Source organism: Dehalobacter sp. TBBPA1 (assembly GCF_040931655.1).
Classification (GTDB): Bacteria; Bacillota; Desulfitobacteriia; order Desulfitobacteriales; family Syntrophobotulaceae; genus Dehalobacter; species Dehalobacter restrictus.
The window spans coordinates 2610742-2668412 of the sequence record NZ_CP162385.1; the positions used below are offsets into that span (position 1 = coordinate 2610742).

Below are 57671 nucleotides of genomic sequence, written 5' to 3' on the forward strand. Positions count from 1 at the left end.
AAACAAAACAGCTTACAGCAAAGACCATCTTCAGGCTGATCATCGAATAAATAAGGTTCCAGATTCCGCTGGCCGGCCGAAGTTCCCCTGCCGCCAGCTTAAGAACAAACTGCCCGGTCGATCCCAAAGCAATGGAAATCAAGGCCAGCAAATAAATCATCCGTTTATCTCACCTTAGCCAGCAGCGCAAAGTAACCTCTTACTGTCTTTGACACCTGCATTTTGCTGGCCCCTTCTTTCTGTTGATAATGAAGAATAAGCGGTACCTCCCCGGCTTTAACCCCCATCCTGCTGAATTTAGCAGCGATCTCAGCCATGCAGTCAAATCCGTTGGTCGTAATCAGCTCTTTCCAGCGTTCCTGCGCCTTTCTGATTATTCTCACCCGGTATGCCCTGTAGCCAGATGAGTAGTCATTAAGGTTTCTGATGCGGAAAAACAATTTAAAGAAACACCTGGCACCCCGGCTGAATAACTTTCGTAAGGTTTTCAGCCCAATTTCATATCCTCCCGAAGTAAATCTGGAGGCCACAACCAAGTCAAGATCCCGACTGTTCAGCGTTTCAATCATGCTCTCAATCAGCAAAGGGCTGTGGGTATTGTCGGCATCCATGGTAACCAGGACATCGTCATCCTTCAGGTTTTCCAGCGCATAACGCAAAATTGTTTTGACGGCTTCTCCGAGGCCCTTGTTTCCGTGGTGCCTGACCAGCGTTACATAACCATGATCCTGGGCGTAAGTGCTTACAATTTTTGCAGTATTATCGTTGCTGCCGTCATCCACCAGCAGGACCTGAATATTATACCGGCTGACCTCTCGGTAGGATGCAATGCTGTTAAATAAATGAGTAATCCCGGCTGCTTCGTTATAGGCGGGTAGGCCAATCAGAACCTTCATATCATTTGCCCCCTCCAGGCAGTATTGCCAAAAGATAAATGTACGTTTGCGGATAAGTAATCACCGCTCACTTTAGTACATAAATTGGGTAACCCTGTACGACCTCGAGCTTCGGATATTCTCCTTCAATATAGCTCAACAGCTTCTCATCCTGATCCCCATATATTTTCCCCTGAATTGGCACAAAATATTTGGCTCCTCTTGCAATATAATCATCCAGTTCCTGAATAGGATCTTTGGGTGTTGCAGCATACAGCCTAAGATTGTACCGCCAACCTCTTCTGTCCGTTAAGTCCAGCAGACACGGATCCAGAGAACCGACCACAAGGAGATCGTCCTGAACCGTCAGCTGCTTTACTACGTTTACTTGTTGCGCCATCACCGTGTTGATGGTGAACATCGGTTTAACCAGGTCATAACTTTCCTTCATTAAGAGCAGTACCAATACCACTCCTGCAATTTTTCCAACTGGACCCGCGGCCGCCCTGGCCAAAAGATTACCGGCCAGCAAACAGCACGGTACCATCAAAAATATTAGGTAATAAAATGCCCGGATCCCGCTTACAATCAAGATTGCCTCGAAAATCATAGCGATAAACCAGACCAAAAATACTTTTTGCTTTCCCCTCAAAAAAAATATTCCTGCGAGGCAAAGAAGCAACCCGCTTATGCCAAGGGCCCTCGGCAAATTTACCGTGTAAAAGTCAAGTGCTTCCGGACTGTAAAAGGTGGTAACCGCTTGCTTAAAAATAATATTACGGGTAATGCCCAGCGTAAATTTATACTCCGCAGCGGTAGTACTGAAATAGTAATAGCAGGCTGGAAGCGCTGCCGTAATGAAGCCGTATATCCAAAAAACACGCATTTTCAGCCATTTCCGCCCATAATACTTAAAACAGAGATATATCATGGGTATTCCAATAAAAATCACAGGTGGTTTGGTCATGATTGCCAGAGCTAAAAAAAATGAGCTTAAAATAAGCAAACCGTATTTGCTTATCAGATCGCTATACCCGTGATCATTTACATCACCATTCCTATTATTTCCGTGATTCTGATGATCGTTTCTTTGATGCTCCCTGCAATTATTTTGCTTGATAATCCATCGGTTAAAATAGTAAAATCCTCCGATCCAGAACATCAGGGCTGCGGACTCCGGCATAATCGCCCGGGAATAATACAGATTAATCGGTAGGACCCCATAAATCAGGAGACTGTAAGCTGCTCCATTCCACCCCAGATACAGGCGTGCCAGCAGATACAGGTACAGGGCTGAGATCAAAAAAAAAGCAATCGGAACAGCCCTTGCCAGAAAATAATGATAGCCGAATACTTTGTACAGGATCGCGATCAGATAGGTCGTAACTTGAATTTCCAACGCCGGAATATTTGGAAACGGCCCGTCGTAGTTCAAATTGGGGTGAAACGGATGAAAGTCATAACCTGCGAAATTCCTGGCGATTGATGCTGTGTCAGCCTGCCGCCAGCTCTCCTCAATTTCAACAGGACCGACATTTATGTGATAGAGCCTGAGCAGAAGAATAAAAGTCAATAAGAAAAATAGGAGGATTTTTTCTCTTTTCGTCATCATTGTCACTGGCACCCCTGTTTTCAGCTATCCAATTGCTTTCATTTCTTACTCTGTCCGCCGCGGCACTCATCATTCGGCTTAGCTTTTCCTGTATATGGATTACCTATACTAAAACTTCTTTCAATGAAGAAAAAACCTCTTCCCTCTTGCTCGTTCACCCTGAAACAATGCAAGTGGAAAAGAAGCTTAAATGAAGTCAACGCTTTTAGATTGTATAGTTACCGTCGCCGAAGCTGCCTCTTGGTTTCGACTTCCCACCAGTTGAAAGCTTCTTCTTCCTCCGTGAGTTTCGGTTTTTTGCTGCACAGTTCGTAGATCCGGGCCCTTTCCGCATTCGGGTCTTCACCGTACCAACTGGAATTTCTCCGAATCTCAGTTGTGGATTTCCGGTCTTCCTCTAACGGCCATTTAGATGGCCGCAGACTGTTTGGATGCGATATACTGTTTAGCCGTTCATAAGAGACAGGCTCGGAACCAAGAAAACCTGTACCGAGTACCCCTGCCAGCAATCCAAGACCTATTCCCTCGGAAATGATTTTGACGGCGCCAAGGCTTTCAATCGGAAAATAAAGAGCCAAAAGCAGTATGCCAACCACAGCATATCCCCCGGCAGCCAGTCCTGCAGGAAGCAGCCGGCCGGAGTCTCTGCTGGCTCGAAAACCGGCTACCAGGCAACTCAGCAAAAGACCAAAATCCACAAGATAGGCGATGATCTTTTCATCAATTCCAGTCAGCGTTGTGACCAGTACAGCCAGGAGGGTCAGAACCGTGACGAGCAGACCTATGGTAATGCCTTTTAGAATGCTTGTTCCCATAAAAAATCACCCGGTTTCATATATTATCCTATTATAATATATTAAAACCGGGATAACCTTTATTCATAGTTTTGGGAACATTTGTCTATTTTTTTCTGTGATATCTTCCGCTCGGAATTAAATCGCTCTTAGGGAAAGGAATAAGAAGACCGCATAGAATACCCCGCCAATCATCAGGATTGCAGGATAGAGGGTTTTTGTTTTGACGATGATGAAATACTGAAGGGATGCGGAGGCTAGGGCAAGCAGCGCACTGACCAGGGCCAGCGGTTCCAGAACCCAGGAGGTCAGCGAAATGCCAATTGCCGGAATGACCGAGCTCTGGAAGACCATTGCTCCGGTGATATTTCCCATGGCCAATGTGTCCTTACCACGACGCACCCAGAGAACACTGTTAAATTTCTCCGGCAGTTCAGTTGCAATCGGCGTAATGATAATTGCCAGGATGAACACAGGGACTCCGGCAGCCGTCGATACAGCCTGAACAGAATTAATGAACAGCTCCGCGCCTGCAATGATAATTGCAAGCGCAGCTATGATCTGAACAAATATGACAATCAGTCTAGGCTCCCCCCTGCGGGAAAAGTAGCACACAGGAAGTTCCTCTTCTAAATTCGCTTCACCATGGCTTGATTTAATTGTCCGGTAAACATAGGCACAATAAGCCCCCACAAGAACAATCACGATCAGCATTTTCAAAGAGTGTGTCGGTAAAAAAGAAGCAACGATTGCGAGTAAATAGACAATCAGAAAGAACTTTAGATCCCGCTCAATGACTTCCGGATGAATATACATCGGTCTGTTTGTTCTTCGGAAAATCAGCACAGCAATCCCTGTGACGAAAAAAGCAAGTGTTCCAAGCATAAACGGCGCTCCTAAAATTGCCCCTATTCCAATGTCGTGCCCGCTTGCACCACTGGAAGTTAGAATCGCGAGAATTGGAATCAATGTTTCAGGCAAAGCGGTTCCTACCGCGGCAAAGATACTGCCAACAGCCCCTTCACCCAGATTGAGCTTCCTGCCAAGCCACTCTATTCCGTTTGTAAACACTTCTGCACCGAGAAGAATAATACCCAGACTGACAACCAAAAAAATTATATCGATCATTTTTTCTCTCCCGTTTAGCTCAATAAACTATTTTTCTTAAACTATTACTTCAAAGCTATTAATGTTATTATTTTCCATATAATTCTTAAATTATTCTATGTTTTATTTTGCATTACTCTTCAAAATCTATTGCTCTTCTTCATCAATTATTCTTCCGGATCACTCTCCGGGCTTGTCTTCCGTATCGGGAAAAATAATATCATCCATGGCCTGATTCAATTCCTGAAGGCCGGTACCGTCCTCTGAAGAAAAAGGAATAATCGTCTTCCAGTCCGACATTTTGAAAGATTCCGCAATGATTTTGAGATATTTGGGTCGTTGTCCCCTCGCAATCTTATCTGCTTTTGTCGCTACCACCAGAACAGGTATGTTGTTGACCTTAAGCATTTCGATCATCAGCCTGTCTTCCTCGGTCGGCTGATGGCGGATATCAACCAGTTGAATGACGCCTTTCAAATTTTCACGCAGACGAAAGTACGTCTGCATCATCTTCCCCCACTGCATTCGGGTCTCCTGAGGCACTTTTGCATAGCCATAACCCGGTAAATCAACAAGATACCATTCATCATTAATATTAAAAAAATTGATCGTCTGCGTTTTGCCGGGCGTTTTGCCGACCTTGGCCAGTGCCTTTCGATTGACAAGTTTATTGATCAAAGAAGACTTTCCTACATTGGAACGGCCTGAGACAGCCAGCTCCGGCCTTGTTCCCTCAGGATACTGCTGCGGCTTCACTGCCGAAATCATAAATTCAGCTTTACGAAAAATCACACTATCACCTCAACGGAACATCGTGAGTACAATATCCCAATTATGTTATGTCCCAACGATGTCCTTAAACATCAACAGCTAATATTGTACTCCAAAATCGGGATAAATCCAAGGGAGACAAATACATCGGGAGACCGACTAAGCAGTTAGAAAACAAAGGAAAACACAGAGGGACGTTTTATTTGTTTCCTCTGAAACAAGATACTAAAACGCCCCTCTGTCTCCCGTCTGCCGGTATATAAGACTGAAACCTGTTTAGCAGCAGATTATTTGAGCTGCTTACAACGGCCTGCTTTCAGGCTGCGTAAAATCCGTGTTATAGACCGGCAGCTGCGGCAGGAATTCTTGTGATTTAGAAACCGGAAGAAGGGCTATATCCAGAACTTCCTCCATTCGTTTGACAAAACGGAATTCCAGTTCTTTCCTGATTTCTTCCGGAATTTCTTCCAGGTCCTTTAGGTTCTTTTCGGGAAGAATAATCGTTTTGATACCCGCCCTGTGTGCGGCCAGCACCTTTTCCTTCAGTCCGCCAATCGGCAGCACATTGCCGCGTAGGGTGATCTCTCCGGTCATCGCAACATCCTGACGGACAGCTCTGGAAGAAAGCGCCGAAGCCATTGCCGTCGCCATCGTGATGCCGGCGGACGGTCCGTCCTTCGGTACAGCTCCCTCCGGCACATGAATGTGCAAATCAAGCTGATCGTAAAAATCCTTGCTAATCCCTAAGCTCTCAGCCTGGGAACGGACAAATGTCAATCCTGCCTGCGCCGATTCTTTCATCACATCGCCGAGTTTTCCAGTCAGCGTCAGTCTTCCTTTGCCTGCCAGAGGCGTAGCTTCAATGGTCAGTACATCTCCTCCGACTTCAGTATAAGCCAGGCCGACGGCAGCGCCGATCTCCGGTTCGAAGCCCACTGTTCGGTAAAAATAGCGGGGGGCTCCGAGCAGGGTTTCAATATCTTCCGGTGTCAGCGTCCTCGGCTCCCATTCCTTTTTCACGACACGGACCGCTACTTTACGCAACACATTAGCAATTTCGCGTTCCAAATTCCTGACTCCGGATTCCCTGGTATAACCCCGGACAATCTTCAGGACGCAGGCGCTATCCATCCGGACAACAATCTCTTTCAACCCATGCACTTTCATCTGTTTCGGTACGAGGTGCCGAACCGCAATATTGACTTTTTCATCTTCGGTATAGCCGCTTAAATGAATGACTTCCATCCTGTCCAGAAGCGGACGCGGGATATTTTCGATATAGTTGGCTGTCATGATAAACAGCACTTTGGAAAGATCAAATGGAACCTCCAGATAGTGGTCCGCATAGGAATGGTTCTGCTCCGGATCAAGCACTTCAAGCATGGCAGAAGCAGGATCCCCGCGAAAGTCTGAAGACATTTTATCAATTTCATCAAATAGGAAGACCGGATTTTTCGTTTCCGCCTTGCGTATCCCCTGGATCACCCTGCCGGGTAATGCGCCGATATACGTCCGGCGGTGACCTCTGATCTCCGCCTCATCGCGAACGCCGCCCAAGGACATTCTGACGAACTTGCGGTCCAGAGACCTCGCAATGGATTTCGCGAGTGAGGTTTTACCTACTCCGGGCGGTCCGATAAAGCAAAGTATCGGGCTGCGCATATTTGGCGTGAGTTTACGGATAGAAAGATACTCCAGGATCCGCTCTTTGACTTTCTCCAGACCATAGTGGTCTTCTTCCAATATTTTTTCAGCCTTATGCATATCCCCTTTGTCCCTGCTCGCCTTATTCCAGGGGAGTGCGATGATCCAGTCAATATACGTCCGGACAACGGTTCCTTCAGCGGAAGCTGCAGCCATTTTTTCGAGGCGATCCAGTTCTTTCAAGGCCTTTTCCCTGGCCTCATCCGTCAGATTCGCCTTTTCGATCTTCTCTTTATATTCTTCAATTTCAGCCTGTTTTTCATCCTTGTCGCCCAGTTCTTTCTGGATCGCTTTAATCTGCTCCCGCAGGTAATATTCTTTCTGGGCCTTTTCCATCTGTTTTCGGACCCTGAGCCCAATGCGTCTTTCCAGCTCGAGAATCTCGATTTCACGCATGATCAGTTCGGTGAGCTTTTCCAGACGTTCGCTTACATCAATCGCGCCAAGAACCACCTGTTTATCCTCTATCTTTAAATTCAGGTGGGAAGCCACCAAATCAGCCATCCGACCGGGCTCTTTTACAGCAAGCACCGATCCAATCGCTTCGGGGGATACTTTTTTGCTGAGACGCGCATATTCCTCAAACTGGTGGGTCAGACTTCTGGTCATATTCTCCAATTCGGGGGTCATACGCTCATTACCGGAGAATCTTTCTACCTGCGCTTTAAAGAAAGGATCTTCCGCCAAAAATTCTTTGACCTCGGCACGGCAGATCCCCTCGACGAGAACGCGCATTGTCCCGCCGGGAAGTCTCAAAAGCTGTTTAATATCGACAATTGTGCCAACTGTATACAGATCATCAATCGTCGGACTGTCTATTTCCATTTCCTTTTGCGATAGTAGAAGAATCTGGCGATCCAAGAGCATTGCTTCCTCAATAGCTGCCATGGATCTTTCCCTGCCAACATCAAGGTGAATCACCATATAGGGAAAGACAAGGATTCCTCTAAGCGGAAGGATCGGTATCTCTCTTTCTTGCATAATTTATCTCCCCTCAAAAGACTTGCCAGTGCTATATTTTAACACGGTTTACCTTGTTCATGCAAATTGCCGGATGGAATTTTTATCCTTTTCAGCACTTTATTCAGCGACACCTCCTTTTCCGACAAATCCACTTCGACCATGTCGGTGATCGGCAGAACAGGTTGCAGTACTGCATTCAATATCTCATCGAGCGTTTCCACCGGAATGATCTGGATGTCCTTTTCCCAGTGAGCAAACCTGGCCTGCCAGTTTTCCTGCGGAATAAATACTTTTTTACACCCTGACTGGACGGCTGCCTCAATTTTGGCACTGATCCCGCCAACAGGTTTTACTCTGCCCCGGATCGATAACTCCCCGGTCATAGCTGCGGTATTGTCTACCTTGCATTTCTTAATTGCTGAATACACCGCGGTCGCCATTGCTGTCCCTGCAGACGGACCATCCATTGGAACTCCCCCGGGGAAATTGACATGGATATCGTAATGACGCGGTTCAATCCTATGCTCCCGGCAAAGCACGGTCAGAACATTTTCCAGCGAGGAGCGCGCCATACTTTTCCGGCGCGTTTTTTTACCCTCATAACCTGATTCTTCCTCTTCAACAATTCCGGTTACATAGAGCTCTCCCTTACGGTTCCTTACCGGGTAGGCTGTGACCTCGATTTCCAGGAGCATGCCAAGGTTTGCTCCGTAGATTGCTAGGCCATTGACCAATCCTATCTGGGGGAAAGGCGGAATTTTTTTCTCCGGTCTTGGCGTGTATTGTCCGGTTGTAACCACCCATTCGATATTCTCCTCATCGATACAGCGATGGCCTTCATTTTGAACGACTCCGGCCGCCAGCTGCACGATATTGACAGCTTCTCTGCCGTTCGTGGCGTATTTTTTAAGAACTTCCAATGCTTTGTCTGTGATCTCTATATCAATTTTTTCGGCAGCATTTTTGGCGATGACTGCAATTTCTTCCGGCTGAAGCGCCCTGAAGAAAATTTCCATACAGCGTGAGCGTACTGCCGCCGGTATTTCCTCCGGCCTTCTGGTCGTCGCACCGATCATTCTAAAATCTGCCGGCAAGCCGTTTTGGAAAATATCGTGGATGTGCTCAGGGACATTGCTATCCTCAGAGCTGTAGTACGAGCTTTCCAAAATAACCTTGCGGTCCTCCATTACTTTAAGCAGTTTATTAATTTGGATAGTGTGAAGTTCACCAATTTCATCAATAAAAAGAATCCCACCGTGGGCTTTGGTGACTGCACCCATCTTAGGCTGCGGTATTCCCGCCATCCCCATGGCGCCAGCTCCCTGATAAATCGGATCATGGACAGAACCAATCAGCGGGTCAGCGATCCCTCTCTCATCGAATCTAGCCGTCGTACCGTCAATTTCAATAAATTTTGCCTCACTTTTAAACGGTGAGAGCGAATTTTTCATAGCTTCTTGAAGGACAAGCCTAGCTGCGGCTGTTTTACCAACGCCCGGAGGCCCGTACAGCAGGACATGCTGGGGATTCGGCCCGCACAAAGCAGCCCGAAGTGCTTTCACGCCTTCTTTTTGTCCAATGATCTCCGCAAAGACTTCCGGTCTGGTCTTTTCCGACAGCGGGATCGTCAAAGATATTTTACGCATTCTTTGCAGCTTTTCTTTTTGTTTCACGGACTCCTTCTCCACAGCAGATCTCGTCGAGTACTGCTGCCTTAACATCGTCCAGAAATAAATTCCGACAACCAATACAAAAGCCAGCTGAATCATCGCCAGTAGTGACCCAAACCCTAAACCTTCCATTCCTGTACCTCCTGCTCAAGACTCTCTATGTAGTATTTACCAGATCGGAAGATTCAAAACATATTGCCAAAGTCACCCGCGGAACCAGTTGCATTAATCATATTAAAGTGATATCATTATTATATCAATTAAATGTTTGATCCAGTTGGTTGGTCCAGTTCGATCGACTGGATTTTTCTCCAAGAAAGGATGATAAACTATGATCGAAAAAAAAGTATGGAAAATTAACGGGTTCTTAGGCATTCTCATTTTTTTAGCCCTTTTGGCTGCTGCAACATTTAATATTGTCGCCTCAGTCCAAGAAACAGGATTCACGAATATCGTCCTGGCAGTGATTCTGCTTCTTCTGGCACTGATTGTCTCAACCGGCATCCAGATTGTCCAGCCAAATCAAGCCAAAGTACTGACCTTCTTCGGCAGCTATATCGGCAGCATTCGCGAACCTGGCATCTGGATGACGGTTCCGTTCGTTGCCGCAAAAAAGATTTCTCTAAAAGTCCGCAACTTCAACAGTGAGCGTTTGAAAGTCAATGATGTCGACGGTAATCCGATTGAAATTGCTGCGGTTGTCGTCATCAAAGTGGTTGACTCGGCTAAAGCTGTATTTGATGTTGACAATTATGAACAGTTTGTAGAAATCCAAAGTGAGACAGCATTGCGCCATGTTGCAACCAAATATCCTTATGACAATTATGAAGAAGGTGACGTTTCCTTAAGGGGCAACACCGAGGAAGTAGCCGAAGAGATTGCGAAGGAACTTCAGGAACGCCTTACACTTGCCGGCGTGGAAGTAATTGAAGCCCGCCTGACCCACCTGGCCTATGCCACCGAGATTGCGAGCGCCATGCTTCAGAGGCAACAGGCCAACGCAATCCTGGCCGCCCGTCAGAAAATTGTGGAAGGTGCTGTCGGAATGGCCCAGATGGCCATTCAGCAGTTGGAAAACAGCGGGACAATTGAACTTGACGACGAACGCAAGATGGCAATGATCAACAATCTACTTGTGGCAATTGTCTCCGACCGTTCAGCTCAGCCAGTACTCAATACCGGCACCCTGTATTAAAAAGCGTCGGCAGGAGCAGGATAATGGCAGACAAGAAGAACTTTCCGCTGCGTATCGATCCAAAGCTATTCAGCATTATTGAAGAATGGGCGTCCGACGAATTCCGGAGCGTCAACGCTCACATTGAATATCTCCTGCGGGAAAGCGTCCGAAAAGCCGGAAGGGTTCCTAAAAAAAATTCAGATTGACAAAAAGTTTCTTCTATGCAATATTGTTAGCGTAGGGAAATGAGAAATGAATGATTAATCCCAGGTGCCTCAGGATGAGGAGAATAGGGAAGACCGGGAAACCGGCGCGGACCCACCACTGTATGCGGAGACGAATTCCGAATGCCACTGGATATGATCTGGGAAGGCCGGGAGGAGAATGACCCGTAAGCCAGGAGACCTGCCTAGGATTGGGAAGATGATGTAATGGTAAGAACACTTCCTTCAATGATTAAACGACTTAGAATGGGAAAGTCTCTTAGAATATAAGAGACTTTTATTTTGTTTATTAAAAAGAATCGAAACAAAGGAGAAATGATTATGAAGAAGAAACCAACTGCACTACTGCTGATTCTGCTCCTGGTGCTTACCCTGGCCCTTGGACTGGCCACAGGCTGCTCAGCGCAAAATGAGCAAGCCTTGAAGGGAAAAACGTTTACAGACACGATGGGCAGACAGATCACCCTTGACGCCTACCCCCAGAAAATTATTTCTTTAGCCCCTGCTATTACTGAAATACTTTTTGCCATTGGCCTTGATCAGGAAATTATCGGTGTAACCGATTACTGTGATTATCCCGAACAAGCGTTGACTAAAGAAAAAATGGGCGGGTTTAAGAACCCGAATCTGGAAACGATTGTCGCCGCCGAGCCCGATATGGTCTTTATTGCAGCCGGCGTGCAGGAAGATGTCATCAAGAAGCTTGAAGAGCTGAAGGTGACGGTTGTTGTACTCGATGCCGATACGATCGACCAGGTTATCAGCAATATCGAATTGGCCGGTTCTCTGACCGGTAAGGAAGCAGAAGCCAAGAAAGTCGCTGCAGATATGAGAACCAGAATGACAAATATAACCTCCAAACTCAAAGACGTCGCCAAGCCGACCGTGTTTGTGGAAATTTGGGACGATCCTCTAATGTCGGCCGGTTCAACCAGTTTTGTCAATAACCTTATCGAAGTTGCCGGAGGCGTCAATATTGCTGCCGGCAATACTGAAAAATTTTATAATTACAGCATGGAAAGTCTGCTCCAAGCCGATCCGGATTATTACATCATCAATACTCATGCCCATACCCCTGCGGATATCCAAAACAGGACCGGCTATGAAGTCTTAAGTGCGGTGAAAGATAACAAGGTATATGCTGTCGACGACAACCTGATCAGCCGCTCAGGCCCAAGAGTCATCGACGGTCTGGAGCAAATCGCAAAAATTATTCATCCTGAAGTTTTTGGAAATTAACGGTGCTATTGATCATGAATGTTTTAAACAACCGGAAAAGTTGGAAGTACCTGCTGATCTGCTTCACCTTGTTTTTGATTGCTGTGGGCATTTTTTGCACAACGGTCGGCTCAGCAGATATTTCGTTTAAAGAGAGCGCCGGAATTATCATGAGCAAAGTACCTTTATTGAATCACTGGTTTCATGCTGAAGACTATTCCCATGTCCATCAAACGATTATCTGGTCTCTGCGTGTTCCGAGGGTCATTCTGGCAGCTTTGGTTGGCGGAGCTCTGGGCGTCATCGGAGGCACCCTGCAGGGTTTTTTCAAAAACCCGATGGCCGATCCTTACGTAATGGGTGTATCCTCCGGAGCAGGTTTGGGTGCGACGGTCGCCATCATCACCGGAGCAGGCGGTTTCCTGGGCATGATCGAAATTCCTGTTTTCAGTTTTATCGGTGCTTTTCTGACAACCTGGATTGTCTACTCCCTAGCCAAAGTCGGGAAAAAAGTCGTTGTCACGACACTGCTGCTGGCAGGGGTCGCACTCAGTGCGTTCCTGTCAGCAGTCATGTCTTTCCTGATGGTTTTGAATACGGATGATATCGATAAAATTTATCTATGGCTCATGGGCAGTTTTGCCAACAAGAGCTGGGAGCATATCCAACTTGCCGCGCCGTTTATCCTTATTGGCGTAATTGTCTTATTCGCTTTAGCGAAGGAAATGAATGCGATGGTATTCGGCGACAGTACCGCCCAGCATCTTGGCATCAATCTTGGGAAACTGCAAATCATTCTGCTGATGGCCACCTCCCTGACAACAGCGGGAGCCGTGGCATCCTGCGGCTCCATTGGTTTTGTCGGACTGATCGTTCCGCATATTGTCAGGATTATGGTTGGTCCGGATCACCGGGTTCTGCTTCCACTCTCCTTTCTGGTGGGTGGGACCTTTTTGGTGATTACCGATACGATTGCCAGGACATGCCTGGGTTCACAGGAAATCCCTGTTGGTGTCATCACTGCGCTTTTTGGCGGACCCTTCTTCATCTATCTGCTGAAGAAAAAGAAAGAGAGAGTAATATAAGTGGATTCTTCAATCATTGCCAGCAACCTTACATTCACCTATGGCAGTAAAAATATTCTGGAAGACTTAAGTCTGGAAATCAGCAAGGGCAGCTTTGTGTCCATCATCGGCCCCAACGGGTCCGGCAAATCTACCCTGCTGAAAAATATTACCGCAGAAATTACTCCCCAAAAAGGAGTTGTCCTGCTCGATGATCAGGATATTTTTAAGATTAGGAAAAAAGATCTTGCCAAAACGATCGCAGTGGTCCCCCAGGATACCGGAGGGGATTTTGCTTTTTCTGTCATGGAGACGGTACTGATGGGCAGAATGCCCCATCAAAAGAGATTTGAGGGCGATTCTGAAAAGGATATGGAGATTGCTCAATGGGGGATGGAACTGACAAACGTTTGGCATCTGAGGGACCGTTCTGTGAACGAACTAAGCGGAGGCGAGCGGCAAAGAGTCATTGTGGCGAGAGCCTTAACTCAGGAACCCAAAGTGCTGCTGCTCGATGAACCCACCTCTCATTTAGATATCCAGCACCAATACGAATTACTGGAGCTTCTGGATCGTTTGAATAAAACCAAAGGCCTGACCGTGATTACTGTTTTGCACGACCTTAACCTTGCTGCCCAGTTCAGCCATAAAATCATTCTTCTCGATAAAGGCAGAATTGTGGCTTATGGCAGTCCTGTTGAAGTGTTGACAGCCCAGAAGATCCGGGATAGCTACCATATCGAAGTTGCGATTACTACGAATGAAATCACCGGACGCTTTAATATTATTCCGTTAAGTAAAAAAAAGGACCGGAGTGAGGCTGCCAGGGATATACGTATCCATTTACTCTGCGGTGGCGGAAGCGGTGTCTATCTGATGGAACAATTGGTTCAGGCCGGTTATCAGGTGAGCTGCGGCGTCCTGAACATTGGAGATTCGGACTGGAAAAAAGCCAAAGAGCTCGGCATTGCCGTTTCCGAAGAAGCTCCTTTTGCCCCCATCTCCGCCGAAGCCTTTAACATGAACGAAGAGCTTCTAAATGAAGCAGACCTGATCATTGTTTTGTCTGTCCCTTTCGGGTACGGGAACATCGTCAATTTAGAACAGGTTTCCGTGGCCTTACACCTTAAAAACAAAAAGGTAATGATTGTGGAAACTGAATCAGAACAGTGGGATTACACAGGAGATTTTACCGGTGGCAAAGCTAACAGCCTTCTTGCCGGCATGATGCAGCACGGCGCAGAGAAGTTCGGCAGTATCCGGGAACTATTAAGTAGGATCGGAGGAAAATGATTTGCTTCTGTGGACTTACGAAACAGGTGATACTGTTGAGCGCTATAAAGACAGTATCATTATTTCTTTCAAGGATGACCGCAAGGTCCTGAGTACCGCCCATTTAAACGGTGGTTACCGCGAAAACCTGAAATTTGTTTTTAACCACGATATTAATTCCGGGATGGGTTTGAGGTGTGACATCACTCCAGCCGTCTATGAGGAACATATGAAGCTGATTGCCGCGGAATTGGGTCTTGATCCTGAAGCCTCTGCAGGCCTTCTGACGGCTGCTGCCATGAATAATGCGGCTATTCGGACAGCAAGCTACGAAGATCTAACTGTCACCGCAGTGGTAACCGGCGGCATCGAAATGAACGGCGGCCGGATCTGTGATCCCGCTTTCTTCCATGAACGGCAGGGGGAAACGGTAACCATTCCGGCTGGAACGATTAATATTCTGCTGTATATCAATGCCGATCTTCCGGAAGAGACCCTGACCCGAGCACTTGTGACCTGTACAGAAGCCAAAACGGCTGCCCTGCAGGAGCTTATGGCCGGCAGCTGTTACTCCAGAGGCATCGCCACAGGATCAGGCACAGACGGGACGGTCATCATCTGCAACAGCAAGTCTGGCTCCCGGCTTTTCTATGCCGGCAAACACAGCAAATTGGGAGAACTGATCGGAATTACCGTCAAACAAGCTGTGAAGGAGGCTCTTTTCCTGCAGACCGGTCTTTGTCCGGAATACCAGTTCAGTCTGCTGAACCGCCTGAAAAGATTCGGTATCAATGAAGAAACCCTCTGGCAGGAATACCAGAAGGGTATCGGTGTCCTGTGTCAGGAATCTAAGTCTCGAGCGGGAGTTCCGAATCAAGCGGAATCGAGAAAACCAGGATCACTAGATAAGCAAAAGTTCCTGAACAGGTTAAAAAAGATAGAATGCGAAGAGGAACTTGTGATCCCGGCTACACTCTATGTCCATCTGATGGATCAATTGGACTGGCAGTTATTATCACCTGCTCAGGCTGCCTCCGAAGGGAAAATCATCATTGAACGTCTCAGGAGAAATTATGATTTACCGGATGATTTTTTACATGATTTTCTGAATGATTTCTTAATTTCCTACAGCTCCGTTTACGATGCCATAACGGCAATGTCCCATTGCTTTGCAGTGCTGACAGTAAGAATCATTGCTGCAGCGAAGTTCGACTAGAACAGTATCCTCAAATTGTTGTTTTTTCATTTTTGTATATTACATTACCATTATGTGAGGGTAAGTCTGTGAGCCACAATACCGCTTTTCGGCTATTGCGCCAAGGATGGCGCAATAGCCGAAGAGCGGTTAGGGTACATGACGTAAACCCTAAGTTTACAAAAAATACTGCCAATAGCATAAAACTATTAACAGTATCTCATAGGTTTAGATTTATTCTGTTTAAGCTGATTCTTCCTTCTTGCTATCCACTGTGATAAGCTCAGGCTCAATTCGTTGAAGAATTGTATCCTTGGTAACGATGCACTTGGTGACATCCGAGCGGGTTGGAATATCATACATTACATTCAGCATGATTTCTTCCATAATCGCCCTGAGGCCCCTCGCTCCCGTATTACGGCGAATCGCTTCTTCAGCAATGGCTTTAAGCGCATCTTCTTTGAATTCCAGCCCTACGCCGTCCATTTCCAGCAGTTTTTCATACTGTTTGACCAAGGCGTTTTTGGGCTGGGTCAAAATGCTGACCAGCGCATCCTGATCCAGAGCATCCAAGGTGACAATGACAGGAAGTCTTCCGACAAACTCGGGGATTAATCCGTATTTTAAGAGGTCTACCGGCAGGATCTGCCTTAAGAATTCCCCGACGTTCTTTTCATTTTTCTTTTGAATTTCCGCCCCAAAACCCATCACTTTCTTGCCGATACGGTTTTGAATCAGTTTGTCAATACCATCAAAAGCCCCGCCAACAATGAACAGGATATTCGTGGTATCGAGCTGGATAAATTCCTGGTGGGGATGCTTGCGTCCTCCCTGTGGAGGAACACTGGCTACTGTACCTTCCAGAATTTTGAGCAGTGCCTGCTGGACACCTTCACCTGATACATCCCTGGTAATGGATGGATTCTCAGATTTCCGGGCAATCTTATCGATCTCATCAATATAGATGATCCCTCGCTCTGCCCTCTCAATATCATAATCAGCAGCCTGAATCAGTTTGAGGAGAATATTCTCGACATCTTCTCCCACATAGCCGGCTTCCGTCAGTGAGGTTGCATCCGCTATAGCAAATGGAACATTAAGAACTTTAGCCAGTGTAGAAGCAAGCAGCGTCTTACCGGAACCTGTTGGACCGAGCATAATGATATTGGATTTCTGAAGTTCGACATCATCGACCTTCATGCCAATGCTGATACGCTTGTAATGGTTATAAACTGCAACAGATAATGCTTTTTTTGCTTCGTCCTGACCGACAACGTATTGATCAAGAATACTTCTGATTTCTTTTGGTTTAGGTATCTCTCCAATTTCTGAACCTACATCATCCTGGAGCTCCTCTTCTATGATTTCATTACAGAGCTCGATGCATTCATCACAAATGTATACCCCGGGACCTGCTACCAGTTTCTTGACCTGTTCCTGTGTTTTACCGCAAAAGGAACACTTCAGTTGATTCTTTTCATCGTTAAACTTTGCCATATGCTCACCCCTTTACTGAGAATTCCCTTATCACTGTTGCAATAACTATCTTATTCATTTTCCTCCGTTACATTACTCTCTGAATCCGTGTTCTGTGCTGCGGCACTTTCCTGCCCTGCTCCATTGTTCTTGACCAGGAAATCAACGGTATGCTCTGATGTTAAACTCATTTTGAACATCTGCATCTCGCCGCGAGCTTCAAGAGCTGACTTCAGTTCTTCAGCTGTCCTGCCATACTGCATAGCCATTCTATTAATCTCGGATTCAATTTCTTCATCGGTAACCGTAATTCCTTCTTTTTCCGCAATTGCTTCGAGGACAAGTTCAGTTTTTAGTCCATCAGTTGCCTGTTGGCTGAAGGATTCGCGAAGCGCTTCTCTGCTGGTATTGACATACTGGCAATACTGCTCCATGGAAATTCCTTGATAGGACATGTTCTGCTGCAGGTCTTCCATTAACGCATCAATGCGCTCCTGTTTCATTCCTTCAGGAATTTCACAGACTGCGTTTTCAGCGACCTTCTTAATAACTTCGGTCTTATATTCGTTGTCACGTCTGGCTTCTGCAGCTGAAATCATCTTTTCTCTGATATCCTGCTTCAATTCTTCCAACGTGTCAAATTCGCTGACGTCTTTGGCAAACTCGTCGTCCAGAGCCGCCAGTTCTTTTCTCTTAATACCGTTGATCTTGACTTTAAACATGGCATCTTTTTCGGAAAGCTCTTCGCTGTGATAGCCTTCCGGGAACTTGACACTGATTTCGAGTTCCTGACCACTCTTAGCACCCTTTAATTGTTCCTCAAATCCAGGGATAAAAGTGCCGGAACCGATGGTTAACTCGTGATTCTCGCCTTTTCCTCCTTCAAACGGCACATCACCCAGGAATCCTTCAAAGTCAATCGTGACGATATCCTGGTCAATGATTTCTCCGTCTTCAACCGGAATAAGTTTAGCATGTCTGTTTTGACGGCGTTCCAGTTCTTCGGCCACCTGCTCGTCTGTAACCTCAACAGCCTGTCTTTCGATGCCAAGACTCTTATATTGTCCCAGCTCTACATCAGGTTTGGTCTCTACCGTAACTTTAAAAATGAGATCTTTATCTGCCTCAAATTGGACGACCTGCATAGCCGGCCTGGAAACTGGCGTAATAGAATGCTCTTTATAGGCTTCAAATAAAGCCGGGTAAGAGACCTGCTCCATCACTTCATTTTTCACAGCGTCTTTATCAACATACCTTTCTATTATATGCTTGGGGGCTTTTCCTTTGCGAAAACCTGGTATGCTGAGTCCCTGGCCAGCTCTTTTCATCACCCGGTCAAAAGCTGCAGAAACCTCTTCAACCCCAACCGTAATTTCCATTTCGTAGATGTTATTGTTCTTCTTTTCGATCTTGACAGACATGTCCGCTCCTCCTTGGAATTTAACCTTACATTATTTTTTATATTTAAATAGTATCAACATTTCACACCAGGATATTCTGCCCTTTTTCAAAAAAATGCAAACCTAGCTTAAGCGTAAATCCCTGGAAAAAAGCAACAAGTTCAGAAAGAGGAAACATCCGTTTCCCCTTTCCAGTAAACCTGATATTGACCAGTTAATATTATCAGAAGTTTTTCAAAGAATCAAGGAAAACGCTTGATATTCTGTTTAAATCTAGTGCCTTGTTAACCCTTGTTTTGAAATACAATGACGGGCAGATTTTCTGCCGGGTATTATATCGCTTCTGTTTTGAACGGATTGGTTTTGATGTTTTTCCCGAGTGTCAAAATATAGGCAGCTGCATTTTGTGAAGGATTGACCGGCAGTATCATCCGTGCCGCTAAACTCATTGTTTCCAGTCTGGCAGGATGCTTAAACAGTTCTACTGTGTAGCGGATCAGTTCATCTGGGGTACCGAAAGCCTTCCCCGCTCCCGCTTGTTCAACGAAATAAGCATTTCCTTTTTCATGCCCCGGGATGGGTCTGTACATCAGCAAGGGAAGTCCCATGGTCAGTGCTTCGGAAATTGTCAATGCTCCTCCTTTAGTGATCATAAGATCAGAAGCTGCCATCAATTCCTGAACATTGTCGACATGACCGTAGAGTCTGATGCAAAGATTCGTTTCCCTAATTTCACTGTTAAGCGCATGGTACAGCTCTTTATTGTAGCCGCAAACCACCAATAATTGTGCCGAAATATCCTGAGCCAAGTTCCGGACAATATCCTTCAGTTCTGAAACATTGCTTACGGGCTTACCGTTAAGACCCATGATAAGTACCGTCTTCCGGTCCAGGTCAAGCCGCAGTTTTTGTTTAGCAGCGCTTTTTTGCATGGGTTCTTCAAATCTTAACCGGAGAGGGATCCCGGACTGAATCACGTTCTGGGGCGCTATTCCTGCCTCCACGAGCCTGGTACAGGCATCCTTGCAACCTACAATATACTTATCCGTTCCGGAGTGGATCCATACGCCGTGAACAAGGTAGTCCGTCACCACCGTGACCAGCGGAACAGAAAGGAGCCCTTTCAGCTTCAGTTCACCCAATATGGCAGCCGGTATAAAATGGGTACTTACAATCACATCAGGATTAAACTTCCAGATGCAGTCCAACAGCTTCTTCGTTTCCAATCCCCGCACAAACTTCCGGCAATCTTCGGCAGTCAATCCTGCCGTCTTTTCAAAGAGTATTCTCCAGAGTCTTGGCGTCTTCTTGATCATTGTTGCGTAGGCTTTCCTCATAAAATAATCCGTGTTAAAGTAAAAAAAAGAACCAAAATCTAAGTGCTTTACCTCTATTGGCGAAAGTTGATGACGAAAAGCTTCGGCGAGTGCTTCACCTGCCTGGAAATGTCCTTCACCATAGTTTGATGAAAAAATCAGAACTCCCGACACTTCTTTTTTCCCCTTCCAAACACTCTCTTCATTTGGTGTCATTACTATTTATATTATGAACCGGATCAGATAATTATATATGAAAGATATTCTAGTCCAAGAATCCGGGATTATTCCTGCTACATCCATATTATAATAATTGCCGGTCGACATTTAAATACTTTTTCTCGATTTTTTCACATTTGGTGTTACTCTTCTGCGACTTCTTTGTTGCGGCACCTCCATTTTGCCGATTTATTATCTAGTGCGTAAGAAACGAAATCTAAGGCTGGAAATGCAGAAACAAAAAAGACAGTCAACCTTCTTTATAGGTCAACTGCCTCGAAATCATCAATTTTGGTGCGGGAGACAGGACTTGAACCTGCACGGAGTTACCCGCTGGAACCTAAATCCAGTGCGTCTGCCAGTTCCGCCACTCCCGCATGTAAAAGTTGGCTGGGGTAGATGGATTTGAACCACCGGTGTCGGAGTCAGAGTCCGATGCCTTACCGCTTGGCGATACCCCATTGGAATGAAAACCGGTTATGCAATATTCTGACGGTTCTAACACGCAAACAGTATTATACTTAAAAAATTTTGCCCTGTCAAACAAAAATTAATACAAAAAAATAGTGTCCTTATTTAATCGGACACTGGAAGTTTTTGCAGAAAGAGTTAAAACCAAAGACATAAAGCGCTGCTTTTTCAATCCTGAGACTCTGCCATTGTTTTATATCGATTTTTTCACCAAACCGGTTTTCGGCAATTCCATCTTTTCCGATCCAGCCGGAAGCTTCCCCCTCGCCTAAACGGATTTCCCATTCGCCTTCATTTTTACCAGGTAAGATCTGAACATTGCATCGGGCATGGAAAATTTCCACAAGTTTGACGAACAATCTAAAAAAATATTCTTCATATTCAATGGGCTCACTTTGCGGGATCGCAAGGTCGGAACAAATATCCTCAACCAGCACTGTCAGCCCCTTGGCAGGGTTATAGCGATGATAAAATGCTGTCGTAAGGGATCCGTAATTAATGATCCCGGAATCATAATCAATCGTCAGCGGATGGTCTAGATCCGTAAAAAGAAGTGTAATCCCGTTGCCGGAAATACCCCATTTTCCTTGATACCGCGACAGCAACTGGTCTGCAATCTGAAAAGACAGAATATAGGTGGATATTTGCTTTTCATCTCTGATAGCGCATCCTATACAATCTCTATCCTGATTATAAGCTATTGATGAAATTCTCATCATAATCAATTACCCCCCCACTCTCGTCTCACTGCATGATACACTGTTTCATTTTGTACGCATAAAAATAAGTTTGTTTTATTCTTTGAAACACCGTTTCATATCTGATCTAAACCTATTTTTGTGTCCATCTTTTGATTTTTTTTGCTGAAGGCTTGATTCTGATCTTTTGGTTATTTTATGCAAACTAACACAGAAAGATTCTGAAATATTTGAAAATGTAGTATTAATATTATGTACTAGTTTTCTACTTCCGTCAAGCGTTTCTTTTGGCAGATTATTGTAATATCAGCGGCCAGAATATCCTAATCTGATGGATATATCCTGACCAACACGCTTGATTTCCTGACCGACCTTTTCAATCCCTTTCTCCATCAGCCTGTTAATTGGCCCGGAAATGCTGATCGCGCCAATAGTTCCGCCCGAATAATCATAAATGGGCGTTCCTATGTTAATGACCCCGACTTCAGTTTCTTCAGCGGCAACTGCAATGCCTGTTTTTCTTATTTCCTTCAGCTGTTCGATCAGTTTTTCCGGATCTGTAATCGTCTGCTGAGTAAAACGGGGCATACCCTTTTTCTGCAGAATAAGCCTTACTTCCTCTTCCGGCAAAGTGGAAAGGATTGCTTTACCAACCGCCGTACAATGCATGTAGCCTCTGCTGCCTACCTTGGAGTGCATGCCGATCAACTGGGAACTTTCCTTATGATCGATAAACACCACTTCGCCGTTGTCGGGCAGGACCAGATGAACTACTTCATCAAAGGTTTTAGCCAGGCTTTCCAGATAGCGTTCGGCAACCTTCCGGACTTCAAGCTGATTGAAAAATGCGTTGCCAACTTCGGCTATTTTTATCCCGAGACGGTACCGTTCCCTGTCTTTCTCTTTTTCGACATATCCCCGATAGCATAAAGTCTGAATAATCCGATGTACCGTGCTTTTATGCAGCCCTATCTTGCTGCCAATTTCAGTCACGCCGAATGATTCCCTAGAACTGGCCAGCACTTCCAATATATCCAGCGCTCTTTCCACAGTCTGAACATATCTTTCTGTCACAAACAGGCCTCCCATCTTCTTGCTGATTTCTATTATGGCTGATTTTAATAAGAATAACAATAAAAAATTAAATTGAATACTCCAAAGGATTTACAAATAATTTACAGATAATAAACCAAAAAATGGTATACTTGTTTCATGGTCACTTTCTTCCTATGCCGGCGCCACGACCCTTGCATCTTTCTCAAGCCTTTCAGCGAAATCCTCCGGACCAGGGCAAATCTATCTTTCCTGGAATTTAATCAGTGGAATGACCTCTTACGCGGTCTACCGCTCGGCTTCGTATTCAGGGACCTATACAGAGATTGCCTCGACGGTATATACCAATTATACAGATGGCAGCCTGACATCAGGCAATACTTATTATTACAAGATCAAGCTGTTTACAGGGCGTCCTCTCCCGAGGGCACCTACAGTACGATAGCGGAAAATGTGGCAGCGCTCCCTTACACGGATACAGGCCTAGATTCGGAGATAACCTATTATTATAAAATCATTGCATTAAACAGCAGCGGCCAGAGCGGTCTATCCGCGGAAGCATCCGCCACGACGCAGGCAGCATCACCATAAAAAAAATTGCACCACCCTAAAGGGGTCAGGTTACTGACGAACCCCATGATGAAAAAAAGGATGGGACTTGCTCCGCTGCCTCGCGGCAATCACGCCGGGGCGGGTAATCAAAAAGCTTTATCTTGCGATAAAGCTTAATCTTTTTATATGGGGTGAATGATGGGACTTGAACCCACGAGTGCCGGAGCCACAATCACTCTGTGACTGCCGCGATACCACAAGCCATAATCCATGCGTGTTTGCGGGCTTCTACCTTTGAAAAAACACCGTTTCTCATGCTGTATTTGATTTCTTAACCTACCTGGATTTTAACCAATTATTTTACAGAATACAAGTAATTAATTTTTATAATTAGTATTTATAACTATACTTGGGTTAGAAACAAACTATAAGCAATTATGCTCCTTTAGCCTTATATACCTGCCGGTACCCGGTTGTTTCAATGCAGACTATTTGTTCAATCTCTTCATCCGGATTTTCCGGTGCAACAAAGTCCCGGTGATCTTCATACTTGACGCAGCTGCCGCAAGAAGAGCTGAGACTTCTGGGAACAGGCATTACGACCGCATGAAGGTTATTGGCTATACACTTTTTTTTAAAGCGCATCGCGCCATAATGCGAATAAAAGGTTGCGATGTATTCCATAAGTGGATTTCCCTTCGATGTTTGTGCTGCATTATTATTTTTTTGTTATTTTCAATGTAAAGATCCTATTTTCTTCAGTATAATCACTATGATATCCTGCAACTCTCGCAAAACGTGAGACATTTTCCAAAGAGGTACGGTTGTCAAGCAGTATGGTATATTCATCCTCGTTGGAAGCCATTGCTTTCTTGATCATGATAACAGGCTCTGGACATGAACGGCCTCTTGCATCGAGCATGTCAATTCTCCTCTCAATGTAATGTAATTTTTTACATTTGAATAAATATCAAAGCGTATGTCAATTATTCACAGTTGCAGCGGCCTTCCGGGTGTTGACCACAGCGATTATCAGCATGACAACCAAACCAATAGCGACCGCGATCATGCCGTTGGTCGTAGGTCCTTTAGCTGAAGAAGCTAAAGAAAAATTGTGCGCAAAGGCTGCGCCGGCAAATAGGCCAATCACTGTAATAACGGAGTCCGTATTGCCTTCGCCGGCAAGAATCATTTGCCGAAGCGGACAGCCTCCAAGGAGTGTCGAGCCAAAACCAACCGTAAGCATACCGAGAAAATTCCATAAACCGTCCGTATGGGCAATGGGTTGATTGGCAAATCCCACGGATAAGTTACCGGTAGCGGTATTCATAACAAAAGCAGATGCCAGGATAGCCAGAAAACCAAGCAACAATTTCCATTCTCTAAATAATACTAGATCCCGAATGCCGCCAACCATGCAAAGTCGGGTTCTTTGCGCTAAGATACCGACAAGGATACCCGCAGCTAGAGAAATTGCGATCACGGCATGTTTGGCTCCGGGACCGGCTCCTGCTTCCGTAAAATAAATAAAGGCAGGCGCTGCCAAGAGTAAAGAAAGAAACACAATTTGTATCACCGGGAATATGACTCCCTCAATTTTCGGAAGACTATAGGTTCTTTTTAATGTATAGCCCCTGTTAAGGAAGAATATCCCTGCTAAAATGCCACAGATGAATCCAACCAAGCCAACGAGAGCATTTAAGTCTCCGCCGGCAAGTCGTAGAATCATCCGGAAGGGGCATCCCAGGAACATCAGCGCTCCGATCATAACAAAAAATCCAAGAATAAACCGCGTTAAAGGGGAAGAACCACCTCGCGGTGAGAATTCTTTTTTACTTAAAGCCATCAGACAGGATCCCAAAACCAAACCAATAATTTCCGGTCGTATGTATTGGACGGCAGTGGCCCGATGCAAACCCAGCGCACCTGCTGTGTCACGGACAAAGCAGGCAATACAAAAGCCCATATTGGCTGGATTGCCTAGAAGCACCAGTGTGACAGAAATAATACCAATGATAATTCCAGCGATAACAATTACAATCTTTTCGTTTTTGATCACTCTTCAATGACCTCCTTCTGTAATATCATTATTTAGACATTATGTGTCTAACATATGGAGATAATATTACCATAATAGGTTTATAAAAAAAAATTGAAATTTTCAATAATAAAAGTCTTTATGAATAGATTATTCCAATATATTAACGCAACAAAATTGAGCTATAATATAAGCTGAATAACATCAGTTAGAAAGGGAAAAAATGAATCTCACCAAAATATATTTTGATAATGCTTGTACAACTTTTCCTAAACCAGCTTCAGTTTCTGCTGCAGTAGTGCACTACATGCAGAGTATCGGTGCAAATATCAGTCGGGGTGGCTACGAAAGTGCCTATACAGCGGATGAAATTGTGATTGAAACCAGAGAACTCATTTGTGAGTTATTCAATTACCCCAACTGTAAAAACGTTATTTTCACTCCAAATATCACAACTAGTTTAAATATGATCTTAAAAGGCTTCTTGCATAATGGCGATCATGTGCTTGTTTCAGCAATGGAACATAACGCGGTCATGCGGCCTTTGATCCAGCTTCAAACTTCCGGAGTAGAATTTGACAGGATTCCCTGTACTGAGGATGGAGAGTTATTGTTCGAAGAAGTACCCAGGCTGCTCAGGCCGAACACTAAAGCGATCGTCATGACCCATGCTTCCAACGTTTGCGGGACACTTCTTCCTATTCAGAAAGTAGGCAGTTTTTGCAAAGAACAGGGGTTGGCTTTTATTATTGATAGTGCCCAGACGGCTGGAGTTATTCCAATCGATATGCAGGCAATGGGTATTGATGTCCTCGCTTTTACCGGACACAAGGGTTTACTGGGACCACAGGGGATCGGCGGCTTTATCACGACAGAAGCTATGTTTCCGTTAATAAACCCCCTTATCAGCGGCGGAACGGGGAGTTTATCCCATACAGAGGAAGTACCAGGCTTCATGCCGGACCGATTTGAAGCAGGCACGATGAATCTTCCGGGAATTTTCGGACTTCATGCAGCTTTGCGGTATCTATTGGAAACAGGCATTGATAAGATTCGAGAAAAAGAACTCGAATTGACCGCCCGTTTTTTGAAAAAGCTGAAATCATTACCGGATATTCGGATTATTGGGAGGCCGGATATAACCAATCGCACAGCGGTTGTATCCATCCAGACCACCAAACGCGATCTTGCCGAGATTTCGTTTGAACTTGACAATCGCTATGGCGTGATGACAAGGGTAGGTTTGCATTGCGCTCCAAATGCTCATAAAACATTGAAAACTTATCCAACTGGAACTCTACGCTTCTCATTTGGGCACTATAATACCAACAAGGAAGTGGATTATTCAATTGAAGCCATTAGGAGAATTACTGATGGGTGAATGATGGGACTTGCTCCGTCGCTTCGCGGCTATCACGCCGGGGCGGGTAAATGCTTCCATAGGTCGCATTTCCTGTTCAAGTCCCATCATTCCTAATAATAAAGCTTTATCTTGCGATAAAGCCTAATCTTTTTATATGGGGTGAATGATGGGACTTGAACCCACGAGTGCCGGAGCCACAATCCGGTGCGTTAACCACTTCGCCACATCCACCATGAATATTTTTTTGTTTTTGAGAAATACACTTTTAAATGAAAAATGGTGCGCCTGGAGAGATTCGAACCCCCGACAACCTGCTTAGAAGGCAGATGCTCTATCCGGCTGAGCTACAGGCGCATGTTTTAATCACTGCAGCATTGATTATGGTCGGGGCAGAGGGATTTGAACCCCCGGCCTCCTGCTCCCAAGGCAGGCGCGCTACCAAACTGCGCTATACCCCGCCGCTTTTTGTGACAATGAATAGTATATCCCAAGAGAAAAAACTAGTCAAGAAACATTTTAATTTTATGCATTTCAAATTTCTTCAAATTTCTATTGATCTTTTTATACCTCAGATTGTCATTTTACTATCAAAATAACGATCAAAATGATTTCATTAATGCTGTCAGCAATGGAACTGCTTTTGCAAAAGCCCGGGCTCTGTGGCTGAGACAATTTTTTTCATCCAGACTAAGCTCGGCCATCGTTTTCTGGAGGTCAGGCAGGTAAAACACAGGGTCATAACCGAACCCACCGGTTCCAATTCTCTCGGTCAGTATTCTTCCTTCAACCGATCCCTCCGTCAAATATTCCTGGCCGTCAGGACAGATGATCGCCAGTGCACAGCGGAAGCGGGCAGTCCTGTTTTCCTCAGGTACGCCTTCCAGGTCTGTCAGAAGTTTTTCTATATTATGCTCATCATTTTTCGGTTCCCCGGCATAGCGTGCCGAAAAAATGCCGGGTGCTCCCGCCAGAGCATCCACTTCAAGCCCTGAATCGTCTGCCAGCGTAATCATTTTTCCCGCGGCGCAGGCAGCCCGCGCCTTAATAAAAGCATTTTCGGCAAATGTACTGCCAGACTCTTCAACCTCCTGATAATCCGGAAGATCGCTTAACGACAGAATTTCGATTTTTTCGTCGTTAAGCAATTCCTCCAGTTCCATTACTTTGCCCTTATTCATTGTCGCAAGCAAGACCTGCATCCTTACAAACCTCCTTCGGACTATGCTACCGGAAGCTCTTTGGCCAGCGCTTCCTTCTGCAAAGCGCTGAGTTTTTGAATACCCGATTCCCCGAGGTTTAAGAATGCATTCAGATCCTCTTGGTCAAACGGCTGACCTTCTGCAGTACCCTGAATCTCTACAAAACGCCCCGAACCGGTCATCACAATATTCATATCGACTTCGGCTTTGGAATCCTCCTCATAGGCAAGATCGGCTACAGGTATCCCATCTACTTTGCCTACAGAAATGGCCGCAATACTGTCTATTAAAGGGTCCTGCTTAATCAATTGATTTTTGAGCAGGTAGTTTACAGCATCAGCCAGGGCAACATAAGCACCCGTAATCGAAGCTGTCCTGGTCCCGCCGTCTGCCTGAAGGACATCACAATCCAGCCAGATGGTCCTTTCTCCAAGTCTACTCAGATCGACAATGGAACGCAGCGCCCTGCCGATCAACCGCTGAATCTCCATTGTCCTTCCGCCCAATTTTCCCTTGGAAGCCTCACGCTGATTGCGCACGGCCGTCGCCCTCGGAAGCATAGAGTATTCCGCTGTAACCCAGCCGCTGCCGGTCCCCTTTTTAAATGGCGGTACTTTATCTTCAACAGTAGCCGTACAAATCACCCTGGTTTTCCCGACCTCAATCAGGACGGAGCCTTCGGGAAGGTCCGTAAACTTCCTGGTAATCTTCACAGGTCGGATTTCATCGGGCTTTCTTCCGTCAAATCTTAGCATATTATCAAGCTTCCTTTCTGTTCTTAAAAAATTATTAATATTTATCAATTGTATAACCGGTCATCAAGCTCAACGGTACTTATACTTTCTGATAGACGAACCGGATTCTTGCAGCGATAAGAGCGAGGATCAGTACAGCAGAACCAAAAAAAGCCAGAATTCTGATAACCAGATCAAAGAAGAACTGCTCCGGCACCATTTGGATCAGGATATCGGTCTCCGGATCAAGCAGCCAAAGGTCATTCGTAAAAATCAGATAGTGAAAGCTGTCCCAGAACACTTGAAAATCCCGCCAGACCGCAATCCCTACTGCCCCGAATATACAGAGAAATATGACTGCCGCGGCCAGAAAGCCGCTGGCCCAGGAACGGAAGTATTTCTTCCCGTTGCTTATCCTTAGTAAGATCAGAAACAGAAACAGGACAATCAGACCTGCGTTGCGAACCATGCGGCTGCTCAGGTACAACCTTTGAACATCTGCCATATGGACGATTTCCCGCTGATTAAACACCTGTCTTTCCTGACCGTTAATCTCTGCACGGATTTCAAGGTTATCCTTGTCCCCCTGGATATAAGCCAGCAGTTCCGTGGTCGTCAGCATCAGATCTTTTTCCGGCATCCCGGTCACAGATACCGTGTCCAGTTTGTTATATTCCGACCGGAAGAAATTGAGATCAAAGACGCATTGTTCAATCACCGTCAGCAACATGACAGCGATTAGAATCAATCCGCTGACAATTGCAAGAAACCCGTTCGCAGCCTTCTTACCTGACATTATTTCTCCTCATATATCCTAATATCCTAATATCCTCACCAAATACATTAACCAAATATCTTATTTAAATACGTTAATCCTCACTTCGTATCTTGCCTGAATTTCCTACTTGTTTTTTCTGGCCAGCGCAATGCCGTCGCCAAATGGAAGTACGCTTACCTCAAATCCCGGCAGACAGGCCAAGTGCTGCAGGAAATCCCTCATACAACCGACCATTCGATCATATTTCCGGTCAAAAACCGAACCTGGCACAACCCAGCCTCTGAATAGAACATTATCCGCCACCAGAACCCCGCCAGGGGAAATGAGCGGTGTGATAAGATCAAGGTAATCCAGGTACTCCCCTTTGGCTGCATCTACAAATATCAAATCATATGTTTCCGTCAGTTTCGGCAGGCAGTGCAGCGCATTCTCACAGCTGAAATCAACCAAATGGGCAAGCCCGGCCTTTTTTAGATATTCTTCTGCTCTGTTGAGTCTCCCTCTGTTCATATCCAGCGTATAAACCTTGCCTCCGGTTTCGGCTGCACCTCTGGCCAGATAAACGGTGGAATAACCGATCGCCGTACCGATCTCCAGAATACGTTTGGCATCCGTCATCTTGACCATTAGCTCAAGGAAGTGACCGACCGCCGGTGTAACCACAGGGATTGTTTCCTCCAAGGCAACGCTTTCCATCTCTTGAAGCAGCCCTTCCCTGGCAGGAAGCAATTCTTCGAGGTACCTTTCTAGTTCAAAAGGATAGAACAAACCATCACCCCAATATTTGATATTCTTTCCTTCCTGTCTCGTAAAGATTCTGCCCGAGACTGTCAATCAGGACAATGGCAGGAAAATCTTCGATAACAAGTCTCCGGACCGCCTCCGTTCCGAGTTCCGGATAGGCAATGACCTCAGCTTCCTTGATGCAGGAAGCCAGGAGTGCTCCCGCACCGCCGATCGCCCCAAAGTAGACTGCGCTGTTTTCCCTGATGGCCTGTATGACCTCAGGAGAACGAAGCCCTTTGCCGATCATCCCCTTTAAACCTTTGGCCAGCAGACTAGGAGAATAGGCATCCATTCTGCCACTGGTTGTCGGTCCGGCAGATCCGATAACTTTACCTGGAGAAGCCGGGGCGGGTCCCACAAAATAGATCACCTGTCCCTTAATATCAAAGGGCAGCCCCTCTCCCCGGGCTAAGGCCTCAACCATTTTCTTATGAGCCGCATCTCTTCCGGTATAGACGACTCCGCTGATCAGCACCTTTTCACCGCATCTGAGAGAAGCAGCAGTCGTATCATCCATCGGTGCCGAAATTTTCCGGGTTTCAACCGTTTTATCATTACTCACAGGAAGAAACCCTCCCTTCCAAAACTACCTGACGATGTCGGGTAACATGACAATTAATATTCACAGCTGCGGGCAGCCCTGCAATATGCGTCGGAAATACCTCAATATTTACGGCCAGTGCTGTCGTCCGGCCGCCAAAACCCTGGGGGCCTATCCCTAAATGATTAATTTTGGTCAGAAGCTCCTGTTCCAGCTGGGCATATTCCTCAACCGGATTCGATTCCCCGATCGGACGAAGCAGGGCCTTTTTAGCCAAATAGGCAGCCTTTTCCATCGTGCCTCCGAGTCCAACTCCGACCACGATGGGTGGACAGGGATTAGGCCCGGCTTTATCCACCGTTTCCATAATAAAATTCTTTACTGCAGGCAAACCATCCGAAGGCTTAAACATTTTCAAGGCACCCATGTTTTCGCTGCCAAACCCTTTCGGTGCAATCGTAATCCCAATCTTGTCCCCTGATACGATTTCATAATGAATAACCGCAGGTGTATTATCTCCGGTATTGATCCTGTTAAAAGGATCTTTGACGATAGATTTACGCAAAAAACCCTTTTCATAGCCCCTACGTACGCCCTCATTCAAGGCTCCCGTCAAATCTCCGCCGATAATATGCAGGTCCTGGCCGACTTCTACAAACAATACCGCCATCCCGGTATCCTGACATATCGGTATATTCTCTTTGGCTGCAATCTCCGCATTTTCCAAAAGCTGCTGAAGCACTTCTCTGCCCTGTGAGGATTCCTCAATGCCAAGAGCCTTGTTCAAAGCATCAATAACATCCTGATTCAGAATACAGTTCGCCTCAATACACAGTCTCTCCACTGCGGAAATCACCTCGTTGACATGAATCTCTTTCACAATTTACCTCCGCTTTTTGTCCGGAACACTTTTATTCAGTATAGCGCAAATACGGGATTCAAGAAATATAACTTTTAAAAAAGGTTTGCCGTCAAAAAAAAACATCTTTGTCAGGAAGATCTTACTTCGACAAAAATGTTCGATACCGTTGTATTCGACTTTTATTCTTTTCTGGAAAGCCTCTCATATTTATCGGATAAGGTTTCCAGAATGCCGATAATACGCATCCGGTCTTCCTGTTCAAAAGATTCCAGAATACTTTCAAGCCTTTCGGTCCTTGTCTCAATTACCGATTTGACCAGTTTTTCTCCCTTGGGTAAAATATTAAGCCTTACGATCCTGCGATCCCGTTTTTCCCTGATTCGCTCCACATAGCCGGCTCTTTCCAGCTTGTCAGCCAGATCCGTTGCCGTACTGCAGGCTGAAGAAATTTCCTTGCAAAGCTCACCCATCGTAATCTGGCCCTTTTCAAAAATAATCGTTAAAACTTCAAACTGCTGACGGGAAATACCAAACTTTTCTGCAAAATCACTCTTTTGCCTTTGGGTAGAAACGGTGAGCCTCTGAAGCAAATGGTCAAGATGACCTGCTAACTCTCTGTTCTCTAACATGCGAACACCCCACCTCAAAAAATCAAATAGATAACCCCTATATATAAGTATATATTAGCACATATCATTTTTACAGTATTTTACCATATTCCGGAAATTAACACTAGTAAAATTTTCATAATTCAAATATTATTGATGATTTTAACGATAGGTGTTATATAATTAATATCATAACGTATCTTGATCCTTTCAACAAATGGTAAAATATTGAAGTTATTGTCCAAAAAGATTGATTCCGCTTGGGGATACTTCAGCAGTTACTTCATCATCCTGCACGGTCCCTGAGGCGTAGCCGATCAAATCATTACGGTACCTTAAGTTCTCCAGACCGATTCCGCGATAGGTTCGAATGTCCTGCCCCTCGACCCGGATCTTCACGATTTGGGCAGTTTGAAACTGAGTCAAGGTGTTGACTAAACCATAAAGAGCAGTTTCGGCCGAGACATTGCTGTAAGGCTCAAGGAATTCCTTGCTAAGATCTACTGTGGCAATGCCGTTTTTGATTCCAATGTCCAATAACACCGTCTGCGGGTTTACCATCGGATAAGCGCTTGATTTTCCGGCCGGCCCCAGCAGCCATTGGCTTACTGTTTCGCGAGCCAGGCTCAGTGTCTTGGGAATTGTTCGGTTCTCTTCGATTAAGACTTTTCCGTCAGCATCTGCGAAATAAAGCTTTACAGTTTGTTCCGTCTGCTGAGAATCTGTAGTCACTTCGACCGTATCTTCCTGAGCAGTCTTATCCAGAAGTTTGCTTAAAGGAGCATCACCGCCCCCTTCCTTGATCAGGTCATTCAGGATATTGCAGCCGACCAGAAGCGTAATGGCTGCGATCAGCAGAACGAAAGTCAGCAGCAGCCGTATTTTTCTCATAGGAAGTTCTCCTTTCTAAAATGAATATAGAAATGTCCGCTAAAAAGAAATTTCTAAAAAGATAATATGCTTTGTCCCAAAGAAATAGAATTCAGGGAGGTTAAAAAATATGAAAATAAGAGCCTTGCTGGTTGATGATGAATCTCCGGCCCGTAAAGAACTACGCTATCTCTTGAAATCATTTGAAGACGTGCTAATTGTCGGGGAAGCAGAAAACGCGCTTGAAGCCATGGAACTGATTGATAGTGTCGACTATTCCGTCATTTTTCTCGATATTAATATGCCCGGCTTAAACGGCATTGAACTTGCCAGAAAGCTTTCCCAGAGCCCGAAACAACCGGCGGTAATTTTTACGACCGCCCATGAGGAATTTGCTTTTGATGCGTTCAGTGTTCATGCTTACGATTATCTTCTTAAGCCGATTCATCCGAAGCGGCTGGAAGAAGCCTTAAATACGGTAAGGAAGCGCAGAACACCTGCTCCCGTTCAACCCAAAGCCGAACCGGTCAAGGAGGATATCCCTGAATTCAAACCCCTGGAAGTGATTGCTGCTGAACATAACGGGAAAACCATCCTGATCCGGCCGGAAGAAATTATATATATTTCCACAGACAAGGACAATGTTTACGTCAAAACAGAAGCCGACTTCTACCTGACCCGTTATACGCTGCGGGATTTGGAATCCAGACTCGATCCAAAAACTTTTTTCAGAACCCACCGCTGCTATCTGGTCAATATAAAAAAAATGAGGGAGCTCGTCCCTTACTTTAATGGTACGTATACTGTGATCGTGCAGGACAAGGACAAAAGCGAAGTCCCAGTCAGCCGCACTCAGGCCCGCCGACTCAAAGAGATCCTTGGGATATAGTACCATGTAAAACCTAATCTTCATATATTGACGGCAACGCTTTATTGCGAAAAATTGTTTGCCACAATATGATCATTATAGGGTTAATAAAGTACTAGAAAAAACGCTCCAGATAAAAGCCGATCTCTTTCCCCTGATAGGTCGGCTTTTTTTGTTTGGCCGCTGTATTCAGCGGCACAGCAGGCTTGCCGTCAACAGGAAGTGATGTGGATTCCTCAACATTAACAAAGCATAAAGGCGGGAACAAAACACACCACCAATTAGCCCCTTCAGCATTTCCTATCTTGATCTCAACCGCTTCGTAGTCTCCCGCCGGGAGTACAATATTGCCGTAAGATTTTGTCGGGAAAGCAAATACACCATAGTCAAGGGTGACCGGATAAGTTTTTCCCCACTCTTTGACCACGCTCCTGGAAATCTCCAGCAACTGGCCTTCCATGCTCAGAAGGATTTCTCTGGATTCGGCCAGGGATTGTGATTCAGCCAGGTTCGGGGAAGCAGCCTTCAAAACTTCATCCCTCACTGCATATTTCAGCAGCTGATCCTGTTCACTGTCCGAGTTCGCGATAACATGAAATCGAATGAGACTTGTACTGTCATACGCTTTGGTTTCCGCGCTGTTTGCTGACTGGCCGCAAGGATTGATCGCCAAGAAACTAAAACACAAGACCAGGCAGACAATTAATCTTATTATGTTTTTATTCACAAATATTAACATTTAATTTCCCTCTCCCAGTACCTTGTAAATCTTAAAATTCATATATACAAAAGACTTCTTTCTATGTAAATTATTTCCAATAAAGAAGTTTTCTATTCAGTGCGTCTCAGAAGTTTTTTAGGTAGTGCGAATATTTATTGAAGTCTGAAAATAAGATTCATAAGGCTCTGTCAAATTTGCTGACAATCTGCCGAAGGAATCGGGTGAAAAAATGCTCCTGGACTTCCAATCTCCGCTGTATTTGTTGTACATCAGCACAATTGCCGGGCTGGCCACAACAGCCGGCTGCCTGATTGTGCTTTTTCTGGGAGACCCTCCGGATTGGGTTCTGGCCGTTCTGCTGTCCGCAGCAGGAGGCGTCATGTTTGCTGTGGTGGCCTTTGATCTTTTGCCGCTGGCTGCATCCTTCAAACAGCCGGGACTCCTCCTGGGCGGGATTTTGGCCGGTATGATACTGATGTCTACTGCCGACAGACTACTCAAAGCAAGAAACCGTCAGCTTCCCAATCATAGATACAGCCGTCTGAAACGGATGGGCATCCTGATTGCCTCAGGCATAGCACTTCATGATATACCTGAAGGAATGGCCATTGCTGCGGGGCACGAATCCGCCGGTCAATTGGGTACATTCATCGCCCTTGGCATTGCTCTGCATAACCTGCCTGAAGGAATGGCCACTGCTACACCTCTGGTAATGGCCGGGATCAGAAAACCGAAGATTCTGGCACTGACTCTCCTGATTGCAATATTTACTCCGCTTGGTGCCTTGCTCGGCAGGGTGGCCATGGAACTTGTCCATACCTCGCTCTGTTTTTTTGTAGCCCTGGCTGCTGGGGCAATGGTGTTTCTGGTTCTGGCCGAATTATGGCCGCTGTCCCGGGAAGACCACCCGGTCTGGGCCTTTATTGGAGGACTGGGCGGATTTATTTTCTTTGGATTTATCTCCGTCTTCTTACCACATTAATATTGCCGTTTCTTGCCGTCCATGGTATAAGCGAAGCGCCAGCTCTATCCTACGCATGCACGGTATGAAGGACTCTAGACATGGCAATCCGGTATTCACAGGATCTTTGTTTGGCATTCGTCCATCCGTGGACGTCAAAAAGACAGCCTGAAGGCTGTCTCAAACTTTTGTTAATACGCTAAATATTACTGCAGGACTGTGGCGGCATAATCGCCCATGGCCTGATAGCCGTCCTTATTCGGATATCTCCCGTCATCGGAATATTTTCTGAGGATCTCGTCCCCGTTGCCAAACAGCACCCCTTTAAAATCAAGTGCTGTAATCTTTTGTTCCTGTGCATAAGCCGTTTCCCATTCCCTGTATTGTTTATAGAGCTCATCCGTGTCAGGGAAAGGAACCGGCAGCGCCAGGACAGGCCTGATTTGATTGGCCGTGGCTTTTTCGACCATGGCTTTGATATTGTTTTGGTATTCTTCCAGTGGTGTGCCGCGGATGGCATCTCCAACGCCGGCAAAAATAATGACTGTGCCCGGTTTCTCAGCAATTACATCCTCTTCAAAGCGGTCCAGCAGGCTGGATGCATTCTGATAAGTCTGACCGGCATTGACCACTTCCACTTTCAGGACATCCGCAAGATGCTGCGGCCAGGAACTACTTGGCTCACCCGGGTAACCGTATGTAAATGAATCACCCAGACACACCATTTTGGTATTGACAGTCGTACCGCTGCCATTCAAAACAGCATCACCGTCGGTATTGCCGGCTTCATTTTCTGCACCGCCCTCATTACTTGCTCCGCCGCTCTGGACTGTTGAGCTGCCGCTGGCAGACTGTTCCGGTGTTCCTCCGTTCCAAACATTCACAAACCCAAAAACCAATACAATAACAGCCATCAATATGGAAAGCTGAATAACCCTAATCTCTAAACGGTAAGTGCGCAATGTTCATTCCTCCTCATGGCAATATTTTTCTACATATTTCCCTTAAATCCTTCCCGAATAAAACTTTTTTCGTTCTTCGTTTCCTGTTGATTACAGTTTGTTTAGTATTTTAAGGCACTCCGGCATTTTGAACTGCATAACCTGATACATAAGGAGGTGCTTGATTCTTATGGAATACATTGTTAAAGCACGTGAACTCGGCGAAGCGCTTCTGCAAACGCCGGAAGTACAAAGGCTGAAAGAAGCAGAAGCCGAAATCCAAAACGACCCTGAAGCTGCCAAAGCTTTTGCGGCATATCAGGATAAAGAACGCCAAATCCTGACCGCTCAAATGTTCAGCAAAGTGGTATCTGAAAAGGATACCTTAGCGCTCATCGACTTAAAAATGCGCCTGATTAAACTATATCCTTCCATCCGAAGCTTCTTCTCCATTCAGCAGGATCTGGAGAAAATAATGGCAACTGTGAACCTGACGATCACAACCACAATTTACGGTATGCCCAGTGCCGAACAGCTGCCTTTCCCCAAAGAAATCCAAAATCTTGCCCAGCAGCTTCTGGATACGATCGGAGGCGACAAAAACGGCCCTGCCATGACGATCCCGGAAGGCTTCCAGATCCCTGAAGGGCTCAATGTTTCCGAACTGCTAAGCCGGTTAAACCCCAAGAGCAAGTAAATCACGTCTTATTCTGCCGTTTAGTCTTTTCTTATTATAAAGGGATAGGAGATTTTTTAAATGACGTTTTTGAACAGCCACCCATATCCGAATAATCAATACTTTGGAAGTTCTTCCTCTGCAGAAATGTTCCCGCCCTTAACACCTATCCCTTTAACGTTTGCCCTTTTTCTGACTGACAGTTTGTTTCCGCAAAATAGATACAGCCCCACCGCAGCATTGCTGATACCGCTGAAAATATTAAGTATTCCCCTCAGTTACCTGATTATTATTGCTCTTGGACTCGCAACTTCTCTGCTGGCAAAGTGGTCTTCTGCTTTCTCAGGAATTTCTGCTTTGAGTCAATATCAGCAGGCTTATCCGGATATCAGGCTATTCCTTGATGGCCTGCCATCATCTTCCCAGACAAATGCTACCGGAGGTGGTAATAACACAGGAAATCAGCAGGAACCCGAAACTCCGTTGGAACCGAGAGGTTTGGCGTTTAATTTGGTTTTGGTTACGCCTTACTCCGTAGTGCCTCAAAGTATCGGCACCAAATTTGTATTGATTTATGGCATTGAAATGTTTGAAATTAAGAAACTCCCAAAGACATTTATCCCCTTGCTTATCTTATTTATTTACTTCCTTCTCTACCCGAAATACAAAAATGATCCGAGTAATACGGAATAATTAAAAGGGGGCCAATGCAAAAAATGTCTGCCGTATTCCATCACCGTAGTCAAATTTATCAGAACACCGCTCCTGCCAAATCTTTGACTGGGGAAAAAATAATAGAGGCAGAGGTCCCTTTTTATATCTCCCTCCTGATCTCCAACGCACTCCATCCAAGTAACAACAGTCCAGTCGGCACCCTGATCATCCCGCTGACCAAAATCATGATTCCGCATGGGTATTTTATTATTATCGGTCTGGAACTTGCAACGGCCCTATTTTATAAATGGTCCGCTGTTCCGGTTTCAGCCCGAATATTTTTTCCGGGAGGATACGGTCAGTCCCTGCCGGACATCAGTGCTTTAAGGGAGGACAGAATACTTCAGCTTAAGATGACTCAGACTCCGCTGATCCCGAAGGAAGGAATGACAATCAATGTTTCTTTGAGTGTCCCTTTTACGCCTGTGCAAAGCCGTGCTTCCACCTTATATGCTTTTAAACTCAAATCCATCGACAGTGTTCCGGGTTACGTGGTACCGCTGGCTTCCCTTATTCTCTATGGCCTGCTGACCATTTTTGGCAGGACGGACACGGCGAATACGGCAAACGGCAGTTAATCATTAAAACGCACCTGACCTTTACGGCCACGCGCGTCTTATCAAGTATCATCAATATTTATTTTTCCGGACCCCGGCGAGATGAACTTTTCTGCCCGTTATGATTCCTTCGGCTCCTCAGGCGATACTTGCTGTATTGGCTGGCTCTTGGGTTGTTCCGGGACCTGAGCGGTCGGTTGAAATTCCATAGGTTGAACCGGCGCCGGAGACGCTGGAGTTTGCATCATCGGACTTTGCATAGCTGAAACTTGTGAAGCAGGATTCTGCCCATAAACCGGTCCCTGCTGATATCCGCCCTGAGGCATATACGGTCGGTCATATCTTTGCCTGTTTGGCTGCATCTGCGCTCCCCACTGCGGATAACCCTGCTGCGGATAAGCGCGTTGCTGAGCGGCATACTGAGGATACTGCTGCTGTGAGTTCCGAAGATACTGAGGGTTCTGCGAATAATTGGGATACTGTTGATTTTGAGGCTGCTGTGAATATTGCGGAATCTGGGACTGTTGGGGCTGCTGGGAATACTGCTGAACTGGCGGCTGGGCAGGGATCTGCCCGGAATTTTGCCCGGGAGCAGGCTGATTCTGGCTGATTTCATCTTTGCTGCCGAACCTGCTGCCGACAAAGCCTCTCACCTTTCCCCACATATTGCTGCCGGCTTTTTTGACCGGTCCCAGCCCAGGGAAAAAGCCTTCTTTGACTTTCATGACAATAGGACCCTGCGGGGACTGCATGATGGACTGCGGGCTCTCCAGTGAAATGACAACTTTGTCATAATGTACGAGCGGCACAGGACTCCTGAAATTGGCCTGATACATTCCATTGCCGGCCGGTCTTAGCGTTCCGGCATAAAATCCGTTTTTTCCCTTGCCGTCAACCAGATAAGCCGCATAAACTGCCGGAGCATGAGGACTAAATGTATGAGCCGGCGGTAGGTGCGCAATGACCGAAAAATTGTTATCCGTTCCGATTGTTGCCATTCCGTTTCCGCTAAAGCCTTCCGAAGCGACCAAATTGAGCTGTCTTGGCGTCATACCCATCATTGATTCTCCGGGCATACCCCCAATACCCTGGGGAAAGATTCCTAACCCTTTGTTATGTCCGAACATCTTTTAACCTCCTCGTATGTTTACAAATTGCGCTGTGTTGTGCTATGTCATAATATGAAAAGCAGGCTGCAGCTGTGACACCGTGAAGCTTACTTAACTTTTTATATATAAAACCATTTTGTTAGAGCAAGTCTGGGGGCCACAGTTCCGCTTTCGGCCGTTATGTCCTCCTTGACACAAAAGGCCGCGCTACGCAATCCATGCTCCGCTCACAGCGGAACTGTGGCCCCCAGACTTATCACAGGCTTATTTAAGCGTTCTTCACGACAGAAGGCAGCTGCAGACAAATCTTTTGATTCGCTTCAGCTGCCTTCCTTTGAGGAAAGGACCCTAAGTCTTTAATTTTGTAGCCATATACCCTTATTTAATCTTATTAACCATATATCTTCCTGTGTTAGACGCAGAAATTATGGTTTCCGATGTTTTTTACAACATCTAGGGTTTTGATCCAATCGTCGGTCGCTGTCCGCGGATTGTAATAGAAGAGAGCGCCCTCGCTTGGATCCTGCCCCTCAAGCGCTTCCAGCGCAGCCTGATAGGCCTCATCTCCCGGTGTCAGTTCAATCTGCCTGTCAAGAACTGCAGAAAACTGTCCCGGCTGGTAAATGACTTCCCGGATCGTATCCGGGAACTTCGGGCTTTCCACCCTGTTCAGAACCACTGCCCCTACGGCAACCTGACCTTCAAAGCTTTCTCCACGGGCTTCCGCATAAATGATTTTTGCTAAAAGTATCACATCTTCCTGGTCATAAACCATTTGACTGCTGCGGGAAACATCCGAAGTAACCCTTTCAGGCTCCCGGGCTGAATCCACTGAATTAGTCAAATCTGCTGAATCAGCCGGTTCGGCCATTTTAGCCGCCTCAATCACCGTATCTGATCCTTTGTCTACGGTAGTAATAGCCTTCTTTTCCAAAGGCAGCTGTTCGATCACAAAGGAAATCTGATTTTCCGGCTGTCCGGAAAATCTGTCCAAGAGAATCCGGAATATACGATTCTCATTTGCTTTCGTCAGAATAATGTCTCTGGCATCTGACATGACATCCTCAAGGACAGTCTGTTGGATTTCCAATACCCGGGAATAGAGCAATTCTCTTGATTTTTCAGGTACAGCATATACTGTCTGGGCAGTAGCAGTCAGGATAATCGCCGTGGTCAGCATCACTGCCAAACCTTTCCGGCATCGTCGGTCTTCCAAAAAAAATCACCTCTTGGGATTAATCTATTTCTATTCTTTCCCATAAAAGGTGATTTTTATACGTTATTTGTTATAAGAATCACAAAGAAAAGTTATTTCACCGTTGTGGCTGACGCTACACCCCCGGTAATTGCCTGGCCCTTAGCATCCTTGATTGTAGGATGAATCACCAGCCAATACCCGGTATCGTCCTGAAGTTTCGTTGCCGGTTTCACAGTCATACGCTGCTGATCGACAAACGTGTATGCGCACTTGACTCTTTCTCCTGTAGCAGTATTGATCAGCTCAATGCTGTCTGCCGTTACGGAATTCCAATCCATTTCCCGGTTAAAGCTCACGTTGAACACCTTATCGAGCGGGATATTCTTAAGATCTCCGGACTTTTCATATCCCGGGTAGTAGATCTGCCAGCGGTCCTGGAGAACCTCTTCAGGAAATGGTTCCCAACCGTTCGGGCCTCCGAGTTTAAGTGTTGTGGTTACATAAGCTGAATCCAGAATTTTCTTGCCAAGTACCCAATTTTCGGTTTGACGAAGCTCTTTTACCGAAAGCGGATAAACATAAGGGCCCGCCTCCAGCTGAATATACCCTGATTTATCTTGTGATTTATCTTCAGCCTTATAGTTTTTAAGCATCAAAACAGCCGTATTCAGCTCATTGACGCCGGTCAAATCCAGATGAGGCTTGATTCCGATCTCATCAATCGGGTTATCGTACGGAGAGAAAAACCTGTAAACGGACATTTTCAAATAGTCCCCGTTGCTTAATGGGATCAAAGCCTTAACCCGGCCTGAACCATAGGTCGTTTCCCCGATGACGGTCGCCTTGTCATAGTCCTTCAGCGCGGCTGATGTAATCTCGGAAGCGCTTGCCGTATACTCATTGATCAGCAAGACAATCGGCCCTTCCAACGTGAAAGCCTGCTTGACGGCTGTATCGACAATACCCAGGTTTCCCCTTGCCTTCATGATATACGCGCTTTTATCCCCGATAAAATAACCCAACAGCTCCATTGCCGCTTTTGTATACCCTCCGGAGTTATTACGCAGGTCAATAATCCAGCAGTCTACGCCTTTTTCCTGCAGGGCCAGGGCCTGCTTGCCGAACTGCGTTGCAATATCCTCGCCGAAGGAATTAACTGCGATATAGCCAATATGCCCTTCCAGTACCCGGCCTTCAGCCAGCGGCATCACAATCTTCATCCGTACGACAGTGAAGCTTAGGATTTGAGCGTTTCTTTTGACTTTTATACGAACCTTGGTTCCCTCCGGTCCCCGGAGTTTGCCGGCGCAATATTCCGAGGTTTTTCCCGCCAGGGAATAGCCATCTGCTTCGAGAATAATGTCCCCTTGTTTGATTCCTGCCTTATCAGCCCCATAACGTTCAATGACCCGGGTAACCTTAACCCCCTGCTGTACCATTTCCAGTTCTATCCCGATTCCGGAAAAGGACATATTCAGTGAACTGATCATGTCATCATATTCGGCCGCGGTCATATACTCGGTGTATTTATCACCCAACCTTTGAAGCATTTTTTCGACCGTCGGCGCGTTCAGTATCTCATCCGGAACAACATCGACATATTGCTCCTGCAAAATTGTTCTGACTTCATCCAGGGCTTCGTTTTCCGCGCCATAAGCCTGCAGCGGAAGTCCCAAACCCAGACAGAATACCAGAAGCACTGTCATCAAAAACCTTAGACTTTTGCCAAATTTCACGTTCTTTTTTCCCTCCTGTATGATTTGCAGGTTCGGCCTAAATTCAATGATCTTGCATGTTCAAGCTTTGTTTAAGTTTCGTTTAGTTTTTCTATCTTAGCAATAATTCGACGAAAACGGGCATTCCCCTTTCCGTTTCAGGATTATTTGTCATGCGCTTCCCAGACTTTGATTGCATATTCAAGGCTTTTCCGATAATATTATCTAAACAGGACTATTTTAAGAAAATATTTTTCTGATCATCGCTGATAAGAAAGGTTCGGACAATGTCAAATCTTCTTGATTACTCCAAAAAAGTATTTATCGCCGTATTAATCATTGTTGCAACCCTCGTCATTCCATATGGCCTTTATAAGATTCTTCCGCATTTTATGCCATTTGTCCTTGCTTACTTCACGGCCCTTTTTCTGGAACCTGCAGCAGCATGGTTGAGCAAGGTCTCTAGATTTAAAAGCAAGACACTCTCCGTGTCTGTGACCTACCTGTTTTTTCTTGCCAGTATTGTTATTTTCCTCTATCTGATCATCAGTAAGCTCTATGTTCAGCTTTTGGACCTGCTTGACTTTATTCAATCGAACGGCCCGGCAATTCAGGTTTGGTTTTTGAACCTTACGGGGCGTATCCAGGAAACGATCGGATTGCTGCCTCCCGAAATAAACGATATGATCATGAAATGGATCAATGACCTGGCTAACATCAACCTGGTATCCGCGATCGGTTCCTCAACACTTAGTATCTCCACGGCGATACCGAACATGTTCTTCCTGTCGATTATCTACCTGGTATCCGTTTTCCTGTTCACATTCCAGTTAAGCAATATCCACCGTTTCTTCTACTCCTTTTTCAAAGATTCCTCCAAGCTGAAAGCTGTTTACGTCTTGGGTGATTTACGCAATGCTACATTAGGGTTTTTTAAAGCGCAGATCATTTTGAGCACAATCACCTATATTATTGCTTTTGCCGGTCTCGCTATCCTCCATGTAAAATACGTGGCAGTCATTTCTTTGTTGATTGTAATCGTAGATATCCTGCCGATCCTCGGTACCGGATCCGTGCTCATGCCCTGGGCTGTTGTCTCACTTTTCCAGGATCGGCTGTTCTTGGCCGCAGGTCTGGTCATTCTGTATATCATTATCATTGTCGTACGGAGAGTGATTGAACCCAAAATACTGGGCGAGCGCATCGGTTTAAGCGCTTTGACGACTCTGATCAGTATCTGGATTGGTTTCAAAGTGATGGGGGTCCTTGGCGTATTCCTGTTCCCGCTGGCCTGTATTTTCTATAGGGCCCTTGTCAAGGTCGGCGTCATCAAGCTGAATTTCAAGATATAACGAAGCTATATTCGAGTCAACATTCTACCTAATAAAAAACAGGTACGTCCCGAAGCCTTGAGTTCATCGGAAACGTACTTGTTTTTTTAATTTTTTAGTTTTTAATTTTTTATGATCTGCTTACTATCTTCTGTTATCATCCGGCTTTATTCCAATTCCCGACATCAGGACCTGAACGATCTTATCGTAGTCCGCTTCCTCAGGCATGGCCTCAGCAAATATCACTTTTTTGCCGCAATACTGCATGATTGTGCCCATGATTGCCGCCGAAGCAAATTCCGGATCAATATCAGCCCTGACTTCCCCTTGGTCTATGGCCTGCACGACTTGCTTTTTGATAATCTCTCCGACCCGGATATTCTGTTCGATAAAGACCGCTCCCATTTCCCGGACCATAATCTTGGAACAGGACATCATCCTGGCAATCGGCATATGCTCCTTGACCAGCTCTGCCTGATATTTTGCCAGAACTCTGATTTTTTCTTTGAAAGAGCCTCCTTTTTCCAAAATGTCCTGAATATTGCGTCCATGCTCTTCGCAGTTATAAACGGCCATCTCCTCAAAGAGCTGTTGCTTGCTGTCAAAATATTCATAGACGGTCCCTTTGCCGATCCCGGCTTCTTTGGCGACATCGTCCATTTTTGTTCCTTCAAAGCCTTTGATATAAAATACTTTGCTGGCTGCCCGTAGGATTTCAGTTTTTTTCCGTTCCTTGGTCACCGTTGTTCCCCCCTTTATCCGATGCCTGTAAAATCAAATTCTCCATCTTTTAATTGCAGCTTTTTTGAGTAAAGCTTTTTCTCTTGATTACAGGTTAAAGGGTATGCTGATCCGTGTTTACTGCGATCACCGGTTTAGATTTTTTGTCTTTTCTGAATTTGCGTTTGAATTTGTTGGACAGATCATCCGTGAAAGAATACATGACCGGAATCAGCACCAGGGTAACCAGGGTTGAAAATAGGAGACCTGTGATAACGACAATGGCCATCGGCGCCTGAAACTCCGAGCCTTCCCCGATCCCGAGTGAAAGCGGCAGCATGGCCAGAACAGTCGTTAGCGTCGTCATGATGATCGGCCGCAAGCGGATTGGTCCTGCATTGATGATTGCCTCATGCACGTCCTCCTTGTACGTTCTTCGTCGTGTATTGATATAGTCGACCAGAACGATCGCATTGGAAACAACGATACCGGCCAGCATGATCACCCCGATAATCGCCATAACGCTTAACGGTTTGCCGGTGATGAATAATCCTAAAAACGCTCCGGCAAATCCAAGCGGGATGGAAAACATGATGACAAACGGATAAACCAGCGACTCAAATTGGGAAGCCATGACCATATAGACCAGAATCACGGCAAGTCCGAGCGCAAGGAACAGGTCACTGAATGCATCGACCATTTCCTGCTGCTGTCCGCCCATTTCATAGGTATAATTATTCGGCATCCGGTAATCTGCCAGCGCCGTCTGAATATCTTTGGAGACACTGCCGACGTCCCTGCCGCTGATCTGGCCGGAGACCGTCAGGGTCCTCGCCTGGTTGTCCCTGCTGATGCTGACAGGACCGCGGCTGACGGAAACATCCGCCACTTCGCCCAACGTAACGGTATAGCCGAGGCTCGTGGTAATCGGGATTTGCTCAAGGGCTTGGAGATTCCGGTTAAACGTTTCGTCCCCTTTGATCTTTACATCGATTTCGGTCCCATTGTATTTGAACTGTGTCGCGGTTGCCCCGCTGATCGATGCTTTTACCGCAGAGGCGATTGTTCCGGCACTCAGACCATACTGGCTGGCCGCCTTACGGTTCACGTTGATCTCAACTTCCGGTATTCCGTCTTCATAACTGGATTTAACTTCGCGGGTTCCCGGGACTTTTTTAATCACGGTGACAAAATTGTCTCCGATCTTCTTCAGCTGATCCAGATTTTCACCTTTGATGGTGATGCTGATCGGATCACCGGCACTCATCACGGACTGGGTTGCTGCGACACTGGTTTTGGCCCCGGGTACGTCCTTAATCCGGTCCCGGATTTCATCGGAGATCTCCACAACGCCGCGTTTCCGATCCGTTAAAGGAAGCAGCTTCACAGTAAAGGTACCAACGTTGCCTTGTGCACCTGTCAGGCTCATGGTTCCGGATGATCCGGCATCCAGGAAGATGGTATCGATCTCGGGAATATCTTCTATCTTCGTTTCAATTTCACGCATGACCGCCGAGGTATCGCCGACCTTTGCCCCGTCAGGAAGCGTAACGCTGATCGAGAGCATTCCTTCATCCGTCGTCGGGAAGAATTCCGTCCCAACAGCGGCAACAGAGGCAATGGAAACGACAAAGACAATGGTTGTAACGATAAAAACGCGTTTCCGGTGGCCCAGGGCCCATCTGAGCAGTTTTTTATACCCCTGGAGCAGCGCTTCATAGCCCTGGTCAAATTTATCGTGGGCTTTCGCCAAGAACGCAGGCGTACGGAAGAATCCCCTGCCATTTTCTTCATCTTCCGCTGCATCCGTTCTGGCTACTTTCACTGTTTCGGATGTTTCGGATGTTTCGGATGCTTCAGCCGTTTCGGTCTGTGTATATGCTTTATCCGTCTCCCCCGTCTTCCCTGCATCAATAGAACCAGCAGTCTGATTCTTCCGCTCTACTTTCAGCAGCTTGGAAGCGAGCATCGGGACAACCGTCATCGAAACGACCAGCGATGCTCCGAGCGAAAACGCGATCGTCAAGGCAAACTGCCGGAATAGTGTGGAGGTTAATCCCTGGACAAAGACGATCGGCAAAAAGACTGCGACCGTCGTCAGCGTGGAAGCCATGACAGCGATGATTACTTCCGAAGATCCTTTCACTGCCGCTTCGACCCTGGAATAGCCGTTCTGTCGGAAGCGGTAGATATTTTCGAGCACCACGACCGAATCGTCAACCAGACGGCCAATACCAAGCATTAATCCGCCCAGCGTCATCAGATTCAGCGTAATGCCGGTAAAATATAACAGACAAAACGTCGCAATAATGGAAATCGGGATAGCTGAAGCAATAATCAGGGTAGAACGGATATTTCGCAAGAAAATGTACAGGACCAGTACCGCCAGGAGAGCGCCGATAACCCCATGCTCCGCGACCGAATACAATGAAGCCTTGATATAGGCTGCATTATCCATGACCACCGTAATCTTGACGTCTTTTAGTTCATCCTGGATTTTGTCGATCTCTACATAGGCTGCTTCCGCAACTTGGACTGTATTGGCGTCGGAACGTTTTTGGATCGAAATATTGACACCGGGATTGCCGTTCGCTTTGGAAATGGTTGTCTGCTGATCCGGCTTTAATTCGATATCGGCTAAATCTTTCAGCTGAACATTTCCGCCGGTAGGCAGCGGAATAAGCAGCTGCTCGATCTCAGCTACCGACATGAATTCCCCGGTCGTTTTGACAGTCAGCTCCTGGGTCCCTTTCTTGACCGTACCTCCGGGCAGGTTGACATTCTCCGAAGCCAGGATTCCCTGAAGGTAAGCGAGGTTAATGCCATAACCGGCTAATTTCTCACTTTTTGTCCGGATTTCAATAATATCCTTGGTTCCGCCGGTCACGGACACGGAAGCAACCCCTTCCGCTCTTTCCAGTCTCGGTTGGATCGTATCTTCCGACAGGGTTTGCAGTTCGGAGAGACTCATCGTCGATGACGAAATAGAAAGCGTCAAGACCGGGGTTGAATTCATATTGAGTTTCAAGACCATCGGGCTGCTGACGCCGTCGGGGAAGTAATCTTTAATCAGGTCAATTTTTTCTCTGAGGTCGAGGGCAACCTGATCCATATCGACTCCATAATTAAACTCCAGAATAACGAGCGAACTGCCTTCCGAAGTGATGGAGCTGATATTTTTGACATTCTGGGCTGTGGAAACAGCCTTTTCGATTGGCTGCGTGACCAGGTTTTCAATCTCCTGAGGGCCTGCTCCATTGTAGGATGTACTCACGATTGCATAAGGCAATTCCATTTCGGGCATCAAGTCCAGCGGAATACGCGTGAAGGACACAAATCCGAGAATGATGATAATAAAAACAAGCATCAGGACTGTAACAGGGCGTTTTACCGACGTTTCAGATATTTTCACTTCTGAACGCCTCCCCCTGTTTGCGCCGAAGCTGCCGTATCCGTCGTTTCCTGAGCAACCTGCTTGCCGTCAACAGTTACGACTTTGATTTCCGTACCATCCTGCACAAAGTTCTGCCCTTTGATAATGACGATGTCCCCTTCCGTCAGTCCGCCGACGATCTCCGTCTCGGTGCCGCTCTCAAGTCCTGTCGTTACTTCCATCTCGGCTGCAGCATTATCTTTGGCAACATACACGACGTCTTTTCCGCCGTGAAAAATCACCGCATCGGTCGGCACAGCCAGGACATTATCTTTGCCGGCAATGTTTAAGGTCACATTGGCAAACATGCCGGGTTTGATGATTCCGTCTTTATTATCGATATAGGTTCTGAGCGCGTATTTGCCCTGGGCATTGGCTGCAATACTTACACTGTCAATAACCCCTTTGACTTTCACTGAAGCCGCAGGCACTTCAATCTGAACCGACTGGCCGCTGTGCACGCTGTTGATCTCCTGCTCGCTGAGGCTTACTGTAACAAACACTTTATTCAAATCTACCACCCTGGCCGGAGAAACGGCGCTCATCACCATCGACCCAATTTTCACATCGAGCGCTGTAAGGACACCGTCGATCGGCGCCTTGACATCCATATCATTCAGGGCTTTCTGCGCCGCGTCATAAGCAGCCTTGGCCTGAGCCAGCTGGCCTTTATACGTTTCCAGAACCGCATCCGAAGCCGCCACGGCAGCCTGATCAAGCTCCGACTTGCTGACCGCGCCGATTTCATACAGCTGTTTCATATTCTCATAATTCTTTTTACTGTTTTCATAATTGGCCATATTGGTTTCATAGCCGGCCTGCGCCAGCTGATAGGCCGCTGAAGCCTGGTTATAGCTGGACATCAGATCGGTTTTATCAAGGCTGAAAAGTACCTGGCCCTTGCTGACCCGGTCCCCAACTTTGGTATAGACCGCCGCCACTTTGGCCGGGGTACCGACGACCACGGAAGCTTCTTTATCCGCTTCAACTTTGCCGCTTAAGGTAATCGCAGAAGAGATGCTCTGTTTATGTAAGGTCAACGCTTCCACCGGGACATAATTCTGTCTGTTTTGTTCTGCTGCCTTCTTTTCAGCAGCAGATTGTATCGCACCGTAGATTCTTACCCCGACCAGAAGGACAAGCAGGATTGCAATCACGGTAATGATCATTTTCTTCTTCCCAATCGGTTTTTTCAAGTCCGGGCTGCCACCCTGCTCAGACCGTTTCATTTTGAATTTCATTTTTCTACTCCCCCGTAAATCAATATCTTTCTAAGTCTATTCTTTTTGGGACATATTCATGAATGTCGTGGTTGCGGCCGTGGCCGTCGCGACCGACTGGTCAGTCGGCACGTCACCTCTCTTATCTTATCTTCCTTTGTGCCTTGGGTCAATGGGTTCAAGTTAGATATTACCAAATATTTTCTTCCCATAAATGGCAACATTATTTTGTAAATTTTTGGTATTTTATGGTTGTTTTTTTCTTTTTTATATTGCATAATATCTATCAAAGGATCCATTTTGTTTTGGAGGGAAGCCGCTATGTCCAATGATGAGTTTCAGACTATCGTGCTTCGTGAAATCAGAGAAATGAAGAAAGATATTTCTCAACGATTCGATGGTATTAATCAACGATTCGATGGTATTAATCAACGATTCGACGGTATCGACCAACGATTCGACGGTATCGACCAACGACTGGATTCCATGGATCAACGACTCTGTAAGGTTGAACATAAACTGGATGTTGTTGTTGAGCAAACAGCCGGACTGATGGAATTTCGGACAGAGACCAATCATAAATTAGACAAGATCTCAGATGACCAAAAATCGATTATCCAGGTACTTGGCGAACATGAAATTTCCATCAGATCCCTGCAGAGAAGGCCCGTATAAAACAAAGTCTCAATAACAAATCATTTTGATATTAAAAATCTCACGGATTCAAAACCCGTGGGATTTATTTATTATTGCGCTGCGTTTATTGTCTATAGCTATTCCTGCTATCTTTAGCTATCTTTTGCCATTGCTATTACTTCTGTCTGTTACGTCACAAAACCAAGCCCTCACCATCCGAAGCCCATCTGCATATGCTGTAATTAGACTCATAATGAAAGGGCGGGCGGCATGGATAATCCGATCACCGAACGCACACCGCTTGTCATAGCGGCTGAAATAAAGATGATAACCTGCCAAACTAAAAAAATATTGCTTACCAGCGCCATTGAAATCGGCCGTCATTTGCAGGAAGCCAAGGCCATGCTCAAACACGGGGAATGGATTAAGTGGCTGGAAGAGTCCGTGAACTATTCTCGCCGAACTGCCTCCAGGCTGATAAAGCTCTACGAAGAGTACGGGCCTAACTTCCCTGAAGGATCCGACAGCTCAAATGGGACACCAGTGTCCCATTTGACTTATACCCAGGCCCTCCTCTTACTGGGTTTCCCGGCAGAGGAGCGGGAGGAATTTATCGCGCACAATAACGTCGGCAGTATGACGAAACAGGAGCTGCAGCAGGCTCTTAAGGACAGAGATCAGGCCAATCAGGCGAAGGAACAGGCGCTTCAGGAGAATCAAGCACTTAAAAAAGGACTGAAGGCGATCGACAGCACCCTCTCCGAATTAAAGAATGAGCACACTAAGGCTGCATCAAGGCCAACGAATCCGGAGAATGTCAATGCAGAAGCGCAATCTGCCAACAATGCCTCCTCTGCCGGTAACGACCCTTCTGCAACAACAGCCCCTTTTACCCACAACCTTAAAACCGGACATGACCCGGACGCTCACATCAAGTATGTAGAAAAATGCGACGCTTGCTGCAAAACGATCGCCGATACCTTCTTCGATCTGACGACAGCGCTCACCAATCTGGCGCATATCGATCCGAACCTGAAAGAAGAAAAAAGAAAAGAGGCCAATCGTCTGATTGAATACATGGCAGAGACGATTAAAGAGTGGCCGCCCCCTAAGAAGCCGCTTAGAGTTCATTCCTGATTTTTTTTGGGAACCTTTGGACAAGCCAAGCATAGTATGTACCAGACAGTCGTAAGCTGTCAAATAAAAGAGAAAGGAGATGATTGGAATCAAGATTTGCCGGCGTCCCCGCCCCCGCTCATCTTTTGCCTGATCACTGTTAATATTATTATATAAACCTTAATTAAGTTTGAACTATAAAAAATTTAAAAAATAGTACATGTCGTTTCCTGACCTTCTGCTGTGGATGGATAGCTTATTTCAAAAGACGCGTTCTTCTCCTTGTAAACCACAAAAACAGACAGCCCTGGCACTTTTATCTGCCTGATAGCTGTCTGTTTCTTTTAAGGAGGTATTTAGGGCTTGCATCTTTTGAGTTTCTCGCCAAAGTTGTGGCGATCGGCGTTTCAGAGCATTTACAAAAATTGGACAGAAAGAACTCTGAGCTGACGCTGTTTAGACGGTATTTTCTCTTACCTTGTCGACTAAAGAGGCAACATCACTGATGCCCCCTCGTCTAAGAACGTTACGTGACCCTTGCGGTACATATTTTCTCCTCTAAGTGCAAGGTTTAAGGGGTTTTGTCTCTATTCCCTTACACTTAGATTCGCTAAAAGTACTGTCAAACCCTTGTTATTACTAGCTTTTTTTTAGCTAAGCCCTAGTTAGAGGAATTAGATAAATTGTCTTATTCAATCCTATCTCTTATCTTTTCCTTTGCCCTTAGCTCCATTATTTAAATCTGAATTCGGGGCAGTATTCTGAAGGTTCTGTACGTCAACCGTTCCGTCAGCGTTATCGCCTATCTCTTCCACAGTTGTTCCGTCTGTAGAAGATTGATCGTCTGCCGTAGTCACATCCTGATCCCCCTCGATCGCTTCCAGGTTCTCTTCCTCGCCGCTTACGGCCTGATCTTTATTGGCTTTCTTGTAGTCCTTTATGTTCTGAGCTTGCTCTTTCAGGACTTCTTTGGTTTCTTTCATCGTCTCAACTTTGATTTTCTGAACATCTTTTCTGAGGTCCTGCATGTCACTTTTATATGCTTGAGCCTGTGCTACTTTTCCCAGAGCGGCTGCGACGGCAGCCTCATCACCTGAAGCACGAGCTTGTCCCAATTCCGCCTTGGCTGCTGCAAATTCTTGCACAGCTTCAGCATAGGCTACTTTCGCAGCTACATAGGCTTTCATGGCAATGGTGTTCTGAACTTCGGCTTGGATGATATTCTGCATGATTCCAGCCTGTTCTTCTGTCAGACCTCCGGTGATTTTAAGGACGATCTTGTCGGCATCACTTTGGACAAGTTCAATGCTGGCGAGTAGATTGCTGATGACGGTATTTTCTTCTGTGTCAACTGCCGCCGTTTCATCCGTGGCTGTTTCATCCGTAGTTGTTTCTTCAGTGGTAGCTGCGGTGGTTTCTTCCTCGGCAGTAGTGGCATCTGTACCCGTAGTATCCGTTCCGTCAACTGCTTCGGTATCCTCAATGATCTGTTGAACCTGGAAATTGGCTTTCTTTATCGTATCTGAATAGACTTTCAGAACCTGTTCCATCAAATCCAACTGGTTTTGCTCGGACATGATTTCCGCTTCAGCCAGTCTTTCATTCGCAAACTCGACCAGCAGTTCTGCTTTTCCTTCCGCAGAGAAGGTCACGGCCACCTGAACACTTTCAATCATTTGTTCGAGTGAGTACAGCCAGCTGTCCGGCGTTACACCGGCTTCATCGGCAATTTCTTCATCGACTGTATCAGCTGTGGTATCATTTGTAGCATCGTTCGTAGTTTCGTTAGCAGTATCGTCTGTTGTATTCGTAGCATCCTCGCCAGTTGTTATGGTCTCGGATTCAGTTGTTGTAGTGTCACCCGTCACTGTTTCAGCAAAAACATAAGTTGGAGCAACAGCAAAAGTAAAAAGTAAACACAGAACCGATACCAAAATCCTTTTTTTGAACATTTTTTACTCCTTTCAAAACCTTAATTTGTTGTTCTTGCCGTCTGGGGAGAAAAAAATACCTGCTCCAAGTTCTGGAACAGGTACCCTAATTAAGTGTTAATTCAGTTACCCATTCGGCAACCCGGCTGCCATAACCTTTCGGCTTTAGACCCGTGGCTTTGCGTCTCCGCCTTTCGACGGATTTGCCCTTATCGTGTTAATATGGTTATTATAATTCACCAAAAAACTTAATACAACTGTTGACAGGCATTTTGATACCAATGGAGCACAAAGAATAGGACTTTGGTCATATCTATTCGGTCGTTGCCTCAGCCACTGAGGAATAATCACTTAGACTGCTGCCATTATAGGCCTTGATTTTGTAATAGTATGTTTTTCCTGAAGTGAGCCCAGTATTTGTATATTCAAGAGCGGTTACGGTTGCAATCTTGGTATACGTTCCGGTCTCGGAGGTTGCCCTGTAAATATAATAGGACTCGGCATCACTGACGGTCTCCCAGGTCAATTTGATCTGGCTGGAACTCAATGCTGTAGCTGTCAACGTAGCAGGTACGCTTACTGCGTCTGTCTTGTCATACTTCACAGATGAAAAGGCGCTCAAACCATCGCTTCCGTATGCCTGTATCTTGTAATAATAGGTTTTCTCCGCTGTGAGCCCTGTATCGGTATACGAATTGGTCGAAACAGTTTTGATTTTGGTGTAAGTATCTGAGGATGAGGTCGACCTGTAGATATAGTAATAACTGGCACCATCAACGTCATCCCAACTCAGGTGAATTTCTTTTGAATTCAAGGCAGTTGCCTCAAGGTTTGAAGGGGTATCCAACGCATAGTCTGCATCTGTTGTGTCATACGCCCTTGTGGAATAGTCGCTCTCTCCATAGCTGTTATAGGCTTTCACTTTATAATAATAAGTTTTTCCAGCTGTGAGACCATCATCCGTGTAAGAGCTCGTTTGGACGGTATCAATTTTTGTATAGGTCCCGGTAGATGATGTCGCTCTATAAACATAGTAGCCTGTCGCATCGGTTACCGCATCCCAGTCCAGATCAATCTCGATCGGGCTTGAGGCAATAGCAGTCAGATCATCCGGTATGGCAGGTATCTTGCTGCTTGTTCCCGACACCGATGCGACCATACTGTTTAAGACAGATGATGACAGGACATTGGAACTTCCAAATGCGGTAAATGACGATATATTTTGATCCTTAATATAGTTTAAAAGAGAAAGGCTCACCGAACTGCTGACCAGAAAGACTGGCGCATTATTTTTAGCTGCGAGTGCCGAGCCGGTTAATGCATCCGGGTAGTTTTCGCCGGTTGCAGCGTAACAGTTTTTAAAATCCAAGCTACTCGCAAAATATTTGATAATACTGAGGTTCGTTGTGTACCGGCTATCACCGTTCAGTCTTACAGGGGAAGGCAGCTTGTTATAAATGCTGTCGCTAATTGCACCGGTACCTCCGACCACAATCGTAGTCGTGACTTTACTTTTTAAGTAGGAAAGAATATTAGACTGGATCGAATACTTGTCCGTTAGCAGAATCGGATACCCTTTAATCCCGGCTATCGAAGCAATAGACAATGCATCAGGGAAATTGCTCCCGGTAGCAACCACTGCCTGGTCGAAAGTTCCTATCTTTTCCGCTACCAGCAAGGATGTATTATAGCGGTCCGTACCGGCAATTCTGGTAACGCTGATACCAAGGTTTTTAATTGCCTGTTCGACCGAGGGAGATATTATTCCAGTTCCTCCGATAATAAATACTTGCTTTACCCCAAGGCTGGCCAATTCATTTTTTGCCTGCGCATTCAGTTCATACCTCGATGTCAGTAAGATCGGCGCATCGTATTTGGCCGCCAGTGGTGATCCGCATAAAGCATCCGAGAAACCTTCTCCGCTGGCAATTACTGCATAATAGGAAGAGTCCCAACCATCTTCTGCAATTTTGGCAGCAGTAGCATAACGGTCTGTACCGGCCAGTCGATAGGCATTCGAGGTGTCTCCAGTACTGCTTGCAGATTTAGTTGTCGCATAGGCATACGAAGAATAATCGCTTGTTCCATAGCTATTGTAAGATTTAATTTTATAATAATAGGTCGTATTGGCAGTAAGTCCCGTATTATTGTAACTTTCATCCGTAACTGTTGCTATTTTGGAGTACGTCCCGGAAGAACTGGTGGCTCGGTAAACATAATATGATGTTGCTGCAGACACCGAACTCCAGGTCAGATTAATCTGGCTGGAACTCACTGAAGTTGCAGCCAGATTATCTGGCACATCAGGCACTGCTGTTTCCGTCGTAGCATAGGCGTAAGATGATTTACTGCTGGTCCCAAAACCGCTGTTATACGCCTGAACCTTGAAATAATACCGTTTGCCTGCAGTCAACCCAGTGCTGGTATACGTGGTCGTCTTCACTGTGGCAATTTTTGTAGTAAAAGAGCCTGAAGCCGAAGTATCTCTAAAGACATAATAAGATTCTGCGTCTGTTGACGGATCCCAGACAAGCTCAATCTGACTCGAACTAAGCGTTGTTGCCTCCAGACCGGTTGGGGTTAACGGTTCCCCAGTGGGAGCAGAGGTCTTTGCGGATACGGCTGATGTATAAGTGCTTGTCCCGCTGCTATTATAAGCTCTTATTTTGTAATAGTATGTTGTGTTCGCGCATAAGCCTGTATTGGTATAAGATACATCCGTGACCGTTGCAATCTTCAGAAAGTTTGTTGTTGAAGACTGCGACCGATAAACCCAGTATGAGGTAGCCCCATCGACAGTATCCCAGGTCAAGTCAATTGAGCTGGAGCTTGCAGCAGCCGCAGTTAAGTTGGTCGGTACTGTAGGTGCAGTTGCTGCTTGAATACTTGTTGGCAATGCTGTTGCTACCAGTAAGAAACAAAGGATAATCGCGGCTGAAAAAAAAGATCTGTTTTTTTTCATGTTGATTCCTCCTGAATGATGTTCTTGACCTCTATCGACTGTATTATACGAAATTGATTTTTAGAACTATTGTACGATACTCATATCCTTACATATTATACCATAATCATATCCAATTTTTTCATATTATAAGAGATTCAATTTTATACTTTTCCATTATTACTGCGCAATCGATAAATATAGGATATTACTAACGTTGCAAACCTGCATAAGAGGCTTTCATGGTTACCTCAAAATAGACGGTAAAAAGAATGATTAAATGACGCTAAACCCCGGCACGAAATAACATCGTTCCGAGGTTCACCTTTGTCAAGACGCTTTTTAATTGATCCCTACAAATTTTCCAATTTCTAGAGTAGGATCATAAATTAAGGATTCATCTACAGATCTGGAACGCAAGTTACAGTATCTGTATACCCTGAGAAGTTTCCGGCACTATCCTTGGCCTTTAGCCGGAACTGATAGTTCCCTCCATTACTTAAACTGCCAATTGTTGTACTCGTCGCTGTGCTTGTGAAAGTTTTTATCGTCCAATAGGCCGCCCCTTCTGCTTTATACTCCAGTTGGTATCCGGCTATATCACTCTCCGCATTTGCCGTCCAGCTTATTATCGCACTTTTATCGCTGGGCGCTGCAGCTAGACCCACTGGACTAGCCGGAGCGACTTGATCCTTGGCTATCGCATATACAACAGTTGAATAGTTCGACCAGTTCCCTTTCAAATCTTTGGCTCTAACTTTAAAGTAATATCGTGCATTATGCGTCAAGTTTTCTACTGTTTTACTTAGTGTTTCTTTCCCTACGACTTCCAAATGGTTGTTTTTAAAATCTACTCATACCTTAACGCCTCGATCGGATCAAGCTTTGCTGCCTTATTGGCCGGGTAATAACCAAAGAATACGCCGATAGCCATCGAGAATAGGAAGCTGATAATCGTCACCAACAGAGAAATTGTTACAGGAGCATTGAGCGTAACCGAAACGATGGCTCCGACTGTCGTGCCGATGATGATTCCAATGAGACCGCCTATGCCGGAAATAATCACTGCCTCCGTCACAAACTGAAGTCGGATATGGAAGTTTTTCGCGCCAAGAGCTTTCCGCGTCCCAATTTCTCTTGTCCTTTCCGTTACAGATACCAGCATGATATTCATGACGCCAATCCCACCGACAAGCAAGGATATGCCTGCTATAAACGCAATCGCCGCCTTAATTGTATTCAAAGTACTCGTTATTGATTCCAGTGCAGATTCCATGCTATTCACCTTGGCACCCCAGACAGTATTGGTGCGATAGACATTGTCAAGGTAAGTTTGTAAGTCATCTGAAAATGTCAGTACGTCCGTACCACTGCTCGCAATGACTGTAATACTCTGGTAATTTTTTTGATCTGAATCCAATTTAGCGATAGAGACCGGAATATATAAGCTAGTTGATACGTCCTCTTCAGACGAGGTACTCTGCTGACCCATCGTTGATTCATCATATTTATACACGCCGATGATGGTATATAATTCGATTTTGCTGTCTGTGTAGACCTTGACTACCTTGGACAACGGATCCGTTCCATCCTGGAACATGTTTTCGACGAATTTATCTGAGACAACGGCAACATTGCGATAGTTCTCTATATCTTTGTCTGAAATATATCGCCCTTCAAGAATTTCTAAGTCATTTGCCAGTTGATAATCCGTATTAGTCCCTGTGATTATCACATTGGCATCGAGGTCTCCGTCTTTTGCTGTCGCACTCCCGACTGATTCTGACAGAGAAGCTCCTGCTATTTCCCCTGGAAAGGTTTGTTCCATTTTTGTGATCATTTCTTCCGAAATCAAATCCGAATCCTGAGGTTCAGACGTATTGCCGCTTCCGCGCATTCCTTTTTCTCCGCTTCCGGGAGGAGCTCCACCGCCTCCGCCTGTCATCATCATCATGCCTCCGGGCATCGTCCGCTGTTTCTCCGATTTTTCCCGAACCATGACGGTAATATTATTCGTGCCAAAAGATGACATATTGGAACTCACGGAGGCTGTCATGGCATTTCCAATGGTCACGATCGCGATAACAGAGGTGATCCCGATGATAATGCCAAGCATTGTTAACAATGCCCGCATTTTATTGGCTCTTAAGGAGGCCAAGGCCAAAACGATATTCTCCCAGATCATGCCTTCACCCCCATTGCTTCACGCTTTAGGCGGGAAATATCGCTGTTATAGAAATCTCCGGTAATCATACCATCACTCAGCGTAATCT

At 45.8% G+C, this 57671-nt stretch carries 53 protein-coding genes, 5 tRNA genes and 2 riboswitches (2 of these 60 only partly in view); of the genes, 15 read left to right on the forward strand and 43 right to left on the reverse strand.

Going from position 1 to position 57671, the window contains the following annotated elements:
• The 8 genes from AB3489_RS12845 to lonB form a co-directional block, all read right to left on the reverse strand.
• Positions 1-160, reverse strand: the 5' portion of a protein-coding gene (locus tag AB3489_RS12845; RefSeq protein ID WP_019224778.1) for an EamA family transporter. It extends 188 nt beyond the left edge of the window; the window shows 160 of its 348 coding nt (coding positions 1-160); it begins with the start codon at positions 158-160; its stop codon lies off the left edge, out of view.
• A gap of 4 nt (positions 161-164) precedes the next feature.
• On the reverse strand, positions 165-896 hold the full coding sequence (locus AB3489_RS12850) for a glycosyltransferase family 2 protein (protein WP_368293211.1): 732 nt from the start codon (positions 894-896) through the stop codon (positions 165-167).
• Between the two features lie 67 nt (positions 897-963).
• A complete protein-coding gene (locus AB3489_RS12855) occupies positions 964-2487 on the reverse strand; it encodes an ArnT family glycosyltransferase (RefSeq protein WP_368293212.1) in 1524 nt (507 codons plus the stop codon).
• A gap of 218 nt (positions 2488-2705) precedes the next feature.
• Entirely contained in the window at positions 2706-3302 is a 597-nt protein-coding gene (locus tag AB3489_RS12860; RefSeq protein WP_368293213.1) for a hypothetical protein, read from the reverse strand.
• A gap of 117 nt (positions 3303-3419) precedes the next feature.
• The gene (locus AB3489_RS12865; RefSeq protein ID WP_368293214.1) at positions 3420-4409 is read right to left on the reverse strand and encodes a sodium:calcium antiporter; all 990 of its coding nucleotides are present in this window, start codon (positions 4407-4409) and stop codon (positions 3420-3422) included.
• A gap of 159 nt (positions 4410-4568) precedes the next feature.
• Entirely contained in the window at positions 4569-5180 is a 612-nt protein-coding gene (yihA, locus tag AB3489_RS12870) for a ribosome biogenesis GTP-binding protein YihA/YsxC (protein ID WP_368293215.1), read from the reverse strand.
• Positions 5181-5459: 279 nt separating this feature from the next.
• On the reverse strand, positions 5460-7844 hold the full coding sequence (gene lon / locus AB3489_RS12875; protein ID WP_368293216.1) for an endopeptidase La: 2385 nt from the start codon (positions 7842-7844) through the stop codon (positions 5460-5462).
• A 38-nt stretch (positions 7845-7882) separates the two neighbouring features.
• A complete protein-coding gene (lonB, locus tag AB3489_RS12880) occupies positions 7883-9628 on the reverse strand; it encodes an ATP-dependent protease LonB (RefSeq protein WP_368293217.1) in 1746 nt (581 codons plus the stop codon).
• A gap of 199 nt (positions 9629-9827) precedes the next feature.
• Here lonB and AB3489_RS12885 point away from each other — a divergent pair, with 199 nt between their 5' ends.
• The 6 genes from AB3489_RS12885 (at position 9828) to AB3489_RS12910 (ending at position 15667) form a co-directional block, all read left to right on the forward strand.
• Positions 9828-10691: an SPFH domain-containing protein gene (locus AB3489_RS12885; RefSeq protein ID WP_368293218.1), complete on the forward strand. Its 864-nt coding sequence runs from the start codon at positions 9828-9830 to the stop codon at positions 10689-10691.
• A gap of 23 nt (positions 10692-10714) precedes the next feature.
• The gene (locus AB3489_RS12890; RefSeq protein ID WP_368293219.1) at positions 10715-10879 is read left to right on the forward strand and encodes a toxin-antitoxin system HicB family antitoxin; all 165 of its coding nucleotides are present in this window, start codon (positions 10715-10717) and stop codon (positions 10877-10879) included.
• Positions 10880-10924: 45 nt separating this feature from the next.
• Positions 10925-11101: riboswitch (cobalamin riboswitch) on the forward strand.
• Positions 11102-11218: 117 nt separating this feature from the next.
• On the forward strand, positions 11219-12136 hold the full coding sequence (locus AB3489_RS12895) for an ABC transporter substrate-binding protein (protein ID WP_368293220.1): 918 nt from the start codon (positions 11219-11221) through the stop codon (positions 12134-12136).
• 14 nt (positions 12137-12150) lie between these two features.
• Entirely contained in the window at positions 12151-13200 is a 1050-nt protein-coding gene (locus AB3489_RS12900; RefSeq protein WP_368293221.1) for a FecCD family ABC transporter permease, read from the forward strand.
• Positions 13201-14472 carry a heme ABC transporter ATP-binding protein gene (locus AB3489_RS12905; protein ID WP_368293222.1) on the forward strand — a complete coding sequence of 424 codons (1272 nt, stop codon included), beginning with the start codon at positions 13201-13203 and terminating at the stop codon, positions 14470-14472.
• A gap of 1 nt (position 14473) precedes the next feature.
• Complete coding sequence (locus AB3489_RS12910; protein ID WP_368293223.1) at positions 14474-15667, forward strand: adenosylcobinamide amidohydrolase; 1194 nt, start codon at positions 14474-14476, stop codon at positions 15665-15667.
• Between the two features lie 222 nt (positions 15668-15889).
• On the opposite strand, the gene clpX is transcribed toward AB3489_RS12910, so the two are convergent.
• From clpX to yedE, 11 genes are all read right to left on the reverse strand, one after another.
• The gene (gene clpX, locus AB3489_RS12915; protein WP_019224764.1) at positions 15890-17143 is read right to left on the reverse strand and encodes an ATP-dependent Clp protease ATP-binding subunit ClpX; all 1254 of its coding nucleotides are present in this window, start codon (positions 17141-17143) and stop codon (positions 15890-15892) included.
• A 50-nt stretch (positions 17144-17193) separates the two neighbouring features.
• The gene (gene tig / locus AB3489_RS12920) at positions 17194-18543 is read right to left on the reverse strand and encodes a trigger factor (protein ID WP_019224763.1); all 1350 of its coding nucleotides are present in this window, start codon (positions 18541-18543) and stop codon (positions 17194-17196) included.
• A gap of 311 nt (positions 18544-18854) precedes the next feature.
• On the reverse strand, positions 18855-20012 hold the full coding sequence (locus AB3489_RS12925; RefSeq protein WP_019224761.1) for a glycosyltransferase: 1158 nt from the start codon (positions 20010-20012) through the stop codon (positions 18855-18857).
• Positions 20013-20349: 337 nt separating this feature from the next.
• A tRNA-Leu gene (locus AB3489_RS12930) sits at positions 20350-20434 on the reverse strand.
• 10 nt (positions 20435-20444) lie between these two features.
• A tRNA-Gln gene (locus tag AB3489_RS12935) sits at positions 20445-20518 on the reverse strand.
• A gap of 111 nt (positions 20519-20629) precedes the next feature.
• Entirely contained in the window at positions 20630-21247 is a 618-nt protein-coding gene (locus AB3489_RS12940; protein ID WP_019224760.1) for a hypothetical protein, read from the reverse strand.
• 285 nt (positions 21248-21532) lie between these two features.
• A complete protein-coding gene (locus AB3489_RS12945) occupies positions 21533-22300 on the reverse strand; it encodes an IclR family transcriptional regulator C-terminal domain-containing protein (RefSeq protein WP_019224759.1) in 768 nt (255 codons plus the stop codon).
• Between the two features lie 485 nt (positions 22301-22785).
• A complete protein-coding gene (locus tag AB3489_RS12950) occupies positions 22786-22917 on the reverse strand; it encodes a hypothetical protein (RefSeq protein ID WP_282432031.1) in 132 nt (43 codons plus the stop codon).
• 349 nt (positions 22918-23266) lie between these two features.
• Complete coding sequence (locus AB3489_RS12955) at positions 23267-23515, reverse strand: DUF3343 domain-containing protein (RefSeq protein ID WP_019224758.1); 249 nt, start codon at positions 23513-23515, stop codon at positions 23267-23269.
• Positions 23516-23549: 34 nt separating this feature from the next.
• Entirely contained in the window at positions 23550-23753 is a 204-nt protein-coding gene (locus AB3489_RS12960) for a sulfurtransferase TusA family protein (RefSeq protein WP_019224757.1), read from the reverse strand.
• A 60-nt stretch (positions 23754-23813) separates the two neighbouring features.
• The gene (yedE, locus tag AB3489_RS12965; RefSeq protein WP_019224756.1) at positions 23814-24890 is read right to left on the reverse strand and encodes a YedE family putative selenium transporter; all 1077 of its coding nucleotides are present in this window, start codon (positions 24888-24890) and stop codon (positions 23814-23816) included.
• A 202-nt stretch (positions 24891-25092) separates the two neighbouring features.
• On the opposite strand from yedE, the gene AB3489_RS12970 reads away from it, so the two are divergent.
• Positions 25093-26250: an aminotransferase class V-fold PLP-dependent enzyme gene (locus AB3489_RS12970; protein WP_019224755.1), complete on the forward strand. Its 1158-nt coding sequence runs from the start codon at positions 25093-25095 to the stop codon at positions 26248-26250.
• A 137-nt stretch (positions 26251-26387) separates the two neighbouring features.
• Here AB3489_RS12970 and AB3489_RS12975 read toward each other — a convergent pair.
• The 11 genes from AB3489_RS12975 to AB3489_RS13025 form a co-directional block, all read right to left on the reverse strand.
• A tRNA-His gene (locus AB3489_RS12975) sits at positions 26388-26463 on the reverse strand.
• 46 nt (positions 26464-26509) lie between these two features.
• Positions 26510-26586 (reverse strand) — tRNA-Arg (locus AB3489_RS12980).
• Positions 26587-26613: 27 nt separating this feature from the next.
• Positions 26614-26690: transfer RNA gene (locus AB3489_RS12985), tRNA-Pro, on the reverse strand.
• Positions 26691-26831: 141 nt separating this feature from the next.
• Positions 26832-27431: an XTP/dITP diphosphatase gene (locus AB3489_RS12990; protein WP_019224754.1), complete on the reverse strand. Its 600-nt coding sequence runs from the start codon at positions 27429-27431 to the stop codon at positions 26832-26834.
• Between the two features lie 20 nt (positions 27432-27451).
• Complete coding sequence (gene rph / locus AB3489_RS12995; protein ID WP_019224753.1) at positions 27452-28186, reverse strand: ribonuclease PH; 735 nt, start codon at positions 28184-28186, stop codon at positions 27452-27454.
• A gap of 79 nt (positions 28187-28265) precedes the next feature.
• Complete coding sequence (locus AB3489_RS13000) at positions 28266-28961, reverse strand: TIGR01906 family membrane protein (RefSeq protein WP_019224752.1); 696 nt, start codon at positions 28959-28961, stop codon at positions 28266-28268.
• A gap of 105 nt (positions 28962-29066) precedes the next feature.
• Complete coding sequence (locus AB3489_RS13005; protein WP_019224751.1) at positions 29067-29711, reverse strand: class I SAM-dependent methyltransferase; 645 nt, start codon at positions 29709-29711, stop codon at positions 29067-29069.
• 4 nt (positions 29712-29715) lie between these two features.
• Positions 29716-30291: a Fe-S-containing hydro-lyase gene (locus AB3489_RS13010; protein ID WP_019224750.1), complete on the reverse strand. Its 576-nt coding sequence runs from the start codon at positions 30289-30291 to the stop codon at positions 29716-29718.
• Positions 30284-31150 carry a fumarate hydratase gene (locus tag AB3489_RS13015; protein WP_019224749.1) on the reverse strand — a complete coding sequence of 289 codons (867 nt, stop codon included), beginning with the start codon at positions 31148-31150 and terminating at the stop codon, positions 30284-30286. The genes AB3489_RS13010 and AB3489_RS13015 overlap by 8 nt, the downstream gene beginning before the upstream one ends.
• A 161-nt stretch (positions 31151-31311) precedes the next feature.
• Positions 31312-31761: a MarR family winged helix-turn-helix transcriptional regulator gene (locus tag AB3489_RS13020; RefSeq protein WP_019224748.1), complete on the reverse strand. Its 450-nt coding sequence runs from the start codon at positions 31759-31761 to the stop codon at positions 31312-31314.
• Between the two features lie 213 nt (positions 31762-31974).
• Positions 31975-32631, reverse strand: a complete 657-nt coding sequence (locus tag AB3489_RS13025; RefSeq protein ID WP_368293225.1) for a GerMN domain-containing protein — start codon at positions 32629-32631, stop codon at positions 31975-31977.
• Between the two features lie 109 nt (positions 32632-32740).
• Between AB3489_RS13025 and AB3489_RS13030 the strand changes: the two genes are divergently transcribed.
• Entirely contained in the window at positions 32741-33499 is a 759-nt protein-coding gene (locus AB3489_RS13030; RefSeq protein ID WP_132102151.1) for a LytTR family DNA-binding domain-containing protein, read from the forward strand.
• A gap of 94 nt (positions 33500-33593) precedes the next feature.
• Here AB3489_RS13030 and spoIIR read toward each other — a convergent pair whose 3' ends face one another.
• A complete protein-coding gene (gene spoIIR / locus AB3489_RS13035; RefSeq protein WP_158208542.1) occupies positions 33594-34217 on the reverse strand; it encodes a stage II sporulation protein R in 624 nt (207 codons plus the stop codon).
• 211 nt (positions 34218-34428) lie between these two features.
• Between spoIIR and AB3489_RS13040 the strand changes: the two genes are divergently transcribed.
• The gene (locus tag AB3489_RS13040; protein WP_368293226.1) at positions 34429-35181 is read left to right on the forward strand and encodes a ZIP family metal transporter; all 753 of its coding nucleotides are present in this window, start codon (positions 34429-34431) and stop codon (positions 35179-35181) included.
• 185 nt (positions 35182-35366) lie between these two features.
• Here AB3489_RS13040 and AB3489_RS13045 read toward each other — a convergent pair whose 3' ends face one another.
• Positions 35367-36122 carry a GDSL-type esterase/lipase family protein gene (locus AB3489_RS13045; RefSeq protein WP_368293227.1) on the reverse strand — a complete coding sequence of 252 codons (756 nt, stop codon included), beginning with the start codon at positions 36120-36122 and terminating at the stop codon, positions 35367-35369.
• A 169-nt stretch (positions 36123-36291) separates the two neighbouring features.
• Here AB3489_RS13045 and AB3489_RS13050 point away from each other — a divergent pair, with 169 nt between their 5' ends.
• Genes AB3489_RS13050 through AB3489_RS13060 form a run of 3 tightly spaced genes read left to right on the forward strand, consistent with a single transcriptional unit; the run spans position 36292 to position 38069 of the window.
• The gene (locus tag AB3489_RS13050; RefSeq protein ID WP_019224742.1) at positions 36292-36798 is read left to right on the forward strand and encodes a YlbF family regulator; all 507 of its coding nucleotides are present in this window, start codon (positions 36292-36294) and stop codon (positions 36796-36798) included.
• Positions 36799-36858: 60 nt separating this feature from the next.
• Positions 36859-37470: a hypothetical protein gene (locus AB3489_RS13055; protein WP_368293229.1), complete on the forward strand. Its 612-nt coding sequence runs from the start codon at positions 36859-36861 to the stop codon at positions 37468-37470.
• A 23-nt stretch (positions 37471-37493) separates the two neighbouring features.
• The gene (locus AB3489_RS13060; protein ID WP_368293230.1) at positions 37494-38069 is read left to right on the forward strand and encodes a hypothetical protein; all 576 of its coding nucleotides are present in this window, start codon (positions 37494-37496) and stop codon (positions 38067-38069) included.
• Positions 38070-38167: 98 nt separating this feature from the next.
• Here AB3489_RS13060 and AB3489_RS13065 read toward each other — a convergent pair whose 3' ends face one another.
• The 3 genes from AB3489_RS13065 to AB3489_RS13075 all read right to left on the reverse strand — a co-directional run bounded on the left by AB3489_RS13065 (position 38168) and on the right by AB3489_RS13075 (position 42091).
• Positions 38168-39175 (reverse strand): hypothetical protein, encoded by a 1008-nt coding sequence (locus AB3489_RS13065; protein ID WP_368293231.1) that lies wholly within the window; start codon positions 39173-39175, stop codon positions 38168-38170.
• A 394-nt stretch (positions 39176-39569) separates the two neighbouring features.
• Complete coding sequence (locus AB3489_RS13070; protein ID WP_368293232.1) at positions 39570-40373, reverse strand: cell wall hydrolase; 804 nt, start codon at positions 40371-40373, stop codon at positions 39570-39572.
• A 92-nt stretch (positions 40374-40465) separates the two neighbouring features.
• Positions 40466-42091 (reverse strand): S41 family peptidase, encoded by a 1626-nt coding sequence (locus AB3489_RS13075; RefSeq protein ID WP_368293233.1) that lies wholly within the window; start codon positions 42089-42091, stop codon positions 40466-40468.
• Between the two features lie 266 nt (positions 42092-42357).
• On the opposite strand from AB3489_RS13075, the gene ytvI reads away from it, so the two are divergent.
• The gene (gene ytvI / locus AB3489_RS13080; RefSeq protein WP_368293234.1) at positions 42358-43422 is read left to right on the forward strand and encodes a sporulation integral membrane protein YtvI; all 1065 of its coding nucleotides are present in this window, start codon (positions 42358-42360) and stop codon (positions 43420-43422) included.
• A 123-nt stretch (positions 43423-43545) separates the two neighbouring features.
• On the opposite strand, the gene AB3489_RS13085 is transcribed toward ytvI, so the two are convergent.
• From AB3489_RS13085 to AB3489_RS13095, 3 genes are all read right to left on the reverse strand, one after another.
• On the reverse strand, positions 43546-44142 hold the full coding sequence (locus AB3489_RS13085) for a TetR/AcrR family transcriptional regulator (RefSeq protein ID WP_368293235.1): 597 nt from the start codon (positions 44140-44142) through the stop codon (positions 43546-43548).
• A 94-nt stretch (positions 44143-44236) separates the two neighbouring features.
• Positions 44237-47533 (reverse strand): efflux RND transporter permease subunit, encoded by a 3297-nt coding sequence (locus tag AB3489_RS13090; protein WP_368293236.1) that lies wholly within the window; start codon positions 47531-47533, stop codon positions 44237-44239.
• The gene (locus AB3489_RS13095) at positions 47530-48795 is read right to left on the reverse strand and encodes an efflux RND transporter periplasmic adaptor subunit (protein WP_287895711.1); all 1266 of its coding nucleotides are present in this window, start codon (positions 48793-48795) and stop codon (positions 47530-47532) included. Before AB3489_RS13095 ends, AB3489_RS13090 begins: the two co-directional genes overlap by 4 nt.
• A gap of 300 nt (positions 48796-49095) precedes the next feature.
• Between AB3489_RS13095 and AB3489_RS13100 the strand changes: the two genes are divergently transcribed.
• Positions 49096-49449: a hypothetical protein gene (locus AB3489_RS13100; RefSeq protein ID WP_368293237.1), complete on the forward strand. Its 354-nt coding sequence runs from the start codon at positions 49096-49098 to the stop codon at positions 49447-49449.
• Positions 49450-49680: 231 nt separating this feature from the next.
• Positions 49681-50547, forward strand: a complete 867-nt coding sequence (locus AB3489_RS13105) for a DUF3102 domain-containing protein (protein ID WP_368293238.1) — start codon at positions 49681-49683, stop codon at positions 50545-50547.
• A 677-nt stretch (positions 50548-51224) separates the two neighbouring features.
• Here AB3489_RS13105 and AB3489_RS13110 read toward each other — a convergent pair.
• From AB3489_RS13110 to AB3489_RS13130, 5 genes are all read right to left on the reverse strand, one after another.
• On the reverse strand, positions 51225-52478 hold the full coding sequence (locus tag AB3489_RS13110) for a DUF5667 domain-containing protein (protein ID WP_368293239.1): 1254 nt from the start codon (positions 52476-52478) through the stop codon (positions 51225-51227).
• A 112-nt stretch (positions 52479-52590) separates the two neighbouring features.
• Positions 52591-52675, reverse strand: a riboswitch (cyclic di-GMP riboswitch).
• Positions 52676-52770: 95 nt separating this feature from the next.
• Positions 52771-55419, reverse strand: a complete 2649-nt coding sequence (locus tag AB3489_RS13115; protein WP_368293240.1) for a cell wall-binding repeat-containing protein — start codon at positions 55417-55419, stop codon at positions 52771-52773.
• Positions 55420-55799: 380 nt separating this feature from the next.
• Complete coding sequence (locus tag AB3489_RS13120) at positions 55800-56186, reverse strand: fibronectin type III domain-containing protein (RefSeq protein ID WP_368293241.1); 387 nt, start codon at positions 56184-56186, stop codon at positions 55800-55802.
• Positions 56187-56248: 62 nt separating this feature from the next.
• On the reverse strand, positions 56249-57583 hold the full coding sequence (locus AB3489_RS13125) for an ABC transporter permease (RefSeq protein WP_368293242.1): 1335 nt from the start codon (positions 57581-57583) through the stop codon (positions 56249-56251).
• Positions 57580-57671: the 3' portion of an ABC transporter ATP-binding protein gene (locus AB3489_RS13130; protein WP_368293243.1), read on the reverse strand. Its footprint extends 634 nt past the window's final position; 92 of the gene's 726 nt are visible here — the last part of the coding sequence; its start codon lies off the right edge, out of view; its stop codon occupies positions 57580-57582. The genes AB3489_RS13125 and AB3489_RS13130 overlap by 4 nt, the downstream gene beginning before the upstream one ends.

Bases quoted from the DNA above. Each gene is read 5' to 3' on its own strand.
- AB3489_RS12850 (WP_368293211.1), bottom strand. From the start codon at position 896: ATGAAGGTTCTGATTGGCCTACCCGCCTATAACGAAGCAGCCGGGATT.
- AB3489_RS12855 (WP_368293212.1), bottom strand. From the start codon at position 2,487: ATGATGACGAAAAGAGAAAAAATCCTCCTATTTTTCTTATTGACTTTT.
- AB3489_RS12860 (WP_368293213.1), bottom strand. From the start codon at position 3,302: ATGGGAACAAGCATTCTAAAAGGCATTACCATAGGTCTGCTCGTCACG.
- AB3489_RS12865 (WP_368293214.1), bottom strand. From the start codon at position 4,409: ATGATCGATATAATTTTTTTGGTTGTCAGTCTGGGTATTATTCTTCTC.
- lon (WP_368293216.1), bottom strand. From the start codon at position 7,844: ATGCAAGAAAGAGAGATACCGATCCTTCCGCTTAGAGGAATCCTTGTC.
- lonB (WP_368293217.1), bottom strand. From the start codon at position 9,628: ATGGAAGGTTTAGGGTTTGGGTCACTACTGGCGATGATTCAGCTGGCT.
- AB3489_RS12885 (WP_368293218.1), top strand. From the start codon at position 9,828: ATGATCGAAAAAAAAGTATGGAAAATTAACGGGTTCTTAGGCATTCTC.
- AB3489_RS12890 (WP_368293219.1), top strand. From the start codon at position 10,715: ATGGCAGACAAGAAGAACTTTCCGCTGCGTATCGATCCAAAGCTATTC.
- AB3489_RS12895 (WP_368293220.1), top strand. From the start codon at position 11,219: ATGAAGAAGAAACCAACTGCACTACTGCTGATTCTGCTCCTGGTGCTT.
- AB3489_RS12900 (WP_368293221.1), top strand. From the start codon at position 12,151: ATGAATGTTTTAAACAACCGGAAAAGTTGGAAGTACCTGCTGATCTGC.
- clpX (WP_019224764.1), bottom strand. From the start codon at position 17,143: ATGGCAAAGTTTAACGATGAAAAGAATCAACTGAAGTGTTCCTTTTGC.
- tig (WP_019224763.1), bottom strand. From the start codon at position 18,543: ATGTCTGTCAAGATCGAAAAGAAGAACAATAACATCTACGAAATGGAA.
- AB3489_RS12940 (WP_019224760.1), bottom strand. From the start codon at position 21,247: ATGATGAGAATTTCATCAATAGCTTATAATCAGGATAGAGATTGTATA.
- AB3489_RS12950 (WP_282432031.1), bottom strand. From the start codon at position 22,917: ATGGGGTTCGTCAGTAACCTGACCCCTTTAGGGTGGTGCAATTTTTTT.
- AB3489_RS12955 (WP_019224758.1), bottom strand. From the start codon at position 23,515: ATGGAATACATCGCAACCTTTTATTCGCATTATGGCGCGATGCGCTTT.
- AB3489_RS12960 (WP_019224757.1), bottom strand. From the start codon at position 23,753: ATGCTCGATGCAAGAGGCCGTTCATGTCCAGAGCCTGTTATCATGATC.
- AB3489_RS12970 (WP_019224755.1), top strand. From the start codon at position 25,093: ATGAATCTCACCAAAATATATTTTGATAATGCTTGTACAACTTTTCCT.
- AB3489_RS12990 (WP_019224754.1), bottom strand. From the start codon at position 27,431: ATGCAGGTCTTGCTTGCGACAATGAATAAGGGCAAAGTAATGGAACTG.
- rph (WP_019224753.1), bottom strand. From the start codon at position 28,186: ATGCTAAGATTTGACGGAAGAAAGCCCGATGAAATCCGACCTGTGAAG.
- AB3489_RS13000 (WP_019224752.1), bottom strand. From the start codon at position 28,961: ATGTCAGGTAAGAAGGCTGCGAACGGGTTTCTTGCAATTGTCAGCGGA.
- AB3489_RS13020 (WP_019224748.1), bottom strand. From the start codon at position 31,761: ATGTTAGAGAACAGAGAGTTAGCAGGTCATCTTGACCATTTGCTTCAG.
- AB3489_RS13025 (WP_368293225.1), bottom strand. From the start codon at position 32,631: ATGAGAAAAATACGGCTGCTGCTGACTTTCGTTCTGCTGATCGCAGCC.
- AB3489_RS13030 (WP_132102151.1), top strand. From the start codon at position 32,741: ATGAAAATAAGAGCCTTGCTGGTTGATGATGAATCTCCGGCCCGTAAA.
- spoIIR (WP_158208542.1), bottom strand. From the start codon at position 34,217: ATGTTAATATTTGTGAATAAAAACATAATAAGATTAATTGTCTGCCTG.
- AB3489_RS13040 (WP_368293226.1), top strand. From the start codon at position 34,429: ATGCTCCTGGACTTCCAATCTCCGCTGTATTTGTTGTACATCAGCACA.
- AB3489_RS13050 (WP_019224742.1), top strand. From the start codon at position 36,292: ATGGAATACATTGTTAAAGCACGTGAACTCGGCGAAGCGCTTCTGCAA.
- AB3489_RS13055 (WP_368293229.1), top strand. From the start codon at position 36,859: ATGACGTTTTTGAACAGCCACCCATATCCGAATAATCAATACTTTGGA.
- AB3489_RS13060 (WP_368293230.1), top strand. From the start codon at position 37,494: ATGTCTGCCGTATTCCATCACCGTAGTCAAATTTATCAGAACACCGCT.
- AB3489_RS13065 (WP_368293231.1), bottom strand. From the start codon at position 39,175: ATGTTCGGACATAACAAAGGGTTAGGAATCTTTCCCCAGGGTATTGGG.
- ytvI (WP_368293234.1), top strand. From the start codon at position 42,358: ATGTCAAATCTTCTTGATTACTCCAAAAAAGTATTTATCGCCGTATTA.
- AB3489_RS13095 (WP_287895711.1), bottom strand. From the start codon at position 48,795: ATGAAATTCAAAATGAAACGGTCTGAGCAGGGTGGCAGCCCGGACTTG.
- AB3489_RS13100 (WP_368293237.1), top strand. From the start codon at position 49,096: ATGTCCAATGATGAGTTTCAGACTATCGTGCTTCGTGAAATCAGAGAA.
- AB3489_RS13105 (WP_368293238.1), top strand. From the start codon at position 49,681: ATGGATAATCCGATCACCGAACGCACACCGCTTGTCATAGCGGCTGAA.
- AB3489_RS13110 (WP_368293239.1), bottom strand. From the start codon at position 52,478: ATGTTCAAAAAAAGGATTTTGGTATCGGTTCTGTGTTTACTTTTTACT.
- AB3489_RS13115 (WP_368293240.1), bottom strand. From the start codon at position 55,419: ATGAAAAAAAACAGATCTTTTTTTTCAGCCGCGATTATCCTTTGTTTC.
- AB3489_RS13125 (WP_368293242.1), bottom strand. From the start codon at position 57,583: ATGATCTGGGAGAATATCGTTTTGGCCTTGGCCTCCTTAAGAGCCAAT.